We start from the raw sequence: 56,827 nt of genomic DNA, 5'->3' as shown, positions 1-56,827 counted from the left end.
ATAAGATGGACGCAGACGGATCTGACGCTCTTCACCGAACATTTTTTGAACAATCAACTGAAGGGTTCCTTGAAGGTCTGCCATAGAGATGTTTTTTCCAACAACCAAGCCTTCGATTTGGTGGAACTGGTGACTGTGGGTTGCATCGTCCGTATCACGACGGAACACACGTCCTGGTGAGATCATTTTCAAAGGACCTTTTGAAAAATCATGAGCATCCATAGCACGGGCCTGAACTGGAGACGTGTGAGTACGGAGTAAGATTTCTTCTGTGATGTAGAAAGTGTCCTGCATATCACGGGCTGGATGGTCTTTTGGAAGGTTCATACGCTCGAAGTTGTAGTAGTCTTGCTCCACTTCAAAACCATCCACGACTTGGTAACCCATCCCAATGAAAATATCTTCGATTTCTTCACTGGTTTGTGTCAAAACGTGACGGTGACCCGTCGCAACTGGGCGACCTGGAAGTGTCACATCGATGCTCTCACTTGCTAGTTGAGCTGCGACTTTCTTTTCTTCCAAGAGCTTAGCTGTTTCTTCAAAGGCCGCTGTCAAGACATCACGCGCTTCATTGACGTGTTTCCCGATGATTGGACGCATCTCAGCAGAGACATCCTTCATCCCTTTGAGGATTTCAGTAAGCGACCCTTTTTTACCAAGGACAGAGACACGCAAGTCTTGCATCTCTTTTTCATTTTCAGCAGTAATCTGCTTCAAGCTAGCCAGCGTTTCTTCGCGAAGCGCTTTTAATTGTTCTTCAATAGTTGACATAATTCCTCCATCAGTCCCTCGTAGATAAAAAGAAAACCACATGCCAAAAACTCCACTCGGAGCGTTGACACGCGGTACCATCCGTTTTCATCTGACAAGTCAGACCTTCATTTCTAAATCCATGCGCAAGTGAATTCACCCAACTTTCATATAGAGAGCTTGCAGTCACGGCTCTCCTCCCTGTCATACTTCCCTTGAGTTACTAGTCTTGCGGATTCCTATTCAATTACTACTTAGTTTATCAGATTTTTACCATTCTTGCAAGACCTATCTCACTTCTGCTTGCCTTTAAATCGCCATTGGAAGCGAAGCTTGTCATAGAAGGGAAACTCGATAAACAAGACTCCTAAGCCCACACAGAAACTGGCTAGAACATCTGATGGGTAGTGAACTCCCAGATAGACCCGAGATAGCAGCACACTGACTAGGTAGAAGCCAAGGACGATTTGCACAATTTTTCTCCAAACCGAATCTTTAATCCGTTGACTGAGAATGACAATCAGAGTCCCTACCATCAAAGTTACAGCCAGAGAATGGCCACTTGGAAAAGAAAATCCCATCTCCTCTACCAAGTGTAAAATAGCTGGCCGTGGGCGCTGGTAGATATTTTTAAAGGTCACGATTAAAAGACCGGCTAAGGCTAGATTACCCGCCATGAAGTAGCTTTCTATCTTCCACTGCTTACGATAAAAGATAAAGGCTGCGATGGCAACCCAGGTAATGATTACTGGGATATCAATCAAATGCGTAAGCGCACGGAATAGAACTGTCAAATAATCTGGCAAGTCCCCACGAAGAGCAGTCTGAATCGGTTGATCAAATCCGACCAGCGTTTCAGGATAGAACTTAACCATATAGCCAAGAAGGACGAAAAGTAAAAGGGCAAAACTGCCCTTCATTAAAAATGTTTGTTTATCTCTCATAATGTTTTAAGGTTGGTTTCAAGAGGACATATAACAACCAGAATGAAACGGCAAAGATTACACCCTCAATCAGGTTAAAAGGTAAAACCATGGTCATCAAGTAGTTAGAAAGTCCTATAATTTCTCTAATATCAAAGTTGGCAAACTGCGCGTATAAAGGAACCGCATAGACATAGTTGAGAACCAACATGGCAGAAGTCAACCCAATAGTTCCCACCAGAGATGCTAGTAGGAAACGAAGGGTGCTACGTTCCTTTTTCCAAATCAAACCAAAAGCGATAACAAAAACTCCCAAGGCTACGATATTCATTGGCAAGCCAATGTAAGTATTCACTCCCTGGCTATTGAGAAGCAACTTCAAGAGTGATCGAAGCAAGAGAATCCCGAGAGCAGCAGGCAAATCCATGACCACCAAGCCCACAAGGACTGGCAAGATACTAAACTCGATCTTGAGGAAGGTCGCCGCTGGCAAGAGCGGAAAGTCAAAGTACATCAGCACAAATGAAATGGCTGATAAAATCGCAATGGTCGAAAGTCGACGTGTGTTTGTCATAACAGGTTCCTCCAATTTTCTATAAAATCAGAAGAAGTTGGAAAGGATTCCTCTATCTATTCTCACTTTTTATATCCCAAAAGTCCCCCCTCACTCTTTTGAGCAAGCGGTTGCAATTCATCTATAAACTCATCAGAACAGACAAAGCCATTCTTTCGTCTTCTCCCATCCAGACTATACTGTCGGTTGTGGAATCGCACCACATCAGCTTGCGCTCGCGGACTTCTTTAACTAAGATATTTTGGATTAATCTAGGCGTCGCAGTCGAAGATAATACTTGAGTATATCGAGACAAGACAACGAAGAGTAAGCCAAAATAGCTAGTTAAAGTCACCGCCGGTCGGGAATTACACCCAGCCCTGAAGACCCCTTTATCATAACAAAAAACGCTTGCAAGTGCAAGCATTTTGATTATTTCAATTTATCTGCTTCATAGGTGTGAACAAGCTCAAGACCTGCAAAATTTTGCTGACGGAGTGCTTCGTAGACGATCATGCAGACGGTATTGGAAACATTGAGACTGCGGACATGTTCATCGTTCATAGGAATACGGAGGGCTTTCTCAGGATGTTCTCGCATAAAGTCCTCAGGCAAGCCCTTGTCTTCACGTCCAAAGAGAAAATAATGGTCTTCACTACTTGCCAAATTCGCCTCAGAATAAACCTTTTCCGCAAATTTCGAAATCAGATAGAGTTTACCCTTCATCTGAGACATGAAATCTTCCAAACTGTCATAAAAATAAATCTCAAGCTTATCCCAGTAGTCCAAACCAGCCCGCTTCATCTTCCGATCATCAATCGGAAATCCCATCGGTTTGATGATGTGGAGGGGAGAATTGGTCGCAGCGCAAGTACGCGCAATGTTACCTGTATTTTGTGGAATCTGAGGTTCAAATAATACAATGTGATTTGTCATGACTGGCTTCCTTTTATCATTGCAAAAAAATAGCCACACTGCCCGGAGTCAAGCTCAGCAAACAGCGTGGTTAAGGCATCGTTAACTTACCTCACAACAGGTTTGAAGTAAATCAGCGAAACTACTTCCTTAGTATAACACTTTCAGAATCATTGTCAATAGAAACGACTTGATTTTTTTACTTTTTTTTAATGATATTTTCATGTTTGGTCATCCCCTTTCTGAAAAGGTATAGTAAAAGAGCCAAATCACTTCAAATCGGAAACATCGTCATAGAAGTTAAACAAATGTATCTTCAAAACTTGAAAAGGTCTTTCTTCCCTTAAAAATCGCCTTAGTAAGTGCATTTTTTGCTAAAAAAGGGTATGATAGTTACATCATGAAAAAGTAGGTTTTTTATATGAAAATTGTCCTTGTTGGTGGAGGGAAAGTTGGTTTCGCCCTCTGTCGTTCACTGGTTGCAGAAAACCATGACGTTGTCCTCATCGAACAAGATGAGGCTGTCCTCAATCACATTGTCAGTCGCTATGATATCATAGGTCTCCTTGGAAATGGTGCTGACTTTGCCATCTTGGAGCAAGCCAGTGTTCAAGAGTGCGATATCTTTATTGCTCTAACCGAACACGATGAAGTGAATATGATTTCAGCGGTACTTGCTAAAAAAATGGGGGCTAAAGAAACCATCGTTCGGGTACGAAATCCTGAATACTCTAATGCCTATTTTAAAGAGAAAAATATTCTTGGATTTTCACTTATTGTTAATCCAGAACTCCTAGCAGCGCGTGCTATCTCAAATATCATTGATTTCCCTAACGCCCTCTCTGTCGAACGATTTGCTGGAGGTCGGGTCAGTCTCATGGAGTTTGTTGTCAAGGATTCTAGCGGTCTTTGTCAAATGCCAATCTCAGACTTCCGTAAAAAATTTGGGAATATTATTGTCTGTGCTATGGAGAGAGATCATCAACTGATGATCCCAAGTGGTGATGTTATTATCCAAGACAAGGATAGGATTTTTGTTACGGGAAATCGTGTAGATATGATGCTTTTCCATAACTATTTTAAATCTCGCGCAGTGAAAAGCTTACTTATCGTTGGAGCTGGAAAGATTGCTTATTATCTACTCGGCATTTTAAAAGACAGTCGCATTGATACCAAGGTCATCGAGATCAATCCTGAAAGAGCTCGTTTTTTCAGCGAAAAGTTCCCCAATCTCTATATTGTCCAAGGAGATGGAACTGCAAAAGACATTTTGCTGGAAGAAAGTGCTCCCCACTATGATGCAGTCGCAACCTTGACTGGGGTTGATGAGGAAAATATCATCACTTCTATGTTTCTTGACCGTGTTGGCGTCCATAAGAATATCACCAAGGTCAACCGAACAAGCCTTTTAGAGATTATCCACGCGCCTGATTTTTCGAGTATCATCACACCAAAAAGCATCGCAGTGGATACCATTATGCACTTTATCCGTGGTCGAGTAAACGCTCAGTATTCAGATCTTCAAGCCATGCACCATCTAGCAAACGGTCAAATTGAAACTCTCCAATTCCAAATCAAGGAAGCTAATAAAATGACTGCCAAACCTCTATCACAGTTGAAATTGAAAAAAGGAGTTCTCATTGCAGCCATTATCCGAAAAGGAAAAACAATCTTCCCTACTGGAGAGGATATGCTTGAGGTGGGAGACAAGTTACTCGTGACGACCTTATTGCCAAACATCACCAAAATCTATGATTTGATTGAGAGGTAAAAAATGAATAAAAGTATGATTCGTTACCTCCTCTCAAAACTTCTCTTGATTGAGGCTGTTCTCCTCCTAGTTCCTGTTAGTGTAGCGATCTATTACCAAGAATCCAGTCAAGTATTTATCGCTCTCTTTTCTACGATTGGAATTTTAGTCCTCCTCGGTGGTCTAGGCGTTTTACGGAAACCGAAAAATCAACGGATTTATGCCAAGGAAGGGGTCTTAATTGTTGCCCTCTGTTGGATTCTATGGTCTTTCTTTGGCGGCCTCCCCTTTGTCTTTTCAGGACAAATCCCCAGCGTCATCGATGCCTTCTTTGAAATCAGTTCTGGATTTACAACTACAGGAGCAACTATTCTGAACGATGTTTCCGTCCTCACTCGTTCCCTCCTCTTCTGGCGAAGTTTCACCCACTTGATCGGAGGGATGGGGGTACTCGTCTTTGCACTTGCCATTATGGACAATGCCAAGAATAGCCACTTGGAAGTGATGAAGGCTGAGGTCCCTGGACCTGTCTTTGGCAAGGTCGTATCCAAGCTAAAAAACACTGCCCAGATTCTCTATCTGCTTTATCTGGCTCTCTTCTCCCTTTTTGTGGTTATCTACTACCTAGCAGGCATGCCTCTTTATGATAGTTTTGTCATCGCTATGGGAACAGCAGGAACTGGGGGCTTTACCGTCTATAACGACGGAATTGCCCACTACGGTAGCTCACTCATCACCTATCTAGTTAGTATCGGAGTGTTGGTTTTTGGGGTTAACTTCAATCTCTACTACTACCTCATGCTCCGTCGGGTTAAGGCTTTCTTTGGAGATGAAGAACTACGAGCATATATCATCATTGTTCTAGTTTCTACTGGCTTGATTACGCTTAATACGCTCCACCTCTATCAAGGTGTCTCTAAGAGTGTTGAAATGGCCTTCTTCCAGGTTTCCAATATCATCACGACAACAGGTTTTGGTTACGGAGATATTACCAACTGGCCCCTCTTCTCCCAATTTATTCTCCTCTTCCTCATGGGAATCGGTGGATCAGCAGGCTCAACTGCAGGTGGTCTTAAGGTGATCAGAGGACTTATCCTCTCTAAAATCGCAAAAAATCAGATTTTGTCCACCTTATCCCCTCACCGTGTTTTGACTCTACACGTCAATAAAACTGTGATTGATAAGGATACCCAGCACAAGATTCTTAAATATTTTGCTATCTATATGATGATTATTCTCTCTCTCATCTTTATCGTCAGTCTTGATAGCAATGATTTTCTAGTCGTGACCAGTGCGGTCTTCAGCTGTTTTAACAATATCGGACCTATTCTAGGTACAACCTCGAGTTTTTCCATCTTTAGTCCCATCTCTAAAATCCTCCTCTCCTTTGCAATGATTGCAGGTCGCTTAGAGATTTACCCAATTTTGCTACTCTTTATGAAACGCACTTGGTCTAAACGCTAATGATAATACAATTCCCCTTTTACAAGCTAGTAGAAGGGGAATTTTTCTATTAAAAATGAGAAGACCTTTCGGCCCTCTCCTAGTCTGTTTATTTTTTAAGAGTTTCTTTGTATCGAGCAAGTTCTGCTTGGTTAGCCCAAACGTAGTGACCTGGACGAATTTCTACCATAGATGGCTTATCTGTCTCATAGTCATGTTGGTCAGGGTCGTAAACTTTCAAGACTTTCTTGCGTTCCAAGATTGGATCTGGAATCGGTACAGCAGATAGAAGCGCCTGAGTATATGGGTGGACAGGATTGTTAAACAACTCCTCTGTCTCCGCCACTTCGACGATAACTCCCTTATAGATAACTGCGATACGATCTGAGATAAAGCGAACAACTGACAAGTCATGCGCGATAAAGAGATAAGTCAAGCCCAACTCTTTTTGGAACTTCTTGAGCAAGTTCAAAACTTGCGCACGAACAGATACGTCCAAGGCAGAGATTGGCTCATCCGCAATAACGAAATCAGGTTCCATCACAAGGGCACGGGCAATCCCGATACGCTGACGTTGCCCACCAGAAAACTCGTGTGGGTAACGGGTCAAGTGTTCTTTCAAAAGTCCAACTTCATGAATCATCTTTTGAACTTTTTCTTTACGATCTTCTTCGTCTTTGAACAAGTGATAGTTGTAAAGACCTTCAGAGATGATATAGTCAACCGTCGCACGCTCATTCAAGCTAGCTGCAGGGTCCTGGAAAATCATCTGGATACGACGGATCAAGTCTGATGATTCCTTATGAGATTTTTTTCCATTAATCTTATGACCATCAAAGATGATCTCACCTTTACTAGTATTATTTAGACCAATAATGGCACGACCAATCGTTGTTTTCCCACTACCAGACTCACCAACAAGAGAGAAAGTTTCTCCCTTGTTGATAAAGAAGTTGGCGTTTTTAACCGCGACAAACTTCTTACTTCCTTCACCGAAGGAAATTTCTAAATCTTTAATTTCTACTAATTTTTCAGACATTTCCTTCCTCCTAGTCTTCTAGATGAGCAAAGCCCATTTTATCACGAATTTTGTCATGCAAATCTGCGATGACCCCAGGTTTTTCAACTTTAGGAGCATTCTCATGAAGCAACCAAGTCTTAGCCCAGTGAGTATCAGTGACTGAAAACTGAGGTGCTTTTTGTTCAAAGTCAATTTGCATCGCATAATCTGAACGAAGGGCAAAGGCATCACCTTTCAACTCAGTATAAAGAGACGGTGGTGTTCCTGGGATAGAGTACAATTCCCCTTTATCGTCAGCAAGCTGAGGCAAGCTAGACAAGAGACTCCAAGTATATGGATGACGTGGGTCGTAGAAAACTTCCTCAACAGTTCCATATTCTACAATTTCCCCAGCATACATAACCGCTACCTTATCGGCAATACTTGCTACCACACCAAGGTCATGGGTGATAAAGATAATGGTAAAGTGGTACTCATTTTGCAAGGTTTTAAGCAAATCAATGATTTGCGCTTGAATGGTTACATCAAGAGCCGTTGTTGGCTCGTCACAGATCAAGATATCTGGACGACAGGCAAGGGCAATCGCAATAACGATACGTTGGCGCATCCCCCCAGAATATTGGAAAGGATACTCTTCAAAACGTTTTTCAGCGTCTGGAATTCCGACCTTGTTCATATAGTCGATTGCCATCTCTTTGGCTTCCTTAGCTGTTTTCCCTTGGTGTTTAACGATAACTTCAGTGATTTGGCTACCGATTGTATTGATTGGGTCCAAACTTGTCATAGGGTCTTGGAAGATAGTCGCAATTTTAGCACCACGAATCTTCTCCCATTCCTTGTTAGAAGTAAGGGCGGTCAAGTCTTGTCCACGATAGTCGATGCTTCCTTGGGCAATACATCCATTGTCTTCCAACATCCCTGTAAAGGTTTTTGTTAAAACAGATTTACCAGAACCGGACTCACCTACCAAGGCAAGAACTTCTCCTTCAATCAGGTCCAGAGAAACTCCTCGGATAGCCGTAAGAACTTTGTCACGAACGTCAAATTCCACGACAATATCGCGAGCAGTCAAAATTACATTTTCTCCTTTTATCATGTCTACTCCTATCTATGTGTACGTGGATCACTAGCATCCGCTAGGTTTTGACCAACAACAAAAAGAGATAGGGATACCAAGATCAAGGTAGTCAACGGAATCCAGAATAAGTAAGCGTTGGTCGTAACGTTTTGTGAGTAATCTGAGATCAATCGTCCCAGACTTGGCACTGTTACAGGCAATCCCAATCCAAAGAAGGAAAGGAAGGCTTCATAAGAGATGAAGCTTGGCAACATCAAGGTCATCGTAGAAACAATAACGGATACCAATTGTGGCATGATATTTTTAACGATGATTTTAAAGGTTGGTGTCCCAAGTGTTTGGGAAGCAAGGTTGTATTCCAAGTCACGGTAACGCATGATTTGGATACGAATCATATAAGCAATCCCAATCCAAGTTGTCACACTCATGGCAAAAATCAAATTCCAGAAACCAGCACCGATTGAGTAAGTCAAGACAATGACAATCAAGAGAGATGGAATGTTTGAAATAATGTTATAAACTTCCATCATGACACGGTCAACAGATTTTGAAATTCCCCAGATTCCACCAACAATAACCCCAATTACAAGGTTGATAAAAGTTGCAATGACAGAGATGAGGATAGAGTTACGCGCACCAAACCAAACCCCGTCAAACAAGGATTTACCATTACTATCTGTACCAAACCAATGTTCAGCATTGGGTTTGATAAAACGAGCAGAGAAGTCATTGACCTTACTTACATCGTTGAAGTCAAAATCTGAGAACATTGGGTAAATAAAGCTCATCAAGATAATGGCAACCAAAATTCCTAGCATAAAGACGGTTGATTTTTTCTTTAGAAATTGTCTAAATACAGAACCCCAGTATGAATAGGCAGGAGCATCAATTGTTTCAGAGGCAAAATCGTCACGTTTTACGAACTGAAATTTTTCTTTATCGATTGTTGACATTATTTGCCTCCTTTCTCTGTCAATTTAATACGTGGGTCAAGCATGGTCATCCAGATATCTCCTACAAAGAGTGAGAAGATAGAAATACATGTAAAGATAAAGACGAGACCAACAACCATTGAGTTGTTTGATGCCTTAACAGAGTCAATCAACATTTTACCCATACCTGGGAAAGCAAAGACCGTTTCTGTCAATGTTGCACCACCGATAACCCCGATAACGGCACCAGGAATACCTGAAACCAGTGGAACCATGGCATTTTTAAAGATGTGTTTATTTGAAATTTCTTTTTCAGACAAACCTTTGGCACGCGCAAAACGTACAAAGTCCTGGGATTGCAAGTCGATCATGTAACGACGAATCCAGATAGCTGTACTTGGCGCACCCAACAAACCTAGAATGACTGCTGGCAAGACATAAGAACGCCAATCTCCAGCCCCCAAGATAGGGAATGAGTCTGGCAGACCAATAGATGATCCAATCAAACGCACAATATATACCAAGGCAATCGTTGGAAGGGCAAGCAAGAAGGTAAGAGCACCTGTCGAGAAGCTGTCAATCCAAGTATTTTTGTGGCGAGCCATCGCAGATCCAAGTGGAATGGCAATCGCATAAGAAATAATCAAACCAATCAAACCAGCAACCGCTGAGCTTGCAATCATTGAAGGATATTGATAATTGCTTTCTGTAGCTGTATATGGATCGTCTTTACCATAGTTGGCTACCTCACGCGCGTCTGCTTGGCTTGGTGATTTGTAGGTACGAGAGTAAATATCTACAGATGAAGTCTTTTTACCTGTAGGGAATTGAACTTCTGATGTCTTAGTTTGTCCCTGACCTTGTGTGATAACTTGAAGCACTGGTGTGTTTGCATAAGTTGGGTAAGAATCTCCCAAGTTAATGTTCACAAAGTTTTGGTGTACAAATGGGAATTGATTGTTGAAATACAAAAGGTATTTGTGTTTTGTACCTGAACCAACCAATGACCAACCGATAGCAGGGTCATTTTCAAAACGAAGATAACGTTGCAAGTTTGGGTTTTCAGGGTCTTGAATCTTGTTTGGATGATCAATATCAATCAAGTTGGAATAGAATTTGAAAACACGTTCAAAAATCGGAATTTCACGCGTAGCATAGAATTGACCACTTTCTGAGAACACACCGAGTGTCCAACCATTTCCTAGTTGGTTGATGTATTTTTCGTAGATTGCCTTATTGGTATCATTGGCATCCACTGTTACAGATGAGTCCATTGTACTCGCTCTTTCTTGCAACTCTTTGGTATCGTAGTACTCGATATAGCCCATCCGTTCATAAACGGTATTTTCATAATTATCCCGCTTGTCCGGTGTCGTTGCAATCTTGTTATAGTTGGTATCCTGCTTGAAAATCAATTTTCGAGGAACCATCGTATAAATTATTGTGTATGTCAAAGTTGTCACCAAGAAAATAGACAACAATGAACGCAATACACGCATAAAAATATATTTCTTCATATCGTTTCCTTTTAAAATCCCAAAAGAACCTTCTCCTCATGGAGAGAAAGTTCTCTTGAGAGTTATTTATTTAACGTGATTAGCCAATTCTTTTTGAACTTTTTCGTTTGATTCTTTTTTCTCTTTGAGCCATTTTTCACGAGCTTGTTCATAGTCAGCTTTTGTTACAACTTTATCTTGTAACTGAATATACTTGAAGTATACGTCTGATCCCTTATCTCCAGATTGACTGTATGATGCAGAGAATGGTACAACACGAGAAATGAATGGTGCAGCACCACTACCTGACATAGCTGGCAAGAAGAGGGAGCTGTCTGTCAACCAAGCTTGAGCAGCCGCATATTTTTCATAACGAACATTCAAGTCGTTGGTTTCTTTTGCAGCTTCATCAACTAACTTATCGTATTCTTTCAAACCAACTTGTGCAGCTGCTGCATTTGCTGGATCGTCATAACCCATATAAGTTTTTGTTTGCTCGCTGTTAGTTGTTTTCAAGATATCAAGATAAGTTGATGGATCTTCATAGTCTGGGTTCCATCCAACTGCTCCTGAGAGATCCCAATCTTCTGCTGCAGCGTTTGCAGCATAGTATGTGATATTGTTCAACTCATCTTTAGAAATTTGTTGAATATCAATGACTACATTGCCTTCACCAAGTACTGTTTCAACGGATTGTTTGAAGGATTGGATACGTGCGATATAGCTCTTAGCAGTTTGGTCTACTGGGATATCCAAGTGGATAGGGAATTTCACACCTTCTGCTTCCAATGCTGTTTTGGCTTTGGCAAATTCGGCTTTGGCTTTATCAGCGTTGAAAAGTCCATCTTGACCATCCGCAAAGTTTACATTCTTCCACTCATCACCGTAAGCAGCCATCTTATCAGTTACCAAGTCACCGAAAGTTTTTTCGCCTGCTGAGACAAAGTTAGGTTTCACAAAGAGGTTACGAACTGCAAGAGGAGCACCTTCCTTACCATTTACTTGAGCTGAGTAAGAAGTACGGTCAAAGGCAAAGTTCAAGGCCTGACGGAAGTCCTTGTTAAGAAGGGCTTTCTTAGTAGAAGACTTTTCTTCATCAGTTGTCTTAGAAGTGTATTTGTAACTTTGACGGTCAATATTCACACCTAGACCAAAAACGCTAGGTCCTGATGGAGTGTAGAAGATATTTTCCTTGTAAGTCTCTTCTACTTTAGAATAGTTTGAACTTGTTGGGAAGAGACGAGCATAGCTATAGGCTCCACTTGTAAAGTTACGTTCAATTGACTCTTGGTCTGATCCATCATAGAAAGCAAGGGTTACTTTATCAATATGAACATTATCTTTGTCCCAGTAATTTTCATTCTTAGCGAACTCGATAGAAGATTTAGCAGTCAAACCTTTCAGTAAGAACGGACCATTGTAAAGCAATGATGTAGGGTCAGTTGCTTTGGCAAAGTCAGCCCCTTTTGATTTTTCAAAATCTTCGTTCAATGGCCAGAAGATTGAGTAGGCCATCTTAGAATTCCAGTATGGTTCTGGCTGGTTCAAAGTATACTCAAGAGTATAATCATCAACTGCCTTTACACCTACTGAAGAAAAGTCTTTATTATTTCCAGCTTTATAGTCAGCTAGACCTTTAACTGAATCTTCTGCTAGGTAAAGTGCTTCTGATTTTTTATCAGTCGCGTGTTTCAAGCCATTTACAAAGTCTTTGGCTGTTACTTCAGCATATTCTTCGCCATCAGATGTCATCCATTTAACACCCTTACGAATCTTGTAGGTATAAGTCAAACCATCTTTTGAAACGGACCAGTCTTCTGCAACTGCAGGGACTAGGTTCCCATACTTGTCGTTTGTGAAGAGACCATCGATACCATTTGAAGTGGCAATCTTAGTACTTTGTTTCCCTGAAATAAGGTAATCCAAAGTTTCTGGGTCAGCTGAATAAACATAGCCATAATTTTTTGGCGCTGTTGAATCAGATGATTTTGAAGAACCGCAAGCAGCTAGTACTCCTGCCGCTAATAAAGCAACTCCTGCTGCAACAAATACTCTACTTTTTTTCATGTTTTTAACTCCTCTTGAAAAATTTAGGCTTATTGGAAATTATAACATATATTTTTTAAAAAGTAAACGAATTTTCAGAATATTTAGGCGCATTTCCTCAAAAAACTTCTATTTGTCAAAATTTCTACATTCTTTGTTTGTTTTAGCAAGAAATACTTTCTAGTCCGACCCTCTTTAGAACGGGATTTTTACAAGCTTTTTCTCACTTCTTCGATCATCATCTGTTTTCTTAAATTGGATTTTAGAATAAGAAACTATTGACGGGAAATGATTTTCAAGGTATAATAATAAACGTTGAGGCGGTATAGCCAAGTGGTAAGGCACGGCTCTGCAAAAGCTTGATCGTCGGTTCAAATCCGTCTACCGCCTTTCAGTACCTGAATTAACAGGAATTAACCAAATGAAAAGCTCGTAAAACCGGGCTTTTTTATTATTCCTAATAAGTGGGGATAACTGAACCTACCATCTAGATTTACAAAAAGCAGTGACTCAAGTCACTGCTTTATTCTGTTTCTTCTTCGGGTTCTAGTTCTGTGATTTGAACTTTTACCTTGGTAACACGTCCATTTTTCACCTTATCGTTGGTCAGGACGATTTGCTTGTTTTGACTGACCAGTTGGTAACTAATTTTCTCAGTTGTTGGAATCGTACCAACACCCGTCAAATAATAACCGGCGATGGTATCCACATCATCGCTTTCTAGTTCGACACCAAAGTAGTTATTGAAGTCGTTAAGATTCATGGTTCCCTGTGCAATATAGGTGTCCTCACCGATTTGATGGACTTCGATTTCTGCTCGGTCTGTCTCGTCGTCGATTTCTCCGACAATCTCCTCCAGCAGGTCTTCCAGTGTGACCAGTCCAGCCATACCACCATATTCATCGAGCAAAATGGCCATTTGTCTTTGGGTATTTCGCAATTCTTTTAGCAAGTCATCCACAAAAATAGTTTCAGGAACAAAGAGTGGATCTTGTAAGATCTTCTTCCAGACAATATTTTCAAAGCCATCTGCATAGGCAGCGTTTAGCAAACGCTTGGTATGAATCAAACCAATCACATTGTCCTTATCCCCATCATAAACTGGGATACGGGAAAAGTTTTGTTTTAAAATACTTTGGATAATGGCTTGACTATCATCCTGAATATCCACCATAAAGGCATCTGTCCGAGGAACCATGACTTCTCTCGCCATCAGCTCATCTAGAGAGAAGATCCCTTGTAACATCTCGATTTCGTCTGCATCCAAAGTTTCCTCACTTTTGGTCAACATGTACTCGATTTCATCTCGAGTCATTTTTTCATCCGCATCATCAAATGTCATTGGTGTTAAACGACTCAAGAGATTGGTTGAAGCAGATAACAACCAGACAAAGGGACTGACAATCTTCCCAAGCCCAATGATAATCGGAACAGAGCGAATGGCTAAGGCATCTTTTAGATTAAGGGCAATCCGTTTAGGATAGAGTTCACCAAAAACAATAGAGATGTAGGTCAAAAATGCCAAAGAGAGGAAACTTGCAATGGCATAAGCTGTTTCTCCATTCCCCATCCAAGAGGCAATTACTTGTCCAAGTGTATCTGCCAATTTTGCCCCTGATAAGATCGTGATCAAGGTGATACCGACTTGAATGGTTGATAAAAAGTGATTAGGGTTTTCAAGCACCTTTAACAAACGAACGTAACGTTTGTCTCCCTCTTCTGCCTTTTGCTCCACTCGGGAACGGTTTAGTGACACCATTGCCATTTCAGTGGCTGAGAAAAAAGCATTTAACAGGGTCAAGATAAATAACAATACAAACTGTAGCAACAAATTCTGACTGCTCGGGTCTTCCATAGTCCTTCTCCTAAAATAGTATCTTGTGTTCCATTATATCATAAAATCCATCAGGATTCACATTATTTTTCATTTAAACAACAGCTCCCCTGCCTATAGAAGACAAAGGAGCTGTTTTTATAGTATCTATTGTTTCTAATCTATCACTGTTACTTGACCTGTTCTGTAATCAAGCTGGATTCCCTTTTGAACATTGGGGATTAGGACATTGAATTCCAATTCGCCATCTGAAGACTTGGCTTCGATTTGTGAAGCGGATGGAACTAGGTCCTCATTTGTCGCATAGTGGAGCGTCACCCGATAACGGACCCTCTTGTTTTGGTCCAAGGCTTTTCTGACCAAACTCTCATAGTAGTTCTGACCTGTCGAATCCTCAGCCTGTGCTTGGTTCGCCCAAGCTGTCTGGACTGCAATGTTCTTGGGGTTGCTAGTAGAGGCATCAAAACCATCCAAGCCACCTATCAAGGCATAGCCCAGTAGGTGTCCTCTATCAACTGCATGTGTATAGGTTCCCTTTAGATTCTTGACCTGATGCCATCCTGGTGGCGTCCAAGAGGTGGAGCCGTTGCCTGTTTCTTCACGATTTTTATACTGCCGAGTCGCTTTGGATAAGATGGCATTGGCAACAGTCGGGACTGTTTCTTTTCCAACTATCTTTGTCTTATTATCCGCATAGGGTTTGCTAGAAACCTTGGCATCTAGATTGGTTTTATTGCCATTGACAATGAAGGCCCCTGCTCCATTCCACTCGAGCCCCCCCTTGATTTGGTTTTTGAGCGACTCGGTTAAGACACTTTCAGCTAGCTCCTGACTGGGAGCTTCTGAAGCTTGTTTTTTCTGACTAACCTTGGTTCTAGGGGTGTTTGGCGCTGACTGCATCTGCTTGATGTAGTAGCTTCCAGCAGCCAAGAGTAAGAATAGAAGTAACCCTATCAGAGCTTGTCTTGTTTTTTTGTCCATTTTTCTCCTTATTTCTTTAGAAAAAGACTGGTCTCCCAGTCTAATTTCCTGTAAATTTGCTAATCAATTCCTGCCACTTTGCTGGAGACAAAATCGCCCATGGATCCTGTCCCTTTCCTAGGATGCCATAACCAACCATCAAGCCGATTCCTAAAGCCAGAAAGCCTAGCAATAGTACGATAAAAATCAACAGTAAACGACGGAGTACATAGCGTAAGTTTTTATTCTTCTTCATCATTTGCCTCGATTCGCTGAATCTTCGCTCCTAGCTGAGCCAATTTCTCATGGAAACGGTAGTAACCTCTATCAAGGTGGACTAATTTACCAACAACTGTCTCCCCTTGCGCTACTAAACCTGTCAGAATCAAGGCCGCACTGGCGCGAAGGTCCGTTGATAAAACTTCTGCCCCCTGTAAAGCCTGTCCCCCAACAATACGAGCTGTGTCACGGATAATCTCTGAGTGCAAGCCCATACGGCGCATTTCCTCCAAGTGTTGGAAGCGATTCTCAAACACTGTTTCCACCATGGTGGATTCCCCTTTTGCGACTGTCATCAGAGCTGTAAATTGCGCCTGCATATCTGTTGGGAATCCTGGATGTGGTAAAGTTTTTACATGAACAGCCTTGAGATTTTCAAGTTGAGAACGAACACGGATGCCTTCTGATTCCTCTGTCACTTCAACGCCCATTTCAAGTAGTTTTGAAATCAAGGGGCGATTGTGTTCCCAGACTGCATCACGAACGAGGACATCTCCACCAGTCATAGCTGCCGCTACCATAAAGGTTCCGGCTTCGATACGATCCTGTACGACACTGTGAGTCGTACCATGGAGTTCCTCGACACCAGTTACTGTGATTGTTTCAGTACCAGCTCCCTTGACCTTGGCTCCCATTTCATTAAGGAGAATAGCGAGGTCAACAATTTCTGGCTCACGCGCAGCATTTTCAATGACTGTCACACCATCAGCTAGAGTCGCTGCCATCATGAGGTTTTGTGTTGCACCGACACTAGGGAAGTCCATGTAGATATGAGCGCCATGCAGGCGTTCTGCCTTGGCTTCGATGTAACCAGCTGTCTGGGTGATCTTTGCCCCCATAGCTTCCAAACCTTTGAGGTGGAGGTCGATTGGACGACTCCCGATGGTACATCCCCCTGGCATAGAAACTTTGGCATGGCCTACACGAGCAAGGATTGGCCCCAAGACAACGATGGATGCACGCATCTTGCTGACATACTTGTAAGGAGCCTCCCCTGTAATGTCACCAGTCGCATCAACCTCGACAACATGTGCTTCCTCATCAAAGTCCACCTTGGCATTCAGACCACGAACTACTTGATTCATGGTGAAAACATCTGACAAGATTGGGACGTTCTGCAAGACTGTCTTACCCTTGCTTGCTAGAATAGTCGCCGCCAACAAAGGCAAGACTGCATTCTTTGCTCCCTCGATTGTCACACTCCCGACCAGACGATTATCTCCGCCTTGAACTACAATTTTTTCCATAGTTGTTTCCTTTACTTTTGATTTTATAATAGTCCTCTAAGCGCTTCTTGCCACAGTTGGTACAAACTGATAAAGAATGAACTCAAGATGTAGCCCATTACAATACTAAAGAAGCCTACCAACAAACGAACCTTTTTTGTGTTAGTAGCGGTTACTTTTAAAACCTTTTCCCATCTCACAAGATCCTTCAAAAGGTAAAAACTCAAATAAATAAAGAGTATATGACTACTTAGAGTGAATAATAATTGAACCATTTGACTATTATACCATCTTATCCGCTTGCGCGCTAGTTTTCGATTTTTCTACGAATTAGGGATTGTTTTTAAGGTAATCAATCGCATCCTGCAAGGTTTTAACCGGAACGATTTTCATCTCTGTTTTGATCGTTTTAGCAGCTTCTAGGGCTGTTTCATAGTTGCTTTTCGCATTGGGATCTGCTTTTTTTGCTTCCTCGGTGACTGGATTGTCAGGAGCAAAAAAGATGTTGGCTCCCTGACGAGAGGCTGCAACTACTTTTTTGTCAATTCCACCGATATCGCCAACATTTCCATCGCGATCAATGGTTCCCGTTCCCGCAACGATGCGGCCATTACGAAGTCCTGGATCTGCTATCTGGGTGTAGATAGCGAGACTAAACATGAGACCAGCACTTGGCCCGCCGATACCAGCTGTTGAAAAGCGAATTGGAACGTCACTGGTCACTTCCGTACGGTCAATCAAACCAATCCCAATACCGTTTTTCCCGTTTTCGAGAGTGATAATTTTACCTTCTGCAGACTTGACTTTTCCGTCTTCTTCATAGGTTACCTTGACCGTATCCCCTAATTGTTGAGAATTAACATAGTCAACCAAGTCTTTTGAACTGTCAAACGTTTTGTCATTAACAGCCGTCACGGTATCCGCAATGTTCAGAATGCCCTTAAAAGTTGAATTGTCCGTCACGGTCAAGACATAGACTCCCAGATACTTGAGTTCAATATCTTTTCCAGCCGTCTTCAATCCTTGATACTTGGCCATGTTTTGAGAAGTTTGCATGTAGAACTGATTAATCCGCATAAATTCTGCATCCGTAGAGCCACCCGTAGTCTCCTTGGCACTTCTAATATCCGTGAAAGGGGTTAACCAAGCATAGACAAGATGCGACAGGGTTGCATGTCGAATCCCAACTGTCACAAACTGGTAAGCTCCTGCTTCTGTGTCTTCTGTTTCATTGACTTTCAAAACGCGACGAATATCTTCCGCTCCACCTGGAACTTCTATGTAGTATGGCAAAGGTACTACAAAGGCTAAAAACGTCAATACTAGTGCTAGGATGACATATAAGGGCCATCTAGTTTTTTTCTTCATGTTCTAATTCCTCCACAACACTGTTTGGGACATATTGCTGAATCTCCTGACCAAACTTCAGAAGTTCTCTCACGGCCGAAGAGCTAATATAAAGATGCTCTGGGCGACTATATAGGTAAATGGTTTCGATTTCTGGAGCCAGTTGATGATTGTAGTAATCAAAGCTAGACTCGTATTGCAAGTCGGTGGTATTTCGCAAGCCACGGACAAGGGTCTTAGCACCCAGTCTTCTTGCAACATCGACAACTAGTTGGTCATGAGAAGCCAGCACCTCTACATTATCTAAATGCGCCACCGCTTTTTCGACTGCTCGTTTACGGTTTTCAACAGGGAGAAAGCCTTGTTTGTGGGGATTGTAGAACACCCCGACATAGAGCTTGTCAAAAAGTTTGCTAGCACGTTCAATCATATCCAGATGTCCATTTGTCATCGGATCAAATGAACCTGTAAATAATCCAATTTTATCTGACATAGACTGTCACCTTACTAATCCCATATATTTTTTCCTTCCAGATACCTAAGCAGGCGATTTCTTCTGGGAGTTCTACAGACTTATCGGTTTCACAGACAACCATGACCTCTTCGGAGAAAAGGTTTCTTTCTGCCATTTTCTCGATATCTGCAACGATTTGTTCCTTGGCATAGGGAGGATCTAAAAAGACCAGGTCAAAGGGATCTTTTACTTGCTCCAAGGCCCGTTCAGCCTCCATCTTTAAGAGCTGAAATTTGGAAACTTCCTTGGTCATTTGGATGTTTTCAGCGATAATAGCTTGCGCCTTTCGATCCCGCTCCACTAAGACAGCATGGGACATCCCACGCGAGACTGCCTCGATGGATAAACCACCACTGCCAGCATAGAGATCCAAAACACGACCACCCTCAAAATAGGGACCTATCATGTTAAAGATAGCTCCACGCACCTTATCTGATGTCGGCCTCGTCGTCTTGCCTTCTAGCGTCTTGAGGGGACGCCCCCCATAGATTCCTGATACGATTTTCATACCGTTTATTATACCAAATTATAGGCAAAAAGAGAAAGAAAACCGAACCTTGCGGTTCGATTCTCTACAAAATATTTTCGTACGTATCGCGAACTTCTTGAGGCCAGACACTGGTCTGGACCTCTCCGATGTGTTTCTTACGAAGAAGGAACATGGCCATACGAGACTGTCCGATCCCTCCACCGATTGTCAGTGGGAAAAGACCGTTAAGCAGAGCTTTATGCCATTCCAGCTCAAGACGATCTTCGTCTCCTGTAAGAGCCACTTGGCGACGAAGGGTATCCTCATCTACCCGAATCCCCATTGATGAAAGTTCAAAGGCACAACCAAGAGATTCGTTCCAAACGAGAATATCGCCATTCAACCCCTTGTAGCCATTTTCAGACTCTGTTGTCCAGTCATCGTAGTCAGGTGCGCGGCCGTCATGAGGTTTGCCATCAGGCAACTCGCCACCGATACCAATCAAGAAGACTGCACCAAACTCTTTACAGATCGCATTTTCACGCTCTTTCGGTGTTAGATCTGGATAGCGTTCCACCAACTCTTCTGTGTGAATGAAGGTGATTTGTTTTGGCAAGATGGATTCGATATCGTAGCGGGCTTCTACGGCTAGCTCTGTCAGACGAATAGCCTTGTAAATCTTCTCAACAGTTTCTTTGAGATAGACGATATTGCGTTGACCATTTGGGATAACCTTCTCCCAGTCCCACTGGTCCACATAAACTGAGTGAGTCGCATCAAGCGAATCTTCGTCTGGACGAAGGGCCTTCATGTGAACAAACAGACCCTCACCTTCACCGAAACCAAAACGAGCCAAGGTGTGGCGTTTCCATTTGGCAAGTGAGTGAACGACTTCATAGGTTTCATCTGGAATCTGCAAAACCTTGACAGATACTGGATTTTCGACACCTGACAGGTTGTCCTGCATCCCATCCCCGACCTTGCTCAAGATAGGACCTTGAACTTCAACAACTTCTAACTTATCTTTCAAATACTGGGTAAAAGTGTTTTTGACAAAGGAAATTTCTTCTTGTTGATGAATAAAACTTTTCTTCATAAACAGCTCCTCAAAAATTAGTTAAAAGCATTATACACCTATTTCCAAGAAAAGAAAAGAGTAAATAAGAAAAAGTCAGTGCTCTTTTGAACACTGACTCTGTTATTCATTAATCGTTTCGACCAAAGATACGTAAGATGCTAAGGAAGAGGTTGATAAAGTCTAGATAGATACTGAGAGCCATTGAAATGACCCAACCTGTCGCTACTTGCCCTCGTGACTGCTCATAAACATAGCGAATCTTTTGGTTGTCCCAAGCAATCAAACCTGAGAAAACCAAGACCATGGCAATACTAATCATGTAGTCAAAGAAGCTATTGGCTAAAAATAGATTCACAACCATGGCAATGATGAGACCAACAAGCGCTGCCATCAAAGCTCGGCCCATTCCACTCAAATCTTTCTTAGTGAAAATTCCGATTGCCGCCATGACAAAGAAGAGAAGGGCACTGGATACAAAGGCTGATAAGACGGTCCCAGGTGTATAGAAGGCTACGACAAAACTAAGCGTAAAGCCATTTAAAACAGAATAAACTAAAAATACTGGGAGAGCTGCTGGACTATTTTTGGCAGCCATGCTACTTGCAACAAAGACTAGAGCAAGTTCTGCAAAAGTTGCAATCATCAGCCAGAGACGGCCATGCATTAAAAAGTAGACCAATTGGGACTGAAAGACTGTCAACATCAAAGCTGACACGAGAGCTGATAGACCAATCCCAAGTCCCACAAAGGCATAAACCTTAGCGTAAAATTGATTGAGACCTGAACGTTCTTGAATAATCGTTTGATTCATTCTGATTCTCCTTTTTCTATAAATATGTCTTGATTATAACAAAGTTTTTATAAATTAGCTGAAATAAAACATCAAAATACCTGCGGCAACCGCCACATTGAGACTTTCCGCTCGGCCTTTCATGCTAATATGAACCAGCTGATCAGCACTCTCAGCCATAACAGAACTAATCCCCTGTCCTTCATTTCCCATGACTAAAGCAAAGTTTTCTAAGGGAGAAAGCTCACGATAATCCTTTGACTCTCTCGATAAGGTCGTTGCCAGAATGGGCAAATAGCTCTTCTTGGCCTCTTCTACAAAGCTGGCAAGAGGCAGACGATAGATGGGCAAGTGAAAATGACTTCCTTGCATGGAACGTAGGGTCTTAAGACTGTAGATATCCGCTGACTTGTCTGAAACAATGACTCCTGTAAAACCTGCAGCATCCGCCGTCCGAATCATGGTGCCCACATTACCTGGATCTTGGACATCTTCTAAAAATAGAAACTTGCCCTGATGGAGATCAGGCAGTCCCACTTCTTCTTTTTGAATCACTGCAACAATCCCTTGAGGAGTTTGCGTATCTGCTAAATCCCGCAAAATTTCCTCTGAAACCCAGATAGTTTGAGGAAAAGCAACTAGCTGATCTCGGTAACTTTCTAAGGCAAAAATCTTCTCAATCGTTACTCCTGCTTGAACAGCTTCTTCAAATAAGTGCCAGCCCTCAATCAAATAAGCAGACTTTCGATATTTTTTTTGATGTAATTTCTTGGCATTTTTTACCACTGAATTGGCTTTTGAGGTTATAATAGTCATAGAAATATTATAACACAATCAAAGGGGTTTGGTATGCAAAAGGTTAGAATGATTGCCCAAGGCAGGGTGCAAGGTGTTGGTTTCCGTTGGGGTGTTTATACTTTAGCTCTTGAAATCGGTGGCATCACTGGTCGTGTCTGGAATAATGACGATGGCACAGTGGAAATTCTTGCTCAGGCAGACTCCTCTGCCACTATGGCAAAATTTATCCAAGAGATCCGAAAAGGTCCGACACCTTTTTCAAAAGTTACCTATCTAGATGTACAAATGAGCAACTTTTCATCCTATTCGGACTTCAAAGTCGCAAATTAGGTCTCTAGAACTATTGTATATTTTACAAAAAAACAGTAGAATAGAAAGGTATAATTTTTAAAGAAGGAATGAAAACATTGAAATCTATTAAACGTTTTGCCCTCTCTGCTATGGGAGTGGCTATGCTACTCGTCTTGTCAGGCTGTGTCCAAGTAGACAAAGCAACAGGACAACCCACAGGATTGATTTGGAATACCATCGGAGCACCTATGGCAGAGGCCATCAAGTACTTTGCTACTGATAAAGGTCTAGGCTTTGGTGTGGCTATCATCATCGTAACCATCATCGTGCGTTTGATTATCTTGCCACTTGGTATCTACCAATCATGGAAGGCAACGCTTCACTCTGAGAAGATGAATGCCCTCAAACACGTCCTCGAACCACATCAAAAACGCCTCAAAGAGGCAACAACTCAAGAAGAAAAACTAGAAGCGCAACAAGCTCTCTGGGATACTCAGAAAGAACATGGCATCAGTGTGTTCGGTGGAGTAGGATGTTTCCCTATCCTCATTCAAATGCCTTTCTTCTCTGCTATCTACTTTGCAGCCCAATACACTGATGGTGTAGCTAGCTCTACCTTCTTGGGTATCAATCTTGGTTCCCCAAGTCTGCTCCTTGTCGCCTTCGCTGGTATCCTCTACTATCTCCAATCACTCCTTTCACTTCATGGAGTAGAAGATGAGATGCAAAGAGAACAGCTCAAGAAAATGATTTACATGAGCCCACTCATGATTGTCGTCTTCTCCTTCTTCGCACCAGCCAGTGTGACCCTTTACTGGGTTGTCGGTGGTTTCATGATGATTCTCCAACAGTTCATCGTTAACTATGTTGTTCGTCCAAAACTTCGCAAAAAAGTTCGTGAAGAATTTGCTAAAAACCCACCAAAAGCAAGTTCGTTTTCAACTGGAGGCGGACGCAAAGATGTCACTCCAAACCAAGCAACTGCGATCATGACCAATAAGAAACATAAAAAACGCAATGCTGGTAAACAACATTCTAGAAAATAAGAAAAAGGCTTAGCTGAGAGGCTAAGTCTTTTTGCATCACAAAAGCCCGATGTCTCCATCAGGCTTCTTTTTTATCCATGAACACGTTTCATGTAATCTTGGTAACTTTCTGTATCCATCAATTCCTTGGCATTCTTGACACGGTCTGCTGTTGGAGGTTTGACCCCTTCGAGCGAATAAGGAATTCCAAGTTCACGCCACTTGAACTCACCCATCGTGTGATAAGGCAAGATTTCAAACTTGTCAACATTTTTGAGGGTCTTGACAAACTTACCAAGTTCGATCAAATCCTCATCTCTATCTGTCAATCCTGGAACCAGCACATGGCGAATCCAAACAGGCTTCCCGATATCTGATAGGTACTGGGCACAGGCCAAGATGTTTTTATTGGTTTGGCTTGTGACAATCTTGTGCTGTTCTTCATTGATTTCCTTGATATCCAGGAGAACCAAGTCTGTCACCGCCATGAGTTTATTAAACTTTTCGAGATAACGTGGTTTGTTACGGAATGGAAGGGCACAGGTATCCAAGGTACAGTGGATTCCTTTTTCCTTGGCCTTGGTAAAGAGGGCAATTAGGAAATCAATCTGTAAGAGGGCTTCTCCACCACTAACAGTGATTCCTCCCTTGTCTCCCCAGAAACCACGGTAGCGAAGGGCTTCTGTCAAGACATCGTCTACTGTCCGTTCACGTGATTTATTGGTCTCCATAGCCCATGTATCAGGGTTATGACAGTACTGGCAACGCATGTGACAGCCCTGCAAAAAGACAATAAACCGAATCCCAGGGCCATCTACCGCCCCAAAACTCTCTGTCGAATGCACCATTCCTGTCACTTGTCCATAGTCAATTGTTTCTTCAGACATATCGTCACCTTCCTTGAAACCGTTTTATAGTTTTATTATATCACGAGTAAGGTGAAAAACAAGGTTTTTTTGTCTATTTTTTAGAAAGCAATCTGTTTTTCACTTTCATTTTCAATTTCTTTTACTGATCCGATTCAAAATCAAAACCATACAAGGTTGCAAAATAGTCCTCAGGACGCTCTGCACGGCGGATTTGGCGGGTTTTTCCTTCTTCGGTATAGAGGATTTCTGCCGAGCGTAATTTTGCATTGTACTGGTAACCCATGGAGAATCCATGTGCACCTGTATCATGAATCACTAGCAAATCACCGATTTCTGTATGAGGTAGTTCGCGGTTCACTGCAAATTTATCATTGTTTTCACAGAGTGAACCAACCACATCTACCACCTCAACTGGTCCATCTGGATGGGTCAGATTGGTGATATGGTGGTAGGCTCCATACATGGCGGGGCGCATGAGGTTGACTGCTGATGCATCCACGCCCAGATAGGTACGGTAGGTTTTTTTCTTATGAGTGACTCTTGTGACCAAAGCTCCGTGAGGCGCCAACATAAAGCGGCCTAATTCAGTAAAAATCTTGACCTGACCAAGTCCTGCAGGTGTGAGGACTTCCTCATAAACCTTACGAACTCCCTCACCAATCACAGCGATGTCATTTGGCTCCTGGTCTGGGCGGTAATTGACTCCGATTCCGCCGGAAAGATTGATAAAGTCTAGTGAAATGCCCAACTTTTCCTTGATTTCAACGGCTAATTCAAAAAGCTGACGCGCCAACTCTGGGTAGTAGAGATGGGTGACAGTATTGGATGCTAGGAAAGAGTGAATCCCAAAAGTCTTGGCTCCTTTTTCCTTCAAAACCGCAAAGGCTTCAAAAAGCTGGTCCTTGGTCATACCAAACTTGGCCTCCCCAGGATTGTCCATGATATCTGTTCCTAGCTCAAAAACGCCACCAGGATTGTAACGGCAAGAGATGATTTTTGGAATGCCTGCCGCTCGCTCCAGATGTTCAATGTCTTCAAAGGCATCCAAGTTAATGGTTGCCCCCAATTCATGCGCATAGGCATATTCCTTGTCAGGCGTGTTGTTAGAAGAGAACATGATTTCAGAACCCGGAAAATCCAGTTTGTGGCTCATCAAGAGCTCTACATAACTAGAGCAGTCCACACCACAACCTTCCTCTTGGAGGATTTTCAAGATGGCTGGGGTTGGAGTAGCCTTAACTGCAAAATATTCTTTAAATCCCTTATTCCAAGAAAAGGCCCGGTTGACTGCTCGCGCTTTCTCGCGAATCCCCTTCTCGTCATATAAGTGAAAGGGAGTCGGGAACTCTGCAACAATTGTTTCTAAATCTTCTCGGCTGATAAATGGTGTTTTCATAAGCTTCCTTCTATTCTGTTTGCAAAGAAAGGCTGGGACAATCGTTCCAACCTTTAGTTCTATCTCTTATTTGTCTTCGTCAAAGATATTTCCAATCTCGACATCGATGGATTGGTTCTTAACATCAATATTGGTTACCTTCAAGAGTGACTTGTAATCGAACTGCTTTTCACGTTCTTCTTGGGCATTGTCTGCAAAGACTGCGACACCAGCCAGTTCAGAATCGAACTCACGCAAAAGACTAATCATCCCGTTGACAGTTCCGCCACCTTTCAAGAAGTCATCCACGATCAAGACACGACTGCCTGCCTTGAGACTGCGTTTTGAAAGGAACATTTTTTCAATACGGTCACCACTTGAACCTGAAACATAGTTGACACTGACCGTTGAACCTTCGGTAATTTTTAAATCACGACGCACAATGACAAATGGAACATTAAGGACATTGGCAACTGCATTTGCGAGTGGCACACCTTTTGTTGCTACTGTCATAACGGCATCGATTTTTTGGTCCATAAAGCTCTTGGCAATGATACGACCAATATTTTTCAAAATGGCAGGCGTACTAAGCAGATCAGACAGATAGATATAGCCACCTGGCAAGATGCGGTCGCTTTCTGAAAGTTTGTCACGCAAGTCTGCGATCATTTCTTTGGCTTCATGACTCGAGATTGAGGGTGTAAAGATAACGCCACCACCTGCTCCAGTCACTGTCTGGATATGGCCGATTTCAATTTCCTCAAAGGCACGCTTGATAATCACGATGTCCTCTGAAATCGATGATTTGGCAGATTCGTACTTTTCTGCAAAGGTGTTGAGACTTGTTAGTTTGTATGGATTATTAATCAAATAGTTGGAAATGACAACCATCCGATCACTTCTTCTTAATTTCATTTTTATTTACCATTCCATTTAATTTTGATATTTTATCCATTATACCATATTCACATAAAAAAACGAACATTATTGCGTAAAAAATGCTCGTTTTTCTTAAATTATTAATCTAAATCTGGTTTATAGAAGGAACGATTGTCCATAGCGAAGATTTTGTTGGTCATCTCTCCTTTATCCACCAAAGCTAGAGCTGTTGACATCATCATCATGCTGGCATCTAGATTGTCAATCATATGGATAATCTCTGCTTCCATAATGCGTGGACGGACTGGACTTCCATACTCCAGCAAGCCATGGTGACTGAGGATGACATGGCGCAGTAGCACCACTTCTTCTCTAGTATCATCGATACCTAGTTCCATGACTGTCTTGGTAATTTCACTATCGATGAGGGCTATATGGCCGATGAGATTGCCTCGCACTGTGTACTCCGTCTGATCGGGACCACTGAGTTCTAAAACCTTGGCCAAGTCGTGCAACATAATCCCAGCATAAAGCAGGCTCTTATTGAGCTGAGGATAGATGTCACTAATGGCATCTGCCAAACGCACCATGGTCGCCGTATGATAGGCCAAACCCGTTTCAAAGGCGTGGTGGTTGGTCTTAGCAGCTGGATAGGAGTAGAATTCCTTATCATACTTGGTGTAGAGACTGCGAACGATACGCTGCCAGACAGGATTTTCAATCTTGAAAATCATTTGCGACATGTAGTCACGAATCTCCTTGACATCAACCGGAGATTTAACCTTGAAGTCAGCTGGATCATTGGGTTCCCCAGGCTGAGGCAGGCGGAGAGTAATTTGATTGACTTGAGGAGTATTATTATAAACTTCTCTGCGCCCTTGCATGTGGACCACTTTCCCTGCAGTAAAGGCCTCAACGTTATGAGGCTGAGCATCCCAGAGTTTTCCTTCAATCTCGCCACTATCGTCTTGGAAGGTAAAGGCTAGGTAGTTTTTCCCAGCACGCGTCTGTCTCAGGTCAGCTGATTTAATCAGGTAAAAACCTTCAAACAGCTCATCTTTTTTCATGTGACTAATCTTCATATTCTTCCTCATCTTCTTGGAAATGGAGTAGATCAAGCGCAGGCTCACCTTCTGATAACTCAATGTGACGGAGCGTCCGCTCGATAGCTGTAGTGCGACGGTTTAATAATTCATCAATATTGCCAGAGGCATGTTGAAGATGTTTTTGTGCCTTGACCAGAATGCCTCCGAACTTGCCAAACTCGGTCTTGACACTAGCTAAGGTCTTGCTGATATGGTCAGCACTCTTTTGGATATTGAGAGTTTTGAAGCCAACTGATAGAGAGTTAAGCAGGGCTGATAGGGTACTTGGACCTGCGACAATAATCTGCTCTTCCCGTCTCAAACCATCAAAGAAGACCGGATTGCGAACGATCTCTGAATAAAGACCTTCTGTCGGAACAAACAAGACTCCAAAATTGGTTGTTCGAGGCGGCGCTATGTACTTGCTCTTGATATCCTTGGCGAAACGCTTAACGCTTGTCAAGAGAGATTTACGACAGCGTTCAATCTCGTCCTTATCACCGGCTTCATAGGCTTCTTCTAATCGGTAATAATCTGCCAGTGGAAACTTGGAGTCAATCGGTAGATAGACGTATTCCTGGTCGCCTTGGCCAGGCAACTTGATGGCGTATTCCACACGTTCACTGGAGTTTTCAACCGTTGCAAATTCTCGTTCGTACTGGGCTGGTGTCATGATGTCTTCGATGATCTGCCCCAGTTGCAATTCGCCCAGAATTCCTCGCGTCTTGGTTCCAGAGAGAACCTTGTTGAGGGCACCGACATCACGAGCAACCGTCTGCATTTCTCCAAGACCACGATTGACAGACTCTAGTTGCTTGGAGACTGTCTCGAAGGAAGCCTGCAAGCGCGTCTGCAAGGTCTTTTCCAACTTTTCCTCGACTGTCTGGCGCATTTGCTCCAAGCGTTGCTCATTTGATTCCTGCAAAGCTTGAAGGCGTTGGTCGGTCTTGTCCCTAGTTTGCAAAAGATTATCTGTCATTTCTTGACGGACTTGAGTCAGGCCTTGGTGCAACTCCATTCGCACTTCTTGCAAACGGTCGCTGACAGCCACTTCCAAATCTTTTTGATCTAGCTGATTGGTTTGCCTGGCTTGTTCAAAGCGATAATCCAGTTGATCTGAAAGATCATCTGCCTGATCCTCCAAACTCTTGCTTAGGTGTTTCTCCTGCTTATCCTGCCTTTGCCAAATGAGAAGGAGTCCAGCTAGATTGGCAATTAATAATAGTAATAATACAGTCTCCATCCTACCTCCTGTCCTTGCTATGCAACACGACGACATAGCCATCTGGGCAAGTCACCGAAACTTCCCTATCTATATATTCGTTAGAAGCGTATACTTTTTTAAAGAAAAAATTCTCCTCTGTCAACTCATACTTGGCACCAAGAATGGTCAGCTGGCTATCCCGAACTGGCATAAAGGCTAGATAGTCATAGTCCGAGCGGGGTTCTAGCTGACTGGTCCCTTCTGGACAATAGGAAATCACATTTTGCCCATCCTCAATCGCTATCTGGCGCATATAGGGTGCTAACTTGGGATTGCTAGGTAGAAAAACATTGGCCAACATATGGTCAATACGGCCACCCAAAGCACCGAAAATAGTAACTTGAGCCTGAGGATTTTGCTCAAAGACGGTTAAGAGAGCCAATTCCAGATCCGTATCATCCTTTTCTGGCTGGGCTTGAACAAAATGCTGGGCACTTTTTTGAATCACCTGTCGCTCTTCTGCAGTGACAGAATCAAAATCTCCAACTGCTAGAGCCAGAGGAAGGTCTTCTTCCAAGACCCAGAGCGAGCCTCGATCTACACCGACAAAGCAATCAAAATCCGTTCGATAATGACCACGGTCTCCACCTGCAAAAACGGCAACCCTAGTGCAGTTGTTTTCTGAGCGTTTGCACTCGTTCATTGACATCTCCCTTAAAGACATAAGATCCCGCTACAAAAACTGTAGCACCAGCTTCTTTGGCTTGAGCAATGGTTTGGTCATCAATCCCACCATCCACTTCAATCTCAAAGTTCAAGCCTTTTTCCTCACGAAGGGCAACCAACTCACGAATCTTATCCATGGTTTCAGGGAGAAAAGCTTGCCCGCCGAAGCCAGGGTTCACCGTCATCACCAAAACTTGGTCAACTAGGTGAAGTACATATTTGATAGCCTCAACAGGTGTACCAGGATTGATAACGATCGATGGTTTGACGCCTAGTGAACGAATCTTTTGGAGAGCGCCATGGATATGAGGTGTTGCTTCGACATGAATGCTGATGATATCTGCACCTGCACGCGCAAAGTCCTCTAAATGATTCTCTGGATTAGCTACCATCAAGTGGCAGTCAAAGACCATCTTGCTATGGGGACGAAGAGCTTCAACCACACCTGCACCAAAACTGATTTGTGGTACAAAGTGACCATCCATGATATCGATATGGGCATATTCTGCCCCAGTTGCTTCTAGGCGTTTGATTTCACGTTCAAAGTTGGCATAATCTGCTGCCAGAATTGACGGAGCAATCTTGTATTGAGACATAGGTTTCTCCTTATTTTGGAATTTTTTTGCTGACTTTTTTATAGGTTTCTCTGCGATTTTCAATTTCACTGAGGAATTGCAAGTAGTTGTCAAAACGGAAGGTCGCAATGGCACCCTTTTCGACAGCTGGCTTGACCGCACAAGCTGGTTCATGGGTATGGGTACAAGTACGGAATTTACAGTCTCGACTGACACTGGCAATCTCTGGAAAGGCCTGATTGAGGTCTTCAGCCGTTGACACTTCATAATCCAGTGATGAAAAGCCTGGTGTGTCCGCGATTTTACCCCCATTGAGATTGTAAAAACTAACAGCTCGAGTGGTATGGCGACCACGACCTAGACTATCTGAGATTTCTCCTGTCTCGAGATTGAGGTCTGGTGCGATTTTATTGAGAAGGGTTGATTTTCCAACGCCTGTCTGCCCCATAAAGACTGTAGTCTTGCCTGTTAACAAGGGTAGGAGTTCTTCCTTGCTGGTCACAAAGTCATAGCCAATGTCACCATAGGTCTGCTGGTAAAAACTTAATTCTTCCCTATCTTCTAGCAAGTCCATTTTAGAAATATAGACGACAGGATGGATGCCCTTATGTTCTAAGAGTACCAAGAAGCGATCCAGCAAATTGCTATTAAAATCAGGCTCCTTAGCCGACATGATTACCACAGCTTGGTCAATATTGACAATAGGCGGACGAACCAGACTGTTTTTCCGTTCGTGAATCTTGAGAATATAACCTTCAGAATATTCCTCCGCAGAAAAATCTACCCAATCCCCAACATAGGGTGTATGACCTTTTTTACGGAAATTCCCACGCGCGCGTGTTTGATAAACCTGACCGTCACTCTCCACATAGTAGAAGCCCGCCAAGGCTTTAATGATTTGTCCCCGCATCTTAGAGTCCTTGTCCTTTAAGCGCATCTGAAAGGCTAGCAAATTCTTCTAAGCTTAGTGCTTCCCCACGCACACTTGGTGACAAGCCTGCTTGGTCCAAAGCCTTGGTCAGCTTATCCTTGACTTCTTCGGTCTTGCCAAAGTAGCCTGTTAAGTTGTTCCACAAGGTCTTGCGACGATGAGTGAAACTAGCCTTGGAAACCTTAAAGAAGAAATTCTCATCTTCGACTGCTACGGCTGGATCTGGACGGCGCACCATTTTCAAGATGGCCGAATCCACATTTGGTGCTGGCACAAAGACCGTACGAGGCACGATAAAAGCAACCTTGGCTGTCATGTAATACTGAACCGCAATCGACAAGCTACCGTAAGCCTTGGTGTTAGGTTGGGCTGAGATGCGATCCGCCACTTCTTTTTGCATCATGACGACAAACTCACTAAAAGGAATGCCACTCTCAATCAAGTGCATGAGAATAGGCGTTGTGATATAGTAGGGCAAGTTGGCTACTACCTTGATTGGCAGGCCAGGATTTTTAAAATTCTGGATATGCTGGGCCAAGTCAACTTTGAGAATGTCCTCGTTGACTACTGTCACATTGTCAAAATCACGCAGGGTATCTGCCAAGATCGGTACCAAACGGTGGTCAATCTCAAAGGCCATAACCTCTGCCGCACGCTCAGCCAAAAACTCCGTCAAGGCACCAATCCCTGGCCCGATTTCGATAACATTAACCTGATCATCAATTTCAGCTGTATCCACGATTTTTTGAAGGATATTGGTATCCGTCAGGAAATTTTGCCCGAAGGACTTTTTAAAGGTAAAACCGTGACGCTCCAGCACTGCCTTGGTCACGCTATAATCTGCAATTCTCATTTATTCTCTTTTCTATTTGTTAGCTAAAAACAATCTATAAACCCAAACAATTACCAACACCAAGAGAAACCAAAATCTCAAAGGAATATGATACTCGTCATCTTTAGATTCTGCACCAGTCTCATCAAGCACTTTCTCATCTTCTTTGCGTGGTGCTTGTTTATCTTCTTGGCCTTGCGCTTGATCGTCTTCTTGATATTGCTCTTGTTTTTGATTCTCTTCTTGACCTTGCGCTTGTTTATCTTTTTGATTTTGTTCTTGTTTATCTTCTTGATCTTGTTCTTGCTTATCTTTTGGGCCTTGCATTTTCTTCAACTCATCTAGGTAGGCAACCGAGTCTAGAATATTATCTTCTGGCAATAATTTTGAGGCATAATAATCAGGAAATCCCATAGCAGACCAAATTACGTTCTTTTCTGTTAAAGAAAAATCCAATTCTTGGGGTTGATTTTCCTGAATGGCTCGGATATTTTTTATAAGCTTACGCGAAGCTATAGTTAATCCATCCATATCAGCAACTTCTAAAATATCAAACCCTAGCATGTCACCTGCTTTGACATTTGCAAGAATGTAGCGAACAAAATCATCATATAATTGCAAGGTCTGAGGAGCGTTCTGTTCTAAAAAGGAACGATTTTTGATGGCCTTTTTCTGGAATTTTTCAATAGGAAGTAAGATATTAAATTTCTTCCATAGAATATTAGGCATTCGCACATCTTTTTCATCCCAAAATAATTGCCAAAAATAAGGAATGGTGTAAACTCCCTCCGTTAAAATACGTACATCTTTCCCGTTTTTTAAATAAATATAGCTTCTATTTGCCATATCGTTTCCTTTCACCATTTTTATGAAGGTTTTATCTTCCCTCAAAGTCACTCCAAACAGGGCCAACTGCTTAGATTACCTCTTGTTGTCAAAAAATCAATGCATATTGTTCTAATTTTCATTCATTATCTTTTAAGAAAATCATTTATTCTCTTTTCTAATAGGAACGGCGATATATCCAAACAAATTCATTTCCTCTAGAACTCTGATGAATCAGGTCTTTTAAATAGATATTGGGATTCGTCAGTTCTTTTGTTTCTGTATGATAGCTTGTTATTGTCTGCCCACCATGTCGGAGAAGCCACTCTGTATCCAATCTAGGCAAATATCTGTCCTTTTGAAGGAAATCACAAAATTCCTCTACTGTCATGTCCTCAGGAACTTCAAGTTCTACCTTGTGAGGCAGAACATCATCCCCCATACAGATAGACTCTCTATCAACGATTATTTTCATCCCTTGATCAACCTTTAGCTCTTCCTTCTAGTTCCTCACTGAACTGTTGCATTTCTTTAAACGCTTTGTCACTGACATAAACACCCGCTTTATAATACTCAGTCTGGTTAATGGCATAGTCAAAGATTTCAATCATGCCTCCAGCGTTTTCAATCATAGCGCTCCAATTTTCATCGAAAACCATTCGCAAACGTTTCCAATCAGTAAACACTGAAACCGAATTTCGTCCATTTTTCCCTTCTCTAGTCGGAAGATTAAACGTAGCAGATTCTTCTAAAACATGAGAATTACTTTCCTGACTAGGTTCAGGAAATCCTGATGTTGCATTTATAGGAAGAAGGAATTTAGCTTTTGGCATTGCCATTGAAAAGAACTTATAATAGAGTTTATAATTTAATTCTTCCTCTTCTGTAGTCGGTCTATCCATCTGTCCCATCAAAAGCATCCATCTCACAATATCAGGATTCATAACAGGAACTTGTATCTCTGGCAAGCCTGTAAAATCTGGTTTTTGAACTAAAATAGAAGAACTTATACTAGCTTCTTTGGTATTAAAGAATGCTCCTAAAGCACCATTCAAGTAAAAGGCTGTCCCAAGAAAATTCTCAATTCCTTTTTTATCTTCCGTATTTTCAATCCGTTTTACCACTTTTAATTGGTTTTCAATTGCTTCCTTATACTGATGATACCAACGAGGGGTAAATAGCATAATCATTGGGTCAGTGCATAGATAGCCTTCATCACCTCTATCATATGTAGTTGAGAAAAGATAAGGTTCCCCAGTATTTTCTGAATAAACAGCATAAATCGAATCCGCTTCTAGCAACTTGTCTTTGACAATTTCTGCTAGAAGCTCTGACTTACAAGTATTTTCTTGATTACTTTCTTCACTTTTTGATTTTTGACGGCAATCCCATAAAAAAGCCTGTAAAATTTCGATACTATCATCAAGACTAAGATTCTGATAGTCCTCATCACTTACTTTACCTTCTTGAATAGTCACAAAAGCTCGATAGAGAGCATAAGCATAGCTAGATAAACGCTTTTTTTCATCTACACCAGGACTATAGAGCACACTTCCCTTTTTTAACTTATCTAGAGAGGGAAGCATATCAATCTCTAGATAAACTAACTCCTCATCGCTAAGGGAATTCACATCTTCGTTTTGGCAAGAAAGCTTTTTCACTACTACAGTTTCAAGAGCATCCATACCTTGATCGGGATTGCAAAACTGAAGACGATCACCAACTGTCAAACTCCCTTCCAAAGTCGCAGCAATCAGTAATTCCCTCTTTTCTTTCATCGGGAAGAAACCCAAAACTCCTAGACAAGCATCTCCTTTGGTTTCTTCTGTTGTCTTCTGTGCTTCTGTCTTTTTAAAAATCAAAAATTCCCATTGCTTTTCCTCATTAATTTCACCCAAGTGCTGGTTTTATCAATTATCTTTTTTTATCAGGCATGGTATTGAGCATAGTTGAAGCATATGCTATTACCTCTATTGTAACACATTCCCTTTATATTTTTGGGCTATCTAGCTATTATCATAACTTTCCATAGCTTCTTCCACTTCTGCCAAGGTTATCCCAAACAGATTTCGATATCTAAATTTCTTTCCACTATAGAAGTAAGCATAAAATTTATTTTTCTAATTCTTTATAGATTGTCTCTTGAAAATGTCAGTTGTTCAAGTAAGGAATAGAGTTTTGCTTGCCCCTCTTCTTCGTAAGCAGTTCTATTTGCTTTTACTTTCCTGCATTTCTCATCATACAGAAAACCGTCATGGCCATCTTCTGTAGATAGGGCTGTGTAGACTTTGGCCATTTCTTCCGGGCTAATTGAAAATCTTGACTTGATTTTATACAAATTTTTCATAAAAGCGCTGAGGTGATCATAGCGGCGCATATCAACTTTGACATTGGTCACACGGATTGCCTGAACCTTGATACCTTTCCAATGTTTTCGCATATAAAGCGACAGCATCAACAAGGCCAGTTTGTTCTGATAATAAGTCTTGGCAGGACTATAATGTTTTTGACCAGCTAAATTTTCAAAATCAAGCTTCATGAAAGGATAAAGCATCAGCCCTTGGGAAGAAATATTAATAATCCGACCACTCTCAGATTTTTCCAACAAACCTTTCAACAAGATAGACAGCAAGAAAGGGGCGGCAACATTGGTCGCAAATTGCTTTTCTAAACCATCCTTAGTCAGGATGGGCTTTTTAACTGACAAATCAAAGTCAGCTGCATTGTTAATTAAAATATCTAAAGTCCCTTCTTTTTGGATATACTTCTCTACTGCTTTCCTGATACTCTTTATATCAGATAGATCAACCAACATATAATCTACATGCGGAGTTCCTGTTTGTTGGCGGATTTTCTCACAGGCTTGCTCGGCAGCTTCTTGCCGTCTACAAAAGAGAGTAACAGACCAGCCCTTTTCAGCTAATTGTTTTGCAGCCTGATAGCCAATACCACTATTGCCACCTGTAATAATTACTTTTTTCATTCCTTACTCCCTTGGACTGAATACTTAGCCATCACTTCTTCCACTTCTGCCAAGGTTATCCCAAATAACTCTAAGCGCTTGAGGAGTTGCTTGCCGTTGGAATAGCCGATGCGAAGCTTTTCACCTAGATACTCTCGGCGCCTACGACTGTCTGCTCCCGCCAAGAAACCTAGGCGAATCAAGTCACCGCGACTAATGTCAAACTCGTTCTCGTTTTCAAATTGCTCTGTCACCTGAGCCAGCGCTGTTTTTAGATCTTCATAACTGGCGTGTTCGATTCCCAGAGAACGTCCCTTGGACTTGGATTTGGGAACAGCCTCATCTCGCTTGAGAAAGGCATGCTGTACCGTTGGAATGGCCGTCATAATCATGCGACGAATCCGCTCCCCATTAAAATCTGGATCTGTAAAGACAATCACTCCATGCAATTCATGCAGGCGTTGGATCCGCTCTATATCTTGATCATTGATTGCCGATCCTCGTGTCTCATAGGTCTCTACGTCAAAATAACGTTTGAGATTGGCTGTATCATCCCGTCCTTCGACTACGATGACTTGGGAAATTTTTATTCTATTTATCACTATCATACTCCATTTTAATCATAACCTGACAATGTTAAAAGAACGATTTCTTCCGGAAAAACCAACAAGCGAACACTGCCAGTCACGGCACCTGATTCCAAAAATAAGAGTTCCCCATTTTCACCTTTCAAAGAATAAATAAGTGGTTGTCTCTCTTTAATTTTTTGACATAATTTCTGAAATCGTACCTCTAACTCAGGAATATTGATGATTAAATATTTGAAAAAATTCAGCAGATTTTTTTCTGATATTAGATTATCTTCATAATTGATTTCTCCTAATTCATTTAAAAGGCAAATTGTATCTGGCAGATTTTTCAAACTGTATCCAAGCAATTCAAAAGTGAGAGGAGAAATCAAAATCTCACATAAATTCATTTCTTGCAGTAAATCATTGAACGCAATAGTTGATGTTTTATTAATCCTTGCCATCAAATCATCGGAAATACCTCTAAAATAATTTTTATCATTATTCTGTATATCAGACAATCGTTCACTCCTGTTCAACTAGGTCGCTCAGACCAAATAAACTCTTTGCATTATTATAGGTAGCTTGCGCTATTTCTTCAACAGTCATCCCACGCAAATCCGCGATAAAATCTACCACGTATCGTGTATAGGCTGTTTTGTTTTCTCGTCCACGCTTAGGAACGGGCGCTAGATAAGGGGCATCTGTCTCAACGAGGATTTTATCCAAAGGAAGTTCCCTAGCAGCTTCTTGGATATCCGTCGCTTTCTTAAAAGTCACCACTCCTGAGAAGGAAATGGTCATACCAAGTTCGACAAACTTCTCAGCCCACTCCAAAGAGCCTGAAAATGAATGCATAATCCCACCACGAGGACCAACGCCCTCATTCTTGATAATCTCATAAGTATCTTCTAACGCATCACGGGTATGAACCACAAAGGGCAAATTCAAATCCTTAGACAACTGAATCTGACGACGAAAAACCTGCTCCTGCACCTCCTTAGATGCTGTCATCCAGTGATAGTCCAATCCAATCTCACCCAAGGCAACAACTTTGGGATGTTTTAACTTTTCAAGCAAGTAAGCTTCGACCTCGTCTGTGTATGTCCCTGCTTCAGTCGGATGCCAGCCAATAGTTGCGTAGAGTTGCTCATACTCATCTACCAACTCCAAGGCGCGCTCTATAGTCGGCTTGTCAAAGCCAACAATATTCATCCGGGTCACACCCATCTCAGCAGCTAGGGCTAATTCTTCATCTTCCCTTCCTGCAAATTCTTCTATATTTAAATGTGTATGCGTATCAAATATCATCTCTTCTAACCTCATTTTCTTCCATCTATTATACCAAAAATAGCATCCCTCGGCTTGTAAAAATATTCTAATACCGATCATTCTCCCTTGACTGCATTTTTTCAAAGCAGTATAATAACACTTATTGAAATTTTCATCAAAGGAAAAGAAAATGTTTAGAAAATTAAAATATACCTTTATCGGTCGACCACTCAAGTCCCTCACAGATGGTGAAGGGGGATTACTTGGAAAAATGCAGGCACTTGCAATGTTATCCAGTGATGCCCTGTCTTCTATTGCCTATGGACCTGAACAAGTCATTCTCGTTCTAGTTAGCCTCTCTCCTCTCGCTATTTGGTGGAGCCTCCCTATCGGTATTTTTGTCCTCTTACTGCTCGCTAGTTTGACCATTTCCTATCGTCAAATCATTCACGCCTATCCTCAAGGTGGTGGGGCTTATATGGTCACTCGGGAAAATCTCTCCCCTGAACTAGGCTTGATTGCAGGGGGCAGCCTCCTTGTTGACTATATGCTGACAGTAGCCGTATCCGTTGCGTCTGGAGCTGATGCTATTACTGCAGCCATCCCTGCCCTCCATCCCTATAATCTTCATATCTCTATTTTCCTAGTCTGTCTGCTCATGCTCTTGAATTTAAGAGGATTGAAAGAATCTGCCAGCTCTCTGATGATTCCCGTCTACCTCTTTATCTTCAGTACCGTCTTTCTCTTGCTTTATGGGTTCTTTCAACTATTTACAGGTTCCCTAAACTATCAGGCGACTTCAACCATTGGGCAAACCGTTCCGAGTCTTTCCATCGTTCTCCTATTGAGAGCCTTTACCAGTGGCTCTGCCTCTCTGACAGGGGTTGAGGCTATTTCAAATGCGGTACCATTTTTCAAAACTCCGAAAGAAAAGAATGCTGCTCAGACCCTGACCATCATGTCCTTGATTTTAGGTTTTCTTTTTGCAGGCATCACCTTCCTAAACTACTGGATGGGCATCACACCTCAAAATGGAGAAACCATCCTCTCGCAAATGGCCAAGGGCATTCTTGGTGATTCATTCTTTGGTCATGCTAGCTACTATCTCTTCCAGTTCTCAACAGCCTTGATTCTAGCTGTAGCTGCAAATACTGGCTTTTCAGCCTTCCCTATGCTGGCATACAATATGGCTAAAAACAAGTACATGCCCCATCTCTTTATGGAAAAAGGGGATCGCCTTGGCTACTCCAACGGTATCTTAACTCTGGCTTTTGGAGCTATGATCCTTCTTCTCATTTTTAACGGGAATACTGAACGCTTGATTCCTCTTTATACTATCGGGGTCTTCGTTCCCTTTGCCCTTTCTCAGACTGGGATGATTCGTCATTGGAAAAAGGAAAAAGGAGCAAATTTCTTAAAACCTGCCTTTGCTAATATCCTTGGGGCCATCATTTGTTATGCTATCGTTCTCATTTTACTCCTCTTCAGACTGGGTGATATCTGGCCATTCTTCCCAATTATCCTAGTTTTAACCTTCCTCTTTTTGTCCATTCACAGCCATTACCAAAAAGTGGCAAAACAACTGCGACTCTACGAAGGAATTGAAAAACGTACCTATGACGGCAATCTGGTTCTTGTCCTAGTAGGAAATGTTACTCGAGTAAGTGTTGGAGCCATTAACTACGCTCAAAGTATCGGTGACGAAGTGTTAGCCATGCACATTTCTACTAAAGAAACGGCAGAAAAAGACCAAGAAATTCTTCAGGAATTTGCCGATTACTTCCCAAATATCACTCTGAAGAATATCAATACTAGCTACCGCGACATCATCACCCCTAGCGTTATGTATGTCAAACGAATCGCCCAAGAAGCTAAGCAAAAAAACTACACTGTTACAGTCCTTGTCCCACAGTTTATCCCTAACAAGCCTTGGCAAAATATCCTGCACAATCAAATGAGCCTCAAACTAAAATACGCTCTCAGATGGCATGAAGACGTCGTTATCGCTAGCTACTCTTATCACTTAAAAGAATAAACAAAAACTCAAAATCAGTAACTTATATCTGGTTTTGAGTTTTTTGTATGTGACCTTTTAAACGAGCCCTCCATGAATTTCATCTGAAATGACCGATTTCAAGGACAATGCACCCTTTAAGATAAAAAGAAAAGCCAGTAGACTCGAGTTCCTACTGACTTCTTTGTTGAATTCGTTTGGATTAAGCAGCCAAAACTTTGCGTCCTTTACGACGACGAGCTGCCAATACGCGACGACCGTTTTTAGTTGACATACGGTTACGGAATCCGTGTTTACGCGCACGACGAAGTTTACTTGGTTGATAAGTACGTTTCACGATGAATACCTCCTCATAGATTTTGTATTCGTTTAGCCGGCTATAAAGTGATCAGTTACTAAACATACTTTACTATTCTATCTGATTCTTACCTATTTGTCAATAGCTCTAAGTAAATGTTTCCTGCTTTTCCCTATGAAAGCCTTATCTACGATACTGACTCAAGAAACGTGTCATCTTTTCTTGGATTTGCGCCAATTCGTCCACACGAGGAAGGTAGACGATACGGAAATGGTCTGGTTCCTTCCAGTTAAAACCACGACCATGAACCAAGAGAACCTTTTCCTGCTTCAAGAAATCAAGAACGAACTGTTCATCATCATCGATGCGGTACATATTGCGGTCAATTTTAGGGAAGATATAAAGACCCGCCTTCGGCTTGACCGCAGACAAACCTGGGATATCTTGGATAGCATTGTAAATGAAGTTTCTTTGCTCATAGATCCGTCCACCAGGAAGGAGCAATTCATCCACTGACTGGTGCCCACCTAGTGAAGTTTGTACTACTTGCTGGGCCAAAACGTTAGAGCAAAGACGCATATTGGATAGCATATTGAGACCTTCGATATAGCCCTTGACATGGTGCTTAGGACCAGACAAGACCATCCATCCTACACGAAAACCAGCGATACGATGCGATTTTGACAGACCATTCATGCTGACACAGAAAACATCTGGTGCCAAGCTCGCCACAGGCGTATGCACATGTCCATCCATCACCATGCGGTCATAGATTTCGTCAGCAAAGATGATCAAATCGTTCTGACGAGCAATCTCAATAATCTCCAACAAGAGTTCCTTAGGATAAAGGGCTCCAGTTGGGTTGTTCGGATTGATAAGAACGATTGCCTTAGTGTTGGAAGTAATTTTTGACTTGATATCGTCAATATCAGGGTACCACTCTGCAGCTTCATCACAGATATAGTGAACGGCATTTCCCCCAGCTAGACTGACCGCGGCTGTCCAGAGAGGATAGTCTGGCATAGGCACCAAGACCTCATCGCCATTATCCAAAAGCCCTTGCATGGACATAACAATCAGCTCACTGACACCATTTCCAAGGTAGATATCATCAATGTCTACATTGGGAAATTTCTTCAGTTGGCAATACTGCATGATGGCCTTGCGGGCTGAGAAAATCCCTTTGGAGTCAGAATATCCCTCACTATCACGCGCATTCATAATCAAGTCATGAATGACCTCATCTGGTGCTGTAAAGCCAAATTCTGCTGGATTCCCTGTATTCAGACGTAAAATCTTTTCTCCGTTTGCTCGCATCCGCATAGCTTCTTCCAAAACAGGACCACGGATATCATAGGCAACGTGCTCTAACTTACTAGACTTGTTATATTCTTTCATCTTGTTTCCTCAATTCATCGAGATAGTAACATTATACCACTAGAAAGGGATTGCGACAAGTTTCCTGAAATGAGCAAGCAAAGAAAAAAACTCACAACGACTAGGTTCTCGCCGTCTAAACAACTAGAGTACAGAAGTATTTTCTCACATACCAAAAGACAAACCTAGAAAGACTAATGCTAAAAAGGAATCATACAAAAGATTAAACATGAGAAAGAGCCCCCACGTGACCAAATAGTCCAAGCGACCACTTCTCTTTGCAATCACAAATAAAATGATGTGGTAGACTAAGTGAAAAAGAAGAAAAGCAACAAAACCTGGATAGAGAACGGGTACGACTCTTTCTAGCTGCCAAAGCATCACTACTTCTCCTACAAGTGACGCAAGGATCATTCCATGATAAAGAAAACTTATTTTTTTAGAAGCTTGAACAAAATCTTTCATACTTTCTCATCCCCTCGCTGTGTTTTCTACTATCCCGTTTTCTTTTATTTTAACATATCTCCACCAAATCGAATCTCCAATAATATTTATTTAAATATGATTTTTACTTTACTTCTTTAGTGAAAAGGGTTACAATAACAGTAAGAAAATTTCAGGAGGTTTCATTATGGCACAACGTTACCAAAATGTTATGGTCGCAATTGATGGTTCTAAAGAAGCGGACTTGGCTTTCGTCAAAGGTGTTTACACTGCTCTACGCAACGAATCCAAGCTCACCATTGCCCATGTTATTGACACACGCGCTCTTCAAAGCGTGTCTACCTTTGATGCTGAAGTTTACGAAGAACTCCAAGTCGATGCTGAAAGTCTGATGAAGGAGTACGAAAAGCGCGCAAGAGATGCTGGTGTGACCGATATTCACATCGTCATCGAAATGGGAAATCCAAAAACCCTCCTTGCCCGTACTATTCCAGACGCAGAAAATGTTGATCTGATTCTCGTTGGTGCAACAGGTCTCAATGCCTTTGAACGCCTCTTGGTTGGCTCTTCATCTGAGTACATTCTCCGCCATGCGAAAGTCGATTTACTGGTCGTGAGAGAAAGTGAAAAAACATTGTAATCATTAAAAAAAGGAGCCTTGAGCTCCTTTTTGTTTCTATTTTTTTCTTTCTTTATGTCGCTCATAAGCTTTAAACTGACGTTGTAGTTCCTGTCGGATGGCAGGTTCTGGAGCATATTTTTCTTCCCAGTCATCTGGTTTTAAAATCTTATGTGTAACTGGGTCAAAATGAGCTTTCCCATCAGGGAAGACCTTCCCCATATTCGCTTCATGGACAATATCAAAAATACGTTCTGGATCCACTCCCATCAAAACAAAGCTACCGTAAGTAAAATACAGTGTATCAATCAAAGCATCCACTTGACCGACCAAGTTTTGCTTAGCAGGTGTCTTTTTCGCCACTTTCTCTGCCGCCTTATCAAGTGCCTCATGCATGCTTGCAAGGGAGTCTTGGAATTCTTCCTCCGAAGAACTTGCTGCGCGAACAAACTCTACTAATTCTTCAATTTTAAAATCTGCGCGGTGGGTTGCACCTTCAGCATCCCATGCCTGTGGCTCTTCTTGAGTTCGTTCATCCATCATGTGGTGGAAGGTTTTAACCTTATTAAAGTGGTAGTCTCGACTGACAAACACTTTTTCTGAAGCCAAAACACCAAAGTGCTCGAGCGCCTTGTGGATACCATCTTGTTGATTACTTGCCGTAATATGCTTGGCAACTTCTTTGACACTGCTACTGCCATTTCCCATAGCGACCGACATACCAACACCCGCCAACATTTCCAGGTCGTTGTCGGAATCACCAAAGGCCATGACTTGATTGAGATCAAAACCATATTCTTTCCCGACTCGGCGAATGCCTTCTAGTTTGGAATTTCCTTGGTTAATGATATCTGCTGCAAAAGGATTGCTTCGAGTTAATTTCAAGTCGTCAAAATCACTTGCAGCTTTCTCAGATTCTTCTGGCGTCATCAGCATCAAAACTTGATAAATGGGTTGATTAATCAAGTTAAGCAGGTTGTCTTCCTTTTGAGGAACTGCCTTGCTGACCATTCGATTAAAGGAACGGCTAACGGTTCTTGTCAGCACAGTCGGGATAAATCGACTAACCAGTTGGGAAAAGGAGCCGAGACCAAATGACATAATTTTCGAACCAACAACGGCATGCTCGGTTCCAAGAGCGATTTCTTTACGCTCCTTTTTAGCATAAGCAATCAGTTGACGCAGACTTGACTTAGCAATCGGACTTGCAAAGAGCACCTTTTCTTTATTAAAAATGTATTGGCCATTGTAGGTCACCGCAAAATCCAAGTCCAAGTCTTCCATCAATTCCTTGACAAAAAACGGCCCTCGTCCTGTCGCTACTCCAACAAGTACTCCTTGCTCTTTGACAATCTTAATCGCGTCCTTAGTGGATTTCAAAACACTCTTGCGATCGTTGACTAGCGTTCCATCGATATCAAAAAAAACAGCCTTGACTTCCATCCTATCCCATTCTCCCCTTTTGTGTTACAATGATTATACCACATTTCAGAAAGAGTGACTAAATCATGCCTAAGAAAATCCTTGTTTTACATACAGGTGGGACTATTTCCATGCAAGCAGACGCCACTGGTGCCGTTGTAACTAGTCAGGACAATCCCATGAACCATGTTTCCAATCCACTTGAAGGGATTGAGGTTCATGCCCTAGACTTTTTTAATCTGCCAAGTCCCCATATCAAACCCAAGCATATGCTTGCACTCTATCATAAGATTAAAGAGGAAGCTAATAACTACGATGGAGTTGTCATCACACACGGTACAGATACCTTAGAAGAAACAGCTTACTTCCTTGATACCATGAAAATTCCGCCCATCCCCATCGTTCTAACAGGGGCCATGCGTAGTTCAAACGAACTTGGTAGCGACGGTGTTTACAACTATCTGAGCGCTTTACGAGTCGCCAGCGATGACAAGTCAGCTGATAAGGGGGTTCTGGTCGTCATGAACGATGAAATCCACGCGGCCAAGTACGTAACCAAAACCCATACGACAAACGTCGGGACCTTTCAAACCCCAACACATGGACCACTTGGCCTCATCATGAAGCAAGAAATCCTCTACTTCAAAACGGCTGAACCTCGTGTCCGATTTAATCTTGAGCATATTCAAGGTCTGGTTCCTATCATCTCAGCCTATGCCGGTATGACAGACGAGCTGATCGATATGTTAGATTTGGAACAGCTGGATGGCCTAGTCATTCAGGCCTTCGGAGCAGGTAATATCCCCAAAGAAACAGCTCAAAAGTTGGAAAATCTCCTCCAAAAAGGAATCCCAGTCGCCTTGGTCTCACGTTGTTTTAATGGCATTGCTGAACCTGTTTATGCCTACCAAGGTGGAGGGGTTCAATTGCAAGAGTCTGGCGTTCTCTTTGTCAAAGAACTCAACGCTCAAAAAGCTCGCCTCAAATTATTAATTGCCCTTAATGCTGGACTAAAAGGACAAGCCTTAAAAGACTATATGGAAGGCTAATCCTCTTCTCTAGAATACAAAATCAGGAAATCTTCACGATTCCCTGATTTTTTCTATTTACGTTTTCGTGTAGAGCGGCGTTCTGTCAAACCATGAGGTAGGAGAACTTCACGTTCTTCCAACTCTTCCTTATGCATAATCTTAGTCAACATACGCATGCTGATAGCACCTAAGTCATAAAGAGGTTGGGCAATAGTCGTCAAGTTTGGACGAGTGAATCGTGCAATTTGAGAGTCATCTGTCGTAATGATTTCAAACTCTTCTGGCACAGATACACCATGGTCAGCTAAACCATTTAGGACACCTGCTGCCAATTCATCACCTGTTACAACTGCGGCTGTAGCTTGTGATGAAATCAAGCGTTCTGCCAAGGCATAACCATCATCATAGCTGTATTTTGATTCAAAGACCAATCCCTCGCTATAAGAATGTCCAGCTTTTTTCAAGGCTTCCTTGTAACCAATCAAACGAACCTTGCCATTGATATCATCAACAAGTGGTCCACTAACAAAAGCAATCTTTTCGTTTTCTTTGAGAAGGTAGCTCACGGCATCAATCGTTGCTTGTTTGTAGTCGATATTTACACTTGGAAGTTGGTGTTCTACATCCACAGTACCAGCAAGAACAACCGGTGTCCGTGAACGAGAAAACTCTGAACGAATCTTTTCAGTCAAGTGATAGCCCATAAAGATAATCCCATCAACTTGTTTTGAAAAGAGAGTGTTGACCACTGAAACTTCCTTTTCATCATCCTCATCACTATTCGCTAGGACAATGTTATACTTGTACATTTCAGCAATGTCGTCAATCCCCTTAGCAAGCGTTGAGAAATAACCATTGGTAATATTCGGAATCACAACTCCGACTGTCGTTGTTTTCTTGCTAGCCAAACCACGCGCTACCGCATTTGGACGATAGTCCAAGCGATCAATCACTTCTAGGACTTTTTTTCGAGTGTTCTCTTTAACATTCTTGTTGCCATTAACGACACGGCTAACTGTTGCCATTGAAACTCCTGCTTCACGGGCGACGTCATAAATCGTTACTGTATCATCTGTGTTCATTCCGTTTCCTTTCTATAATGAAAATTTCGCTTTCACGCATCTACTTACTCCATTTTATCACTTATTGTAAACACTTTCAAGTATTTTTTAGAGAAACTTTGAAAAATTTCACAGTTTATTCCCATTTTGAAAAAGCAAGTACGATTTCTTGATTTTTAAGACATTTTGCTGTATGATAAGGAAAAATAAAAGGGGGAGGAAAACATGGCTTTTACAAATACACAGAGACGTTCCGCTAGTTTTGGTGTCGTGACCAGCCTGCCTGACGATGTCATTGACTCTTTATGGTATATTATTGATCATTTCCTGAAAAATGTCTTTGAATTAGAAGAAGAGCTTGAGTTTCAACTGCTCAACAATAAGGGGACCATCACCTTCCATTTTTCTAGCCAGCACCTTCCGACTAGCATCGATTTTGATTTCAATCATCCTTTCGATCCGCTTTACCCTCCTAGGGTCCTTGTTTTAGACCTGGACGGCAGAGAAACCATCCTCCTTCCAGAAGAAAATGACCTATTTTAAAAAACTCTAGCTTCTCGGCGCAAACTGCTGAGGAACTAGAGTTTTCTTTTTCTAATAAATAGAGCGACTGACAACTAGACCGTTTGGTTTTGTATACTCTAAATCAAGGTAATCCTGATAAGTCCCTGGCACAATGAAACCTTGGGGACTCAATATATCAGTCCCAGCTTTTCCCACGATAGAGTCTGCCAGCAAAACACAATTGGTACTGAGAACAAAGTAGGTCTTAAACTCGGATGAGCTGAATTTATAGAGGGTCGCATCCGCTTCCTGTTTCAGTTGGTAGGAGTAGGTATGCTTGACCTCGCCCTCTCTTCTTTTCATCAACTGCGAGCTTGGTTCCCAAGGAATTAACAGATCTTCTATCTCTACTAGACGAGCTTGGATGGCTGCTTTCTGTTGGTCCGTCAAACTCAGACCATAAGCAAACAAGGTCTTCTGACTTTCCCTCTTACAGAGCTCGATGTATTTTTCCCGATTGGCTTTAAACAAAACACCATCTCCAACCATGCCGAATAAACGCTCCGAGTGAGGATCATACGAGCCATAGGAAATAACCGTCCCTTGATAGCAAATATCCACATGTCCCATAGCAAGGAAGAAAGATGTTTCTGAGGTATGAATAAAAATTTCTAGATCAACCACCTGATCGTTTTTTCTTTCTGAATGAACTTCTCCTTCTTGGTTCTCATGATTTGACAGCCACTCATTCAGTTTACGCAAGGTGCTGATAGGGATAAGAGCCGTCACAAAGATTGGCAAGGTCATTCGCATTCGTCGTTTCAGCTTGGGATTGCTTTCTATCCTCTCAAAAAAGAAACCGTCCCGGAGGCTACTGGCTCCTAGCATGAGCAAGTAAAACCCAAGCAAGAGCAATTCAAAATTCGCTGCATCGTGAAAAGGAGAGATGCTATAAAGCCCGAATCCTATCATCCATACAGCATCGAAGAGATGATGAATCCGAGGATGAATGGCATTTTTTCGATAGAGAGACCAAGTCACAAGACTAATGATGCCCGTAAACAGCTGGTAGCTCGCAATGATAAAAACCAGGAGATAGAGGGCAAGATCTTGCAAGATGATAGAGTCAAACACGAGAGCCGCAACCACCAGCTTGGCCAAGGTTACAAAGATGTTTTCCCTACGCTGTTTATCCTGAAACCAGCGAGTCAACAAGTGCCAAACTGCTGACAAGGAAAAGTAGCCCATCAGCAACTGGTACCCCATTCGCGGAATAACCTGTCCAAAACGAATCAAGAGAAGCCCTAAAACAATAGCAAGTAGTCCCTCCCCGATACTCTTCCACTTGCTATAGGTCTCGGAAAGCTTAGGCATTTCCTTGCTCCAACTGGTCAACCAAGCAACGAATCGGTTTTTTTAAGATTGGATGGATAAAATGGGGAGCTATTTCCACTAACGGTTCAAGAACAAAGAGGCGTTCTGCTATATAAGGATGAGGCAAGATGAGGTCGTCTGTATAAATGACCTGATCCTCCACAAAAAGCAGATCCAAATCAATCAAACGCGGTCCCCAATGAACTTCTCGAACCCGTCCCATTTCTGACTCAATAGCTAACAAGGTCTCTAATAAGACTGATGCTGGAAGCCAGGTTTCTACTTCAATCGCCTGATTGGCAAAGCTATCTTGTTCCACACCACCCCAAGGCTCCGTCGCTAAGACACTGGACTCTTTGAGAATATGGATACCTCGAGTCCGCAGTTTATCAATAGCTTGTTCCAAGTTCGCTTTCTTGTCTCCCATATTACTTCCTAGAGCGATAAAGGCCCGCTGCTTACGACGGTGAATGGTCACTGAGCAGGTATCTAACGGTAAATGCACTGGAGCCCAAGGTTTTTTTAGTTCCAACTCAATCTCTTGGACAAGTGGATAGGTCTCAAAGGTACGTTCAACTAGTTTGTAGGCTACCGTTTCAATCAAGTCCTCAGTGCTTTCCTGAAACCAAGTCGTCCACTGCTGACACAGTTCTCCGTAATGGACAGAAGCTGTCAAATCCAATTCTGTAGCCGCCTTAGTCATATCATAGGATAGGATGGCTGAAACGACAAACTTCTGCCCCAATTCCTTCTCACTAGGAAAGAGACCATGATAGGCAAAAATTTCCAAATCTTTAATCTGCAGTTGATCCATAACTAGTCCTTTCTAGAAAAATCCGCCCAAAGCGGATTCTTTTTATACTCAATGAAAATCAAAGTGCAAACTAGGAAGCTAGCCGCAGGCTGCTCAAAACACTGTTTTGAGGTTGCAGATGGAAGCTGACGTGGTTTGAATTTGATTTTCGAAGGGTATTATAGTCCCATTAGACGATAAGCCTGATCTCGGAGGTCCTTATCTGTTTTAAATAGACCGCGAGCTACTGTCGTCAAGGTTGCAGTACCTGGTTTTCTGACACCACGCATGCTCATACACATATGTTCCGCCTCAATGACAACAAAGGCTCCTTTAGCCCCCAGATAGTCCATCAAGGCATCGGCCACTTCGATATTCAACCGTTCTTGAATCTGTGGTTTTTTAGAATAAACTTCAACCGTACGGGCTAGCTTAGACAGGCCTGCCACACGACCATCTGGAATGTAGGCAATGTGGGCTCTCCCGTAAAAGGGCAAGAAGTGGTGTTCACACATAGTGTGGAAAAAAATATCCTTTTCTACCACCATATTATCATCAATAATCTCAAAGGATTTTGATAAATGTTCCTCAGCAGTTTGGCCAAGACCTGAAAAAATCTCTTGGTACATACGGGCTACACGAGCAGGTGTTTCCTGCAAGCCCTCTCGGTTAGCATCCTCGCCAACAGCCTCAATAATCATTTTTACAGCCGTTTCAATCTTTTGTGTATCCATTCTCGTTCTTCCTCTCCATCAGATAGGCTCTCACTTGGCTCAAGAAATACAAGGAACCCGTGACAATCCTAACTGTTTGTTTCTCTTCATTTTTATCTGTCAATTTCTGCTCTAGAAAATCCTGCCAACTTTGGTAATTGAGATTTCTAGACTTGGCTGTCTCTTTCAGCACGCTTTCATCCGTCGCCCGACTATCGTCAAAATGGGTTAAAGTCAATTGACTATCTGGCACCGTTTCTAGCAAATCCAGCATATCCTCCAAAGCCTTGGTTTTAATACACGTAAAGAGGATTTCCTTATGATAATCCGCAAAGCGTTCTTGCAAGGTTGCTAATAAAGCCTTGATAGCATGAGGATTGTGGGCTCCATCCAAAAGCAACAAGGGGTCACTAGACACGACCTCCAAACGCCCTGGCCATCTAGTTTCTTTCAACGCTTGAGCAACCAAGTCATTACTTGCCAACTCCCGCCCATCTTCTTGACAAAAAGTATCAAGTAAAGCTATGGCCATCCCCGCATTCTCTATCTGGTGTAAACCAAGCAGACCTGTTTGAAAACGATCTTGTCTGACAGAACTGGTATAATCAAAGATTTCACCAACTACCACGCTTTCTTGATGACGAACCTGATAATCACTTCCATAGACGAGTCTAGGTGCATTTTTATCTTCTGCAATATTGTCAATCACAGTCAAAGCTTCTGGAACAATATGACCTGTTACCAAGGGAATACCTTGTTTGATAATACCTGCCTTCTGCTCTGCTATGGCTTCCAAGGTGTCACCAAGTAGGGCTACATGATCTAGTCCAATGGTCGTAATTCCTGTTAAAATTGGCTGACAGACATTGGTACTATCCAAAAGACCACCCATACCGACTTCCATGATAGCTACATCTACTTGTTCTGAGGCAAAGTAATCATAAGCTAGAGCTGTGATAATCTCAAACTCGGTTGTTCCCTGCAAATTGTCAGCAGATTCCCCCTCAAGCAAAGACTGATAGTCTGCCATGAGGGCTTCTAGCCTCGCTTCGGGGATGGATTCCCCATTGATGCTAATCTGATCCGTATAATGAATGAGATAGGGCGAGCTAAACACCCCAACTCTTAGACCTAGCTTTTCCAGCATCTTTTTCAAAAAAGCAATGGTAGACCCCTTGCCATTGGTCCCGCCAATATGGATAACCTTGAGTTTGAGATGGGGATTGCCTCGCAGAGCTAGGAGTTCTACCATTCGTTCCAAACCAAAATGCGGTTGGTCCGTCCGGTAGTGGGCAATCCACTGATTGTTTTGAATTTCGTTCATCTTATTTATATTGTTTTAAATCTAGATTTTCTGCATCATCTGCCAAACGAATGGCTGACGCAATTTCAACCGCCATCCTGTGACTGGCTACATCGTGCACGCGCACCACTTCCACACCCTGTCTCGCAGCGATACTGGTTACATGAGCCGAAGCTGTGTCCCGATTGCGGAAACCAAGTTCGGTCTCAGGATTAACTTCAAAGCCATTTTCCTCCAAGATATTAATGACAAACCGCTTGCGCGAAACTCCAAGAAAGATTGGATAGCCTTGCTGATGGAGTTTATCCAAGTCCCGTAAAAGAAGGAGATTTTCTTTCTTGGTCAGACCAAAGCCAATTCCTGGATCCAGCAAAATGTTTTCTCTTGCTATCCCAGCTTGGTTCGCTCTCGCTAGAGCACGTTCAAAGAAAGCCTCCATCAAGTCTTCGATTGGCATTTTTTCAAAGTCAGCTAACTCTTCCTCTGTAAAAGCTTGCCCAAAACCAAAATGAGGAAATATGAGCGAACTAGGGTGCTGAGGTCGAGCCATGACTGGATTAAACATGATAACCACTTTCGCTCCAGCCTTAGCAACCACATCCGCCATTTTCTCATCTCCCATGAGACCAGTGATATCATTGACCAAATTGGCACCAGCTTTCAAAGCAGTCTCTGCCACCTGACTTTTCCAAGTATCGATGGAAATGAGAACATCACTTTCCTCACGGATAGCTTTAATCACTGGAACAACACGCTGGATTTCCTCTTCTATCCCAACATAGCTACTGCCCGGCCGAGTTGCCGGCCGAGTTGATTCTCCACCGATATCTAGCATGCTCGCTCCTTCTGCTATCAATTTACGAGCCTGCTGGAGTGCCTGCTCAAGAGCAAAAAACTGACCACCATCTGAAAAGGAATCTGGCGTCACATTGATAATTCCACAAATGGCTGTTTTTTCGCGGTTGACTTTATTGGACATAACGGTTACTCCCTTAAGGTTCTCTACCATATTATCTCTCTATTTTACCATAAAAAGAAAAAAGATGGACACTTTAGTATTCATCTTTTCCAAGTAGGCCAATGGTTTAGAATGATAGACCTAGATTTCTACTAATCAATACCAATAAGGCCAACAAACAAAATGCAATACCATTGAGAATCATATGAAGCAAAATGGACATCTCCAAACGCTCAGTCTTATAGGCTGTCCAAGTCAAAACCGTTGACATCCCTCCATAAATAATCACAGAAGGCAGATTGGTTGGCATATGGAGCAAGGCAAAGACAATTGCACCAACAACGAAGCCAAGTTTTTCTTTTCCACGGAAGATCTTTTTTGGAATAATTCCACGACACAAAATTTCTTCACAAACCGGTGCAATCAAGACTAGTATGAAAAAAGTGGTAATCAAGGAACTATTCTGAACTATACCATTCAGTATTGATTGGTTATTGGTTGTTACCTCATTTGTTAGTCGAAGCAGGACTGAACCCAAGAGATTTGTCGCAAAAATCACCAGATAACTCAATACCAAGCGAGCCAAGTCTTTTGCCTTAAAAAAGGATAGATTAAAAGTAGCAAGTTGTGTTTTTCGTGCACCAATAATGAATACAATCAAAACGACTATGGATAGAGCACCTACTAAGAGCCCTGACTGTAAAATCGGAAACTGTTTGTTTGCTAAAAACAAAGCAAGTCCTATGGGAAATTGAGATAGAACAAAAGCTACCAAAAGGATGAGCACCCATTTCCCTCTGTTTAAAACCTCTTGCCAAATCGTCTTATCTTTCATGATGTACCTCCTTATAAGAAAAAGGGGAGACTCCCCTTTTTCTATTATACCATTTATAGCGCCATACTGATATAGTTAAGGATAAACAAGGCATCCAAAATCCAAATCATCACGTGCACATCCTTGGCTTGACCTTTGACAACTTTTGTCAAGGTGTATGTCAAGAAACCAACAGCAATCCCTTGTGTGATAGAGTAGCTGAATCCCATAAAGATAGATGTGAAGAAGGCAGGAACCGCTTCAGCCATATCATCCCAAGGAATATTTTTCAAGTTAGAAAGCATCATGATTCCGACGATGATCAAAATTGGTGCTGTTGCAGCTGTCGGAACAATCGCTAGAAGTGGGCTAAAGAAGCTAGATAGAGCAAAACAGATTGCAACCACTAGGGCAGTCAAACCAGTACGTCCACCAGCACCGATACCCGCCGCAGACTCAACATAGGTTGTAACGTTTGAAGTACCTGCAATAGCACCTACTGAAGTTGCCACCAAGTCAGAGTAAAGAGCCTTGTCCAATTTAGCGGACTCATGGTTTTCCCCACTTGTCGCAACGATACCAACTTTTTCACCAGTACCAATAAGAGTACCGATTGTATCAAAAATATCCGTTAGTGAGAAGGCAAGAATAGCCATCAAGGTTTCTGGTAAACGCGAAGTGTTTGAAATCAAAGATCCTAAACCTTCTGAACCCAGAGCAGCACCAAACAAAGTTTTTAGATCATTAACCGCTGATGAAAGATTGTTGCTAGCGAAGTCAATCCCTGACAAATTCACAACACCAACAGCAATGGCAAGGACAGTCGTTGTTAAAATAGAAAGAATGATTCCACCTTTTATGCCTTTAACAACAAAGAAGATGGTAATAGCCAGACCTGCAAGAGCCACCAATACTGCTGGAGTATTGAAGTCTACCAAGCCTGGGACAGCTGCTGAGTTTGCAGTAAGTGCAGCTTGAGCCTTGTCTGCTCCTTCACCTGCTACCGTATAAGTACCTGGATCGATTGAGAATTTCAAGAGACCAGCATTCTTAATCCCAACATAGGCAAGGAAAACACCAATACCAGCCGAAATAGCTGAACGAAGTGTTGTAGGAATAGATTCGATGATCATTTTACGAACATTTGTCAAGGTAATAATCAGTGAAATAATTCCACAAATGAAGACCATACCAAGAGCTTCTTTCCAAGTATAGCCCATCCCAAATACAACTGTAAATGTGAAGAAGGCATTTAGTCCCATACCTGGTGCTTGCGCGTATGGCAAATTAGCATAGAAAGCCATCATCAGAGTACCTACTACAGAACCGATAATCGTTGCCAAGAACACACCTTGAACAGGCATACCCGTTTGGGAAAGCATTTGAGGGTTTACAAAGAGAATATAACTCATTGCAAAGAATGTTGTTAAACCAGCAAGCACCTCTGTACGGACATCTGTCCCGTGCTCTTTTAGTTTAAATAGTTTGTCCATTTTTAATCTCCTTTTGTTTTTTTACGAACAATATGAGTATTATATCATTTATCATTCACCTTTTCAATATGTTTGTTTGATTTGTTTAATAAATCAAAGCAACTGTAGTTTTTGTTCTTGTCTGCTTTTCTTCCTTCTTTTTGATATAATAGAAGACATCTTATCTGGAAACGACTAGGAAGGTTTATATGACTAAAAAAATTATCGCAGTCGACTTGGACGGAACCCTGCTGAATAGTGAAAGCAAGCTCTCCGATTTCACCAAAGAGACGATCAAAAAAATTTCAGAAAAAGGACACCATGTCATCATCACGACAGGCCGTCCGTATCGTATGGCAAAAGATTTCTACCGTGAGCTAGAATTGCATACTCCCATGATTAACTTTAATGGTTCCCTTACCCATCTACCAGGACAGGCTTGGGAGCATGAAAAGTGCTTGACCTTGGACAAAAAATACCTCCTAGACATGGTCAAGCGCACGGAGGACATCCAGGCTGATTTTATTGCAGGAGAATATCGAAAAAAATTCTATATCACGACTCCGAATGAGGAAATTGCAGACCCTAAACTATTTGGCGTAGAGAACTTCCGGCCGGAAAATCAATTCAAACCCGAACGAGTAACCAAAGATCCCAACTGTATCCTCTTGCAAACAAGGGCTGAAAACAAATACGCTTTAGCGGACGAGATGAATCGTTTTTATCAACACCAACTATCCATCAATACCTGGGGCGGGCCCCTCAACATCCTCGAGTGTACTCCCAAGGGTGTAAACAAGGCATTTGCTCTAGAGTACTTGCTCAATGTGATGAATCGTGATAAAAAAGACTTAATCGCCTTTGGTGATGAGCATAATGACACTGAAATGTTGGCATTTGCAGGCAAGGGATATGCTATGAAAAACGCCAATCCTGCTCTTCTTCCATATGCAGACGAACAACTTCCTCTGACCAACGAAGAAGATGGAGTTGCCCACGCTTTACAAAATTTGTTCCTATAAAAGGAAAGATTGCGACCCTGCAATCTTTCCTTTTTGTTTTCATTCCGTTTTCACAAAAACACCTCGTTTTCTGTATTTTTATATTAAATTTTCTATCGCCATTTTCATTTATCTCTCAAAAACATTGATATATTAATATTTTTAAAAAGTCATTCTATGAAAACTTTTACATCTTTTTAGAAAAAGTAGTTGATTTTTATATGAAAACGGTTTATACTTAAGGTTAGGCTTAAAGTTTTCTTAAACATACAGTCAAACATTTTATAAGGAGGAATGACAATAATGAGTATCGGAATCATTATTGCGAGCCACGGCGAATTTGCTGCAGGTATTCATCAGTCAGGATCTATGATCTTTGGTGAACAAGAAAAGGTTCAAGTTGTAACCTTTATGCCAAATGAAGGTCCAGATGACCTTTACGCTAAATTCAACAACGCTGTGGCTGCATTTGACGCAGAAGATGAGGTTCTAGTATTGGCTGACCTTTGGAGTGGATCTCCATTCAACCAAGCTAGCCGCGTGATGGGAGAAAATCCAGAACGTAAGTTTGCCATCATCACAGGACTGAACTTGCCGATGTTGATCCAAGCCTACACAGAGCGCCTTATGGACGCGAATGCAGGTGTGGATAAAGTCGCTGCGAATATCATTAAAGAAGCCAAAGATGGCATCAAGGCTCTTCCAGAAGAGCTTAACCCAGTTGAGGAAGTTGCAACTGCTGCAGCTGCTCCAGTTGCCCAAGCTGCTATTCCAGAAGGAACAGTTATCGGTGACGGTAAACTGAAAATCAACCTTGCTCGTCTAGACACTCGTCTCCTTCACGGTCAGGTTGCCACTGCTTGGACTCCTGATTCAAAAGCAGACCGTATCATCGTTGCTTCAGACAACGTTGCAAACGACGAATTGCGTAAAGAATTGATCAAACAAGCAGCTCCAAACGGAGTAAAAGCCAACGTTGTCCCAATCCAGAAATTGATCGACGTTGCAAAAGACCCACGTTTCGGCGAAACTCATGCCCTTATCTTGTTTGAAACTCCACAAGATGCACTTCGTGCTATCGAAGGTGGCGTGCCAATCAAGACCCTTAACGTTGGTTCTATGGCTCACTCAACAGGTAAAACAATGATTAACAACGTTTTGTCTATGGACAAAGAAGACGTTGCAACCTTTGAAAAATTGCGTGACCTCGGTGTTGAATTTGACGTACGTAAAGTACCAAACGACACGAAAAAAGATTTGTTTGACTTGATTAAGAAAGCAAACATGCAGTAAAATTAAACTTTTTGCTTTTAATAATTTACGAAAGGATTTAGAACATGTCTATTATTTCTATTGTTTTAGTAGTCTTTGTTGCCTTCTTAGCCGGTCTAGAAGGTATCTTGGACCAATTCCAATTCCACCAACCAATCGTCGCATGTACCCTTATCGGACTTGCAACTGGTAACCTCGAAGCAGGTGTTATGCTGGGTGGTTCACTTCAGTTAATCGCTCTTGGGTGGGCTAATATCGGTGCTGCTGTTGCACCTGATGTAGCTCTTGCATCCGTGGCATCAGCAATTATTTTAGTGCAGAGTGGTGGTGCAAAAGATGATATCTCAGTAGCTACAGCAACAGCTATCCCTCTTGCCGTAGCTGGTCTCTTTTTGACCATGATTGTCCGAACAGCTTCAGTTGCCCTAGTTCATGGTGCTGATTCTGCTGCTAAAAAAGGGGATATTCGTGGTGTTGAACGAGCACATTATACTGCTCTTCTCCTCCAAGGATTACGTATTGCAATCCCTGCTATTCTTTTACTTATGATACCTGCAGATTCTGTAAAAGCCACCCTTCAATCGATGCCAGATTGGCTAAAAGAAGGGATGGAAGTCGGTGGTGCTATGGTTGTTGCTGTTGGTTACGCTATGGTTATCAACATGATGGCAACTCGTGAAGTATGGCCATTCTTCGCTATCGGTTTTGCTCTTGCTGCTGTTAGCGGTTTATCTC

The 56,827-nt window shown here is 42.2% G+C and carries 58 protein-coding genes, 1 tRNA gene, 1 pseudogene and 1 riboswitch (2 of these 61 only partly in view); of the genes and pseudogenes, 12 read left to right on the top strand and 48 right to left on the bottom strand.

Annotation, left to right across the window (positions count from 1 at the left end; all coding sequences use genetic code 11):
• The 4 genes from pheS to SOR_RS01370 all read right to left on the bottom strand — a co-directional run.
• Positions 1-771, bottom strand: the 5' portion of a protein-coding gene (gene pheS / locus SOR_RS01385; protein ID WP_000103743.1) for a phenylalanine--tRNA ligase subunit alpha. The gene continues 276 nt to the left of window position 1, outside the view; 771 of the gene's 1,047 nt are visible here — the first part of the coding sequence; its start codon is at positions 769-771; its stop codon lies beyond the left edge, outside the window.
• Positions 772-1,043: 272 nt separating this feature from the next.
• The gene (locus tag SOR_RS01380) at positions 1,044-1,694 is read right to left on the bottom strand and encodes a phosphatase PAP2 family protein (protein ID WP_041170802.1); all 651 of its coding nucleotides are present in this window, start codon (positions 1,692-1,694) and stop codon (positions 1,044-1,046) included.
• Positions 1,684-2,247, bottom strand: a complete 564-nt coding sequence (locus SOR_RS01375; RefSeq protein ID WP_000185847.1) for an ECF transporter S component — start codon at positions 2,245-2,247, stop codon at positions 1,684-1,686. The genes SOR_RS01380 and SOR_RS01375 overlap by 11 nt, the downstream gene beginning before the upstream one ends.
• A gap of 153 nt (positions 2,248-2,400) precedes the next feature.
• Positions 2,401-2,618: riboswitch (FMN riboswitch) on the bottom strand.
• A gap of 40 nt (positions 2,619-2,658) precedes the next feature.
• On the bottom strand, positions 2,659-3,162 hold the full coding sequence (locus SOR_RS01370; RefSeq protein WP_000181368.1) for a tRNA (cytidine(34)-2'-O)-methyltransferase: 504 nt from the start codon (positions 3,160-3,162) through the stop codon (positions 2,659-2,661).
• A gap of 400 nt (positions 3,163-3,562) precedes the next feature.
• Between SOR_RS01370 and trkA the strand changes: the two genes are divergently transcribed.
• Together trkA and SOR_RS01360 are read left to right on the top strand one after the other, a co-directional pair.
• Positions 3,563-4,912, top strand: a complete 1,350-nt coding sequence (gene trkA / locus SOR_RS01365) for a Trk system potassium transporter TrkA (protein WP_000706814.1) — start codon at positions 3,563-3,565, stop codon at positions 4,910-4,912.
• 3 nt (positions 4,913-4,915) lie between these two features.
• Positions 4,916-6,355, top strand: a complete 1,440-nt coding sequence (locus SOR_RS01360; RefSeq protein ID WP_001043431.1) for a TrkH family potassium uptake protein — start codon at positions 4,916-4,918, stop codon at positions 6,353-6,355.
• A gap of 88 nt (positions 6,356-6,443) precedes the next feature.
• Here SOR_RS01360 and SOR_RS01355 read toward each other — a convergent pair whose 3' ends face one another.
• The 5 genes from SOR_RS01355 to SOR_RS01335 all read right to left on the bottom strand — a co-directional run bounded on the left by SOR_RS01355 (position 6,444) and on the right by SOR_RS01335 (position 12,928).
• A complete protein-coding gene (locus SOR_RS01355) occupies positions 6,444-7,373 on the bottom strand; it encodes an ATP-binding cassette domain-containing protein (protein WP_001291307.1) in 930 nt (309 codons plus the stop codon).
• 10 nt (positions 7,374-7,383) lie between these two features.
• Positions 7,384-8,451, bottom strand: a complete 1,068-nt coding sequence (locus tag SOR_RS01350) for an ABC transporter ATP-binding protein (protein ID WP_000589572.1) — start codon at positions 8,449-8,451, stop codon at positions 7,384-7,386.
• An 8-nt stretch (positions 8,452-8,459) separates the two neighbouring features.
• Positions 8,460-9,386 (bottom strand): oligopeptide ABC transporter permease OppC, encoded by a 927-nt coding sequence (gene oppC / locus SOR_RS01345; RefSeq protein ID WP_000103692.1) that lies wholly within the window; start codon positions 9,384-9,386, stop codon positions 8,460-8,462.
• Positions 9,386-10,882 carry an ABC transporter permease gene (locus SOR_RS01340; protein ID WP_000759894.1) on the bottom strand — a complete coding sequence of 499 codons (1,497 nt, stop codon included), beginning with the start codon at positions 10,880-10,882 and terminating at the stop codon, positions 9,386-9,388. The genes oppC and SOR_RS01340 overlap by 1 nt, the downstream gene beginning before the upstream one ends.
• A gap of 66 nt (positions 10,883-10,948) precedes the next feature.
• The gene (locus tag SOR_RS01335; RefSeq protein WP_000749708.1) at positions 10,949-12,928 is read right to left on the bottom strand and encodes a peptide ABC transporter substrate-binding protein; all 1,980 of its coding nucleotides are present in this window, start codon (positions 12,926-12,928) and stop codon (positions 10,949-10,951) included.
• A 298-nt stretch (positions 12,929-13,226) separates the two neighbouring features.
• Here SOR_RS01335 and SOR_RS01330 point away from each other — a divergent pair.
• Positions 13,227-13,297: transfer RNA gene (locus SOR_RS01330), tRNA-Cys, on the top strand.
• Positions 13,298-13,430: 133 nt separating this feature from the next.
• Here SOR_RS01330 and SOR_RS01325 read toward each other — a convergent pair.
• From SOR_RS01325 to SOR_RS01280, 11 genes are all read right to left on the bottom strand, one after another.
• Positions 13,431-14,762, bottom strand: coding sequence for a hemolysin family protein (locus SOR_RS01325; protein ID WP_000390021.1), 1,332 nt, complete (start codon positions 14,760-14,762; stop codon positions 13,431-13,433).
• A 135-nt stretch (positions 14,763-14,897) separates the two neighbouring features.
• Complete coding sequence (locus SOR_RS01320) at positions 14,898-15,722, bottom strand: DNA/RNA non-specific endonuclease (protein WP_000359004.1); 825 nt, start codon at positions 15,720-15,722, stop codon at positions 14,898-14,900.
• A gap of 40 nt (positions 15,723-15,762) precedes the next feature.
• Positions 15,763-15,957 (bottom strand): DNA-directed RNA polymerase subunit beta, encoded by a 195-nt coding sequence (locus tag SOR_RS01315; RefSeq protein ID WP_000739701.1) that lies wholly within the window; start codon positions 15,955-15,957, stop codon positions 15,763-15,765.
• The gene (gene murA, locus SOR_RS01310; RefSeq protein ID WP_000411922.1) at positions 15,944-17,227 is read right to left on the bottom strand and encodes a UDP-N-acetylglucosamine 1-carboxyvinyltransferase; all 1,284 of its coding nucleotides are present in this window, start codon (positions 17,225-17,227) and stop codon (positions 15,944-15,946) included. Before murA ends, SOR_RS01315 begins: the two co-directional genes overlap by 14 nt.
• A 23-nt stretch (positions 17,228-17,250) precedes the next feature.
• On the bottom strand, positions 17,251-17,481 hold the full coding sequence (locus tag SOR_RS09870) for a DUF1146 family protein (protein WP_002892633.1): 231 nt from the start codon (positions 17,479-17,481) through the stop codon (positions 17,251-17,253).
• A 55-nt stretch (positions 17,482-17,536) separates the two neighbouring features.
• Entirely contained in the window at positions 17,537-18,574 is a 1,038-nt protein-coding gene (locus SOR_RS01305) for a SepM family pheromone-processing serine protease (protein ID WP_000730772.1), read from the bottom strand.
• Positions 18,558-19,046: a pantetheine-phosphate adenylyltransferase gene (coaD, locus tag SOR_RS01300; RefSeq protein WP_001280762.1), complete on the bottom strand. Its 489-nt coding sequence runs from the start codon at positions 19,044-19,046 to the stop codon at positions 18,558-18,560. Before coaD ends, SOR_RS01305 begins: the two co-directional genes overlap by 17 nt.
• On the bottom strand, positions 19,036-19,575 hold the full coding sequence (gene rsmD / locus SOR_RS01295; protein ID WP_000706942.1) for a 16S rRNA (guanine(966)-N(2))-methyltransferase RsmD: 540 nt from the start codon (positions 19,573-19,575) through the stop codon (positions 19,036-19,038). Before rsmD ends, coaD begins: the two co-directional genes overlap by 11 nt.
• Before the next feature lie 64 nt (positions 19,576-19,639).
• Positions 19,640-20,632, bottom strand: a complete 993-nt coding sequence (asnA, locus tag SOR_RS01290; RefSeq protein WP_000747999.1) for an aspartate--ammonia ligase — start codon at positions 20,630-20,632, stop codon at positions 19,640-19,642.
• A 109-nt stretch (positions 20,633-20,741) separates the two neighbouring features.
• Complete coding sequence (locus SOR_RS01285) at positions 20,742-21,425, bottom strand: Bax inhibitor-1/YccA family protein (protein ID WP_001076870.1); 684 nt, start codon at positions 21,423-21,425, stop codon at positions 20,742-20,744.
• A 54-nt stretch (positions 21,426-21,479) separates the two neighbouring features.
• Complete coding sequence (locus tag SOR_RS01280) at positions 21,480-22,220, bottom strand: TrmH family RNA methyltransferase (RefSeq protein ID WP_013670159.1); 741 nt, start codon at positions 22,218-22,220, stop codon at positions 21,480-21,482.
• A 33-nt stretch (positions 22,221-22,253) separates the two neighbouring features.
• Between SOR_RS01280 and SOR_RS01275 the strand changes: the two genes are divergently transcribed.
• Both SOR_RS01275 and yidC read left to right on the top strand, forming a co-directional pair.
• On the top strand, positions 22,254-22,532 hold the full coding sequence (locus tag SOR_RS01275) for an acylphosphatase (RefSeq protein ID WP_001174620.1): 279 nt from the start codon (positions 22,254-22,256) through the stop codon (positions 22,530-22,532).
• A 77-nt stretch (positions 22,533-22,609) separates the two neighbouring features.
• Positions 22,610-23,539, top strand: a complete 930-nt coding sequence (gene yidC, locus SOR_RS01270) for a membrane protein insertase YidC (protein ID WP_013670158.1) — start codon at positions 22,610-22,612, stop codon at positions 23,537-23,539.
• A gap of 71 nt (positions 23,540-23,610) precedes the next feature.
• On the opposite strand, the gene pflA is transcribed toward yidC, so the two are convergent.
• The 16 genes and pseudogenes from pflA to SOR_RS01190 all read right to left on the bottom strand — a co-directional run bounded on the left by pflA (position 23,611) and on the right by SOR_RS01190 (position 37,661).
• Positions 23,611-24,405 (bottom strand): pyruvate formate-lyase-activating protein, encoded by a 795-nt coding sequence (gene pflA / locus SOR_RS01265; protein WP_001288281.1) that lies wholly within the window; start codon positions 24,403-24,405, stop codon positions 23,611-23,613.
• Positions 24,406-24,526: 121 nt separating this feature from the next.
• Positions 24,527-25,783: a diaminopimelate decarboxylase gene (locus SOR_RS01260; protein ID WP_000856553.1), complete on the bottom strand. Its 1,257-nt coding sequence runs from the start codon at positions 25,781-25,783 to the stop codon at positions 24,527-24,529.
• Between the two features lie 66 nt (positions 25,784-25,849).
• Positions 25,850-26,677 (bottom strand): pur operon repressor, encoded by an 828-nt coding sequence (purR, locus tag SOR_RS01255; RefSeq protein ID WP_002874197.1) that lies wholly within the window; start codon positions 26,675-26,677, stop codon positions 25,850-25,852.
• Between the two features lie 104 nt (positions 26,678-26,781).
• Positions 26,782-27,723, bottom strand: coding sequence for a 3'-5' exoribonuclease YhaM family protein (locus SOR_RS01250; protein ID WP_000703206.1), 942 nt, complete (start codon positions 27,721-27,723; stop codon positions 26,782-26,784).
• Positions 27,713-28,969 carry a DNA recombination protein RmuC gene (locus SOR_RS01245; protein ID WP_000450914.1) on the bottom strand — a complete coding sequence of 419 codons (1,257 nt, stop codon included), beginning with the start codon at positions 28,967-28,969 and terminating at the stop codon, positions 27,713-27,715. Before SOR_RS01245 ends, SOR_RS01250 begins: the two co-directional genes overlap by 11 nt.
• Before the next feature lies 1 nt (position 28,970).
• Entirely contained in the window at positions 28,971-29,633 is a 663-nt protein-coding gene (locus SOR_RS01240) for a thiamine diphosphokinase (RefSeq protein WP_001001255.1), read from the bottom strand.
• Positions 29,596-30,252, bottom strand: coding sequence for a ribulose-phosphate 3-epimerase (rpe, locus tag SOR_RS01235; protein ID WP_000084997.1), 657 nt, complete (start codon positions 30,250-30,252; stop codon positions 29,596-29,598). Before rpe ends, SOR_RS01240 begins: the two co-directional genes overlap by 38 nt.
• A 10-nt stretch (positions 30,253-30,262) precedes the next feature.
• Positions 30,263-31,141 (bottom strand): ribosome small subunit-dependent GTPase A, encoded by an 879-nt coding sequence (rsgA, locus tag SOR_RS01230; RefSeq protein ID WP_013670157.1) that lies wholly within the window; start codon positions 31,139-31,141, stop codon positions 30,263-30,265.
• A gap of 1 nt (position 31,142) precedes the next feature.
• Positions 31,143-32,015: a 16S rRNA (adenine(1518)-N(6)/adenine(1519)-N(6))-dimethyltransferase RsmA gene (rsmA, locus tag SOR_RS01225; protein ID WP_001216846.1), complete on the bottom strand. Its 873-nt coding sequence runs from the start codon at positions 32,013-32,015 to the stop codon at positions 31,143-31,145.
• Between the two features lie 12 nt (positions 32,016-32,027).
• A complete protein-coding gene (locus SOR_RS01220; RefSeq protein ID WP_000013640.1) occupies positions 32,028-32,840 on the bottom strand; it encodes a hypothetical protein in 813 nt (270 codons plus the stop codon).
• 157 nt (positions 32,841-32,997) lie between these two features.
• Positions 32,998-33,294, bottom strand: coding sequence for a hypothetical protein (locus tag SOR_RS01215; RefSeq protein ID WP_000692386.1), 297 nt, complete (start codon positions 33,292-33,294; stop codon positions 32,998-33,000).
• A gap of 7 nt (positions 33,295-33,301) precedes the next feature.
• A pseudogene (locus tag SOR_RS01210) lies at positions 33,302-34,691 on the bottom strand (SseB family protein).
• Positions 34,692-34,947: 256 nt separating this feature from the next.
• Complete coding sequence (locus tag SOR_RS01205) at positions 34,948-35,802, bottom strand: SDR family NAD(P)-dependent oxidoreductase (RefSeq protein ID WP_000755760.1); 855 nt, start codon at positions 35,800-35,802, stop codon at positions 34,948-34,950.
• Positions 35,799-36,389: a ribonuclease M5 gene (gene rnmV / locus SOR_RS01200; RefSeq protein ID WP_041170801.1), complete on the bottom strand. Its 591-nt coding sequence runs from the start codon at positions 36,387-36,389 to the stop codon at positions 35,799-35,801. The genes SOR_RS01205 and rnmV overlap by 4 nt, the downstream gene beginning before the upstream one ends.
• A gap of 8 nt (positions 36,390-36,397) precedes the next feature.
• The gene (locus SOR_RS10200; RefSeq protein WP_001280254.1) at positions 36,398-36,871 is read right to left on the bottom strand and encodes a hypothetical protein; all 474 of its coding nucleotides are present in this window, start codon (positions 36,869-36,871) and stop codon (positions 36,398-36,400) included.
• A gap of 4 nt (positions 36,872-36,875) precedes the next feature.
• Positions 36,876-37,661, bottom strand: coding sequence for a TatD family hydrolase (locus SOR_RS01190; protein WP_000575591.1), 786 nt, complete (start codon positions 37,659-37,661; stop codon positions 36,876-36,878).
• 151 nt (positions 37,662-37,812) lie between these two features.
• On the opposite strand from SOR_RS01190, the gene SOR_RS01185 reads away from it, so the two are divergent.
• The gene (locus SOR_RS01185; RefSeq protein ID WP_000488832.1) at positions 37,813-39,657 is read left to right on the top strand and encodes an APC family permease; all 1,845 of its coding nucleotides are present in this window, start codon (positions 37,813-37,815) and stop codon (positions 39,655-39,657) included.
• Positions 39,658-39,838: 181 nt separating this feature from the next.
• Here SOR_RS01185 and rpmH read toward each other — a convergent pair whose 3' ends face one another.
• The 3 genes from rpmH to SOR_RS01170 all read right to left on the bottom strand — a co-directional run bounded on the left by rpmH (position 39,839) and on the right by SOR_RS01170 (position 41,776).
• Positions 39,839-39,973 (bottom strand): 50S ribosomal protein L34, encoded by a 135-nt coding sequence (gene rpmH, locus SOR_RS01180; RefSeq protein WP_000831905.1) that lies wholly within the window; start codon positions 39,971-39,973, stop codon positions 39,839-39,841.
• A 144-nt stretch (positions 39,974-40,117) separates the two neighbouring features.
• On the bottom strand, positions 40,118-41,332 hold the full coding sequence (locus tag SOR_RS01175; RefSeq protein WP_000666454.1) for a pyridoxal phosphate-dependent aminotransferase: 1,215 nt from the start codon (positions 41,330-41,332) through the stop codon (positions 40,118-40,120).
• A 144-nt stretch (positions 41,333-41,476) separates the two neighbouring features.
• Complete coding sequence (locus tag SOR_RS01170; RefSeq protein ID WP_000651413.1) at positions 41,477-41,776, bottom strand: hypothetical protein; 300 nt, start codon at positions 41,774-41,776, stop codon at positions 41,477-41,479.
• 166 nt (positions 41,777-41,942) lie between these two features.
• Between SOR_RS01170 and SOR_RS01165 the strand changes: the two genes are divergently transcribed.
• Positions 41,943-42,395 carry a universal stress protein gene (locus SOR_RS01165; RefSeq protein WP_000079162.1) on the top strand — a complete coding sequence of 151 codons (453 nt, stop codon included), beginning with the start codon at positions 41,943-41,945 and terminating at the stop codon, positions 42,393-42,395.
• A gap of 36 nt (positions 42,396-42,431) precedes the next feature.
• On the opposite strand, the gene SOR_RS01160 is transcribed toward SOR_RS01165, so the two are convergent.
• On the bottom strand, positions 42,432-43,817 hold the full coding sequence (locus SOR_RS01160) for a Cof-type HAD-IIB family hydrolase (RefSeq protein ID WP_000453125.1): 1,386 nt from the start codon (positions 43,815-43,817) through the stop codon (positions 42,432-42,434).
• A 65-nt stretch (positions 43,818-43,882) separates the two neighbouring features.
• Between SOR_RS01160 and SOR_RS01155 the strand changes: the two genes are divergently transcribed.
• Positions 43,883-44,845: an asparaginase gene (locus tag SOR_RS01155; RefSeq protein WP_001124803.1), complete on the top strand. Its 963-nt coding sequence runs from the start codon at positions 43,883-43,885 to the stop codon at positions 44,843-44,845.
• A gap of 53 nt (positions 44,846-44,898) precedes the next feature.
• On the opposite strand, the gene ccpA is transcribed toward SOR_RS01155, so the two are convergent.
• Entirely contained in the window at positions 44,899-45,909 is a 1,011-nt protein-coding gene (ccpA, locus tag SOR_RS01150; protein WP_001090635.1) for a catabolite control protein A, read from the bottom strand.
• A gap of 204 nt (positions 45,910-46,113) precedes the next feature.
• Between ccpA and SOR_RS01145 the strand changes: the two genes are divergently transcribed.
• Positions 46,114-46,431 (top strand): DUF960 domain-containing protein, encoded by a 318-nt coding sequence (locus SOR_RS01145; RefSeq protein WP_000886045.1) that lies wholly within the window; start codon positions 46,114-46,116, stop codon positions 46,429-46,431.
• A 51-nt stretch (positions 46,432-46,482) separates the two neighbouring features.
• Here the strand turns inward: SOR_RS01145 and SOR_RS01140 are convergent, their stop codons facing one another.
• The 7 genes from SOR_RS01140 to SOR_RS01110 all read right to left on the bottom strand — a co-directional run bounded on the left by SOR_RS01140 (position 46,483) and on the right by SOR_RS01110 (position 53,840).
• The gene (locus SOR_RS01140; RefSeq protein ID WP_001125363.1) at positions 46,483-47,766 is read right to left on the bottom strand and encodes a hypothetical protein; all 1,284 of its coding nucleotides are present in this window, start codon (positions 47,764-47,766) and stop codon (positions 46,483-46,485) included.
• Entirely contained in the window at positions 47,759-48,580 is an 822-nt protein-coding gene (gene folK / locus SOR_RS01135) for a 2-amino-4-hydroxy-6-hydroxymethyldihydropteridine diphosphokinase (protein ID WP_000372521.1), read from the bottom strand. Before folK ends, SOR_RS01140 begins: the two co-directional genes overlap by 8 nt.
• A 158-nt stretch (positions 48,581-48,738) precedes the next feature.
• Positions 48,739-49,293 (bottom strand): GTP cyclohydrolase I FolE, encoded by a 555-nt coding sequence (folE, locus tag SOR_RS01130; RefSeq protein WP_000380932.1) that lies wholly within the window; start codon positions 49,291-49,293, stop codon positions 48,739-48,741.
• On the bottom strand, positions 49,274-50,596 hold the full coding sequence (locus tag SOR_RS01125; protein ID WP_001002852.1) for a bifunctional folylpolyglutamate synthase/dihydrofolate synthase: 1,323 nt from the start codon (positions 50,594-50,596) through the stop codon (positions 49,274-49,276). The genes folE and SOR_RS01125 overlap by 20 nt, the downstream gene beginning before the upstream one ends.
• 1 nt (position 50,597) lies before the next feature.
• On the bottom strand, positions 50,598-51,584 hold the full coding sequence (gene folP / locus SOR_RS01120; protein ID WP_000230048.1) for a dihydropteroate synthase: 987 nt from the start codon (positions 51,582-51,584) through the stop codon (positions 50,598-50,600).
• A gap of 76 nt (positions 51,585-51,660) precedes the next feature.
• Entirely contained in the window at positions 51,661-52,368 is a 708-nt protein-coding gene (locus tag SOR_RS01115; RefSeq protein ID WP_000653645.1) for a CPBP family intramembrane glutamic endopeptidase, read from the bottom strand.
• 53 nt (positions 52,369-52,421) lie between these two features.
• Complete coding sequence (locus SOR_RS01110; protein ID WP_000359247.1) at positions 52,422-53,840, bottom strand: NCS2 family permease; 1,419 nt, start codon at positions 53,838-53,840, stop codon at positions 52,422-52,424.
• 188 nt (positions 53,841-54,028) lie between these two features.
• Here SOR_RS01110 and SOR_RS01105 point away from each other — a divergent pair, with 188 nt between their 5' ends.
• The 3 genes from SOR_RS01105 to SOR_RS01095 all read left to right on the top strand — a co-directional run.
• Entirely contained in the window at positions 54,029-54,841 is an 813-nt protein-coding gene (locus tag SOR_RS01105) for a Cof-type HAD-IIB family hydrolase (RefSeq protein ID WP_000162372.1), read from the top strand.
• Positions 54,842-55,123: 282 nt separating this feature from the next.
• Positions 55,124-56,113 carry a PTS sugar transporter subunit IIB gene (locus SOR_RS01100; protein ID WP_000021982.1) on the top strand — a complete coding sequence of 330 codons (990 nt, stop codon included), beginning with the start codon at positions 55,124-55,126 and terminating at the stop codon, positions 56,111-56,113.
• A 44-nt stretch (positions 56,114-56,157) separates the two neighbouring features.
• Positions 56,158-56,827: the 5' portion of a PTS mannose/fructose/sorbose transporter subunit IIC gene (locus tag SOR_RS01095; RefSeq protein ID WP_000022710.1), read on the top strand. Its footprint extends 131 nt past the window's final position; the window shows 670 of its 801 coding nt (coding positions 1-670); the start codon lies at positions 56,158-56,160; the stop codon falls past the right edge of the window.

Source organism: Streptococcus oralis Uo5 (assembly GCF_000253155.1).
GTDB lineage: Bacteria > Bacillota > Bacilli > Lactobacillales > Streptococcaceae > Streptococcus > Streptococcus oralis_L.
This window is presented reverse-complemented; position numbering and strand designations above follow the sequence as displayed.

What these genes read in the sequence shown, in the direction of transcription:
- SOR_RS01380 (WP_041170802.1), bottom strand. Translation starts at nt 1,694, where the DNA reads ATGAGAGATAAACAAACATTTTTAATGAAGGGCAGTTTTGCCCTTTTA.
- SOR_RS01375 (WP_000185847.1), bottom strand. Translation starts at nt 2,247, where the DNA reads ATGACAAACACACGTCGACTTTCGACCATTGCGATTTTATCAGCCATT.
- SOR_RS01370 (WP_000181368.1), bottom strand. Translation starts at nt 3,162, where the DNA reads ATGACAAATCACATTGTATTATTTGAACCTCAGATTCCACAAAATACA.
- trkA (WP_000706814.1), top strand. Translation starts at nt 3,563, where the DNA reads ATGAAAATTGTCCTTGTTGGTGGAGGGAAAGTTGGTTTCGCCCTCTGT.
- SOR_RS01360 (WP_001043431.1), top strand. Translation starts at nt 4,916, where the DNA reads ATGAATAAAAGTATGATTCGTTACCTCCTCTCAAAACTTCTCTTGATT.
- SOR_RS01355 (WP_001291307.1), bottom strand. Translation starts at nt 7,373, where the DNA reads ATGTCTGAAAAATTAGTAGAAATTAAAGATTTAGAAATTTCCTTCGGT.
- SOR_RS01350 (WP_000589572.1), bottom strand. Translation starts at nt 8,451, where the DNA reads ATGATAAAAGGAGAAAATGTAATTTTGACTGCTCGCGATATTGTCGTG.
- oppC (WP_000103692.1), bottom strand. Translation starts at nt 9,386, where the DNA reads ATGTCAACAATCGATAAAGAAAAATTTCAGTTCGTAAAACGTGACGAT.
- SOR_RS01340 (WP_000759894.1), bottom strand. Translation starts at nt 10,882, where the DNA reads ATGAAGAAATATATTTTTATGCGTGTATTGCGTTCATTGTTGTCTATT.
- SOR_RS01335 (WP_000749708.1), bottom strand. Translation starts at nt 12,928, where the DNA reads ATGAAAAAAAGTAGAGTATTTGTTGCAGCAGGAGTTGCTTTATTAGCG.
- SOR_RS01325 (WP_000390021.1), bottom strand. Translation starts at nt 14,762, where the DNA reads ATGGAAGACCCGAGCAGTCAGAATTTGTTGCTACAGTTTGTATTGTTA.
- SOR_RS01320 (WP_000359004.1), bottom strand. Translation starts at nt 15,722, where the DNA reads ATGGACAAAAAAACAAGACAAGCTCTGATAGGGTTACTTCTATTCTTA.
- SOR_RS01315 (WP_000739701.1), bottom strand. Translation starts at nt 15,957, where the DNA reads ATGAAGAAGAATAAAAACTTACGCTATGTACTCCGTCGTTTACTGTTG.
- murA (WP_000411922.1), bottom strand. Translation starts at nt 17,227, where the DNA reads ATGGAAAAAATTGTAGTTCAAGGCGGAGATAATCGTCTGGTCGGGAGT.
- SOR_RS09870 (WP_002892633.1), bottom strand. Translation starts at nt 17,481, where the DNA reads ATGGTTCAATTATTATTCACTCTAAGTAGTCATATACTCTTTATTTAT.
- SOR_RS01305 (WP_000730772.1), bottom strand. Translation starts at nt 18,574, where the DNA reads ATGAAGAAAAAAACTAGATGGCCCTTATATGTCATCCTAGCACTAGTA.
- coaD (WP_001280762.1), bottom strand. Translation starts at nt 19,046, where the DNA reads ATGTCAGATAAAATTGGATTATTTACAGGTTCATTTGATCCGATGACA.
- rsmD (WP_000706942.1), bottom strand. Translation starts at nt 19,575, where the DNA reads ATGAAAATCGTATCAGGAATCTATGGGGGGCGTCCCCTCAAGACGCTA.
- asnA (WP_000747999.1), bottom strand. Translation starts at nt 20,632, where the DNA reads ATGAAGAAAAGTTTTATTCATCAACAAGAAGAAATTTCCTTTGTCAAA.
- SOR_RS01285 (WP_001076870.1), bottom strand. Translation starts at nt 21,425, where the DNA reads ATGAATCAAACGATTATTCAAGAACGTTCAGGTCTCAATCAATTTTAC.
- SOR_RS01280 (WP_013670159.1), bottom strand. Translation starts at nt 22,220, where the DNA reads ATGACTATTATAACCTCAAAAGCCAATTCAGTGGTAAAAAATGCCAAG.
- SOR_RS01275 (WP_001174620.1), top strand. Translation starts at nt 22,254, where the DNA reads ATGCAAAAGGTTAGAATGATTGCCCAAGGCAGGGTGCAAGGTGTTGGT.
- pflA (WP_001288281.1), bottom strand. Translation starts at nt 24,405, where the DNA reads ATGTCTGAAGAAACAATTGACTATGGACAAGTGACAGGAATGGTGCAT.
- SOR_RS01260 (WP_000856553.1), bottom strand. Translation starts at nt 25,783, where the DNA reads ATGAAAACACCATTTATCAGCCGAGAAGATTTAGAAACAATTGTTGCA.
- purR (WP_002874197.1), bottom strand. Translation starts at nt 26,677, where the DNA reads ATGAAATTAAGAAGAAGTGATCGGATGGTTGTCATTTCCAACTATTTG.
- SOR_RS01250 (WP_000703206.1), bottom strand. Translation starts at nt 27,723, where the DNA reads ATGAAGATTAGTCACATGAAAAAAGATGAGCTGTTTGAAGGTTTTTAC.
- SOR_RS01245 (WP_000450914.1), bottom strand. Translation starts at nt 28,969, where the DNA reads ATGGAGACTGTATTATTACTATTATTAATTGCCAATCTAGCTGGACTC.
- SOR_RS01240 (WP_001001255.1), bottom strand. Translation starts at nt 29,633, where the DNA reads ATGAACGAGTGCAAACGCTCAGAAAACAACTGCACTAGGGTTGCCGTT.
- rpe (WP_000084997.1), bottom strand. Translation starts at nt 30,252, where the DNA reads ATGTCTCAATACAAGATTGCTCCGTCAATTCTGGCAGCAGATTATGCC.
- rsgA (WP_013670157.1), bottom strand. Translation starts at nt 31,141, where the DNA reads ATGCGGGGACAAATCATTAAAGCCTTGGCGGGCTTCTACTATGTGGAG.
- rsmA (WP_001216846.1), bottom strand. Translation starts at nt 32,015, where the DNA reads ATGAGAATTGCAGATTATAGCGTGACCAAGGCAGTGCTGGAGCGTCAC.
- SOR_RS01220 (WP_000013640.1), bottom strand. Translation starts at nt 32,840, where the DNA reads ATGGCAAATAGAAGCTATATTTATTTAAAAAACGGGAAAGATGTACGT.
- SOR_RS01215 (WP_000692386.1), bottom strand. Translation starts at nt 33,294, where the DNA reads ATGAAAATAATCGTTGATAGAGAGTCTATCTGTATGGGGGATGATGTT.
- SOR_RS01205 (WP_000755760.1), bottom strand. Translation starts at nt 35,802, where the DNA reads ATGAAAAAAGTAATTATTACAGGTGGCAATAGTGGTATTGGCTATCAG.
- rnmV (WP_041170801.1), bottom strand. Translation starts at nt 36,389, where the DNA reads ATGATAGTGATAAATAGAATAAAAATTTCCCAAGTCATCGTAGTCGAA.
- SOR_RS01190 (WP_000575591.1), bottom strand. Translation starts at nt 37,661, where the DNA reads ATGATATTTGATACGCATACACATTTAAATATAGAAGAATTTGCAGGA.
- SOR_RS01185 (WP_000488832.1), top strand. Translation starts at nt 37,813, where the DNA reads ATGTTTAGAAAATTAAAATATACCTTTATCGGTCGACCACTCAAGTCC.
- SOR_RS01175 (WP_000666454.1), bottom strand. Translation starts at nt 41,332, where the DNA reads ATGAAAGAATATAACAAGTCTAGTAAGTTAGAGCACGTTGCCTATGAT.
- SOR_RS01170 (WP_000651413.1), bottom strand. Translation starts at nt 41,776, where the DNA reads ATGAAAGATTTTGTTCAAGCTTCTAAAAAAATAAGTTTTCTTTATCAT.
- SOR_RS01165 (WP_000079162.1), top strand. Translation starts at nt 41,943, where the DNA reads ATGGCACAACGTTACCAAAATGTTATGGTCGCAATTGATGGTTCTAAA.
- SOR_RS01160 (WP_000453125.1), bottom strand. Translation starts at nt 43,817, where the DNA reads ATGGAAGTCAAGGCTGTTTTTTTTGATATCGATGGAACGCTAGTCAAC.
- SOR_RS01155 (WP_001124803.1), top strand. Translation starts at nt 43,883, where the DNA reads ATGCCTAAGAAAATCCTTGTTTTACATACAGGTGGGACTATTTCCATG.
- ccpA (WP_001090635.1), bottom strand. Translation starts at nt 45,909, where the DNA reads ATGAACACAGATGATACAGTAACGATTTATGACGTCGCCCGTGAAGCA.
- SOR_RS01145 (WP_000886045.1), top strand. Translation starts at nt 46,114, where the DNA reads ATGGCTTTTACAAATACACAGAGACGTTCCGCTAGTTTTGGTGTCGTG.
- SOR_RS01140 (WP_001125363.1), bottom strand. Translation starts at nt 47,766, where the DNA reads ATGCCTAAGCTTTCCGAGACCTATAGCAAGTGGAAGAGTATCGGGGAG.
- folK (WP_000372521.1), bottom strand. Translation starts at nt 48,580, where the DNA reads ATGGATCAACTGCAGATTAAAGATTTGGAAATTTTTGCCTATCATGGT.
- folE (WP_000380932.1), bottom strand. Translation starts at nt 49,293, where the DNA reads ATGGATACACAAAAGATTGAAACGGCTGTAAAAATGATTATTGAGGCT.
- SOR_RS01125 (WP_001002852.1), bottom strand. Translation starts at nt 50,596, where the DNA reads ATGAACGAAATTCAAAACAATCAGTGGATTGCCCACTACCGGACGGAC.
- folP (WP_000230048.1), bottom strand. Translation starts at nt 51,584, where the DNA reads ATGGTAGAGAACCTTAAGGGAGTAACCGTTATGTCCAATAAAGTCAAC.
- SOR_RS01115 (WP_000653645.1), bottom strand. Translation starts at nt 52,368, where the DNA reads ATGAAAGATAAGACGATTTGGCAAGAGGTTTTAAACAGAGGGAAATGG.
- SOR_RS01110 (WP_000359247.1), bottom strand. Translation starts at nt 53,840, where the DNA reads ATGGACAAACTATTTAAACTAAAAGAGCACGGGACAGATGTCCGTACA.
- SOR_RS01105 (WP_000162372.1), top strand. Translation starts at nt 54,029, where the DNA reads ATGACTAAAAAAATTATCGCAGTCGACTTGGACGGAACCCTGCTGAAT.
- SOR_RS01100 (WP_000021982.1), top strand. Translation starts at nt 55,124, where the DNA reads ATGAGTATCGGAATCATTATTGCGAGCCACGGCGAATTTGCTGCAGGT.